This is a genomic window from Micromonospora sp. CNZ295, from assembly GCF_004217535.1.
Map to the genome: position 1 here is coordinate 5,481,249 of NZ_SHKZ01000001.1, position 57,105 is coordinate 5,538,353.

50 protein-coding genes, 1 tRNA gene and 2 pseudogenes (2 of these 53 running past the window's edge) are annotated in these 57,105 nt (G+C 73.3%); 27 read left to right on the plus strand and 26 right to left on the minus strand.

Going from position 1 to position 57,105, the window contains the following annotated elements; genetic code table 11:
- On the minus strand, positions 1-750 hold the start of the coding sequence (locus EV376_RS25560; RefSeq protein ID WP_486482801.1) for an AfsR/SARP family transcriptional regulator. 2,097 nt of this gene lie to the left of the window's left edge; only the first 750 of its 2,847 coding nucleotides appear in the window; it begins with the start codon at positions 748-750; the stop codon falls past the left edge of the window.
- A gap of 53 nt (positions 751-803) precedes the next feature.
- On the opposite strand from EV376_RS25560, the gene EV376_RS25565 reads away from it, so the two are divergent.
- From EV376_RS25565 to EV376_RS25575, 3 genes are all read left to right on the plus strand, one after another.
- Positions 804-2,720 carry an Hsp70 family protein gene (locus EV376_RS25565; protein WP_130327291.1) on the plus strand — a complete coding sequence of 639 codons (1,917 nt, stop codon included), beginning with the start codon at positions 804-806 and terminating at the stop codon, positions 2,718-2,720.
- Positions 2,721-3,133: 413 nt separating this feature from the next.
- Positions 3,134-3,355 carry a hypothetical protein gene (locus EV376_RS25570; RefSeq protein ID WP_130327293.1) on the plus strand — a complete coding sequence of 74 codons (222 nt, stop codon included), beginning with the start codon at positions 3,134-3,136 and terminating at the stop codon, positions 3,353-3,355.
- Entirely contained in the window at positions 3,352-5,094 is a 1,743-nt protein-coding gene (locus EV376_RS25575) for a recombinase family protein (RefSeq protein WP_130327296.1), read from the plus strand. Before EV376_RS25570 ends, EV376_RS25575 begins: the two co-directional genes overlap by 4 nt.
- Here EV376_RS25575 and EV376_RS25580 read toward each other — a convergent pair.
- Positions 5,076-5,159: transfer RNA gene (locus EV376_RS25580), tRNA-Leu, on the minus strand. The genes EV376_RS25575 and EV376_RS25580 overlap by 19 nt on opposite strands.
- A 189-nt stretch (positions 5,160-5,348) precedes the next feature.
- Between EV376_RS25580 and EV376_RS31095 the strand changes: the two genes are divergently transcribed.
- The 5 genes from EV376_RS31095 to EV376_RS25605 all read left to right on the plus strand — a co-directional run bounded on the left by EV376_RS31095 (position 5,349) and on the right by EV376_RS25605 (position 15,571).
- The gene (locus tag EV376_RS31095; protein ID WP_486482802.1) at positions 5,349-8,069 is read left to right on the plus strand and encodes a tetratricopeptide repeat protein; all 2,721 of its coding nucleotides are present in this window, start codon (positions 5,349-5,351) and stop codon (positions 8,067-8,069) included.
- Positions 8,070-8,220: 151 nt separating this feature from the next.
- The gene (locus EV376_RS25590; protein ID WP_130327298.1) at positions 8,221-10,821 is read left to right on the plus strand and encodes a fibronectin type III domain-containing protein; all 2,601 of its coding nucleotides are present in this window, start codon (positions 8,221-8,223) and stop codon (positions 10,819-10,821) included.
- 23 nt (positions 10,822-10,844) lie between these two features.
- On the plus strand, positions 10,845-11,840 hold the full coding sequence (locus EV376_RS25595) for an AAA family ATPase (RefSeq protein WP_130327300.1): 996 nt from the start codon (positions 10,845-10,847) through the stop codon (positions 11,838-11,840).
- A gap of 3 nt (positions 11,841-11,843) precedes the next feature.
- Positions 11,844-13,106 (plus strand): DUF58 domain-containing protein, encoded by a 1,263-nt coding sequence (locus EV376_RS25600; RefSeq protein ID WP_130327302.1) that lies wholly within the window; start codon positions 11,844-11,846, stop codon positions 13,104-13,106.
- Positions 13,082-15,571, plus strand: coding sequence for a transglutaminase TgpA family protein (locus tag EV376_RS25605; protein WP_486482803.1), 2,490 nt, complete (start codon positions 13,082-13,084; stop codon positions 15,569-15,571). Before EV376_RS25600 ends, EV376_RS25605 begins: the two co-directional genes overlap by 25 nt.
- A 69-nt stretch (positions 15,572-15,640) precedes the next feature.
- Here the strand turns inward: EV376_RS25605 and EV376_RS25610 are convergent.
- From EV376_RS25610 to EV376_RS25635, 6 genes and pseudogenes are all read right to left on the minus strand, one after another.
- Positions 15,641-15,895, minus strand: a pseudogene (locus EV376_RS25610) (AraC family transcriptional regulator); the annotation flags it as partial.
- Between the two features lie 40 nt (positions 15,896-15,935).
- The gene (locus tag EV376_RS25615; protein WP_130327304.1) at positions 15,936-16,346 is read right to left on the minus strand and encodes a VOC family protein; all 411 of its coding nucleotides are present in this window, start codon (positions 16,344-16,346) and stop codon (positions 15,936-15,938) included.
- A 104-nt stretch (positions 16,347-16,450) separates the two neighbouring features.
- Entirely contained in the window at positions 16,451-16,744 is a 294-nt protein-coding gene (locus tag EV376_RS25620; RefSeq protein WP_207228429.1) for a hypothetical protein, read from the minus strand.
- Positions 16,738-17,058 carry a hypothetical protein gene (locus tag EV376_RS25625; RefSeq protein WP_130327306.1) on the minus strand — a complete coding sequence of 107 codons (321 nt, stop codon included), beginning with the start codon at positions 17,056-17,058 and terminating at the stop codon, positions 16,738-16,740. Before EV376_RS25625 ends, EV376_RS25620 begins: the two co-directional genes overlap by 7 nt.
- Before the next feature lie 99 nt (positions 17,059-17,157).
- Positions 17,158-17,949 carry an SDR family oxidoreductase gene (locus tag EV376_RS25630; RefSeq protein ID WP_130327308.1) on the minus strand — a complete coding sequence of 264 codons (792 nt, stop codon included), beginning with the start codon at positions 17,947-17,949 and terminating at the stop codon, positions 17,158-17,160.
- Positions 17,946-18,920 carry an LLM class F420-dependent oxidoreductase gene (locus tag EV376_RS25635; RefSeq protein WP_130328865.1) on the minus strand — a complete coding sequence of 325 codons (975 nt, stop codon included), beginning with the start codon at positions 18,918-18,920 and terminating at the stop codon, positions 17,946-17,948. Before EV376_RS25635 ends, EV376_RS25630 begins: the two co-directional genes overlap by 4 nt.
- 147 nt (positions 18,921-19,067) lie before the next feature.
- Between EV376_RS25635 and EV376_RS25640 the strand changes: the two genes are divergently transcribed.
- Complete coding sequence (locus EV376_RS25640; protein ID WP_486482804.1) at positions 19,068-20,282, plus strand: low temperature requirement protein A; 1,215 nt, start codon at positions 19,068-19,070, stop codon at positions 20,280-20,282.
- Between the two features lie 39 nt (positions 20,283-20,321).
- A pseudogene (locus EV376_RS25645) lies at positions 20,322-21,182 on the plus strand (DUF1028 domain-containing protein); the annotation flags it as partial.
- Positions 21,183-21,295: 113 nt separating this feature from the next.
- On the opposite strand, the gene EV376_RS25650 reads toward EV376_RS25645, so the two are convergent.
- Together EV376_RS25650 and EV376_RS25655 are read right to left on the minus strand one after the other, a co-directional pair.
- Positions 21,296-21,985, minus strand: a complete 690-nt coding sequence (locus tag EV376_RS25650; RefSeq protein ID WP_130327312.1) for a maleylpyruvate isomerase N-terminal domain-containing protein — start codon at positions 21,983-21,985, stop codon at positions 21,296-21,298.
- Between the two features lie 3 nt (positions 21,986-21,988).
- A complete protein-coding gene (locus tag EV376_RS25655; protein WP_130327314.1) occupies positions 21,989-22,876 on the minus strand; it encodes a phosphatase PAP2 family protein in 888 nt (295 codons plus the stop codon).
- A 120-nt stretch (positions 22,877-22,996) separates the two neighbouring features.
- On the opposite strand from EV376_RS25655, the gene EV376_RS25660 reads away from it, so the two are divergent.
- The gene (locus tag EV376_RS25660; protein ID WP_130327316.1) at positions 22,997-23,692 is read left to right on the plus strand and encodes a DUF3159 domain-containing protein; all 696 of its coding nucleotides are present in this window, start codon (positions 22,997-22,999) and stop codon (positions 23,690-23,692) included.
- 305 nt (positions 23,693-23,997) lie between these two features.
- Here the strand turns inward: EV376_RS25660 and EV376_RS25665 are convergent, their stop codons facing one another.
- Positions 23,998-26,898, minus strand: a complete 2,901-nt coding sequence (locus EV376_RS25665) for a glycoside hydrolase family 48 protein (protein ID WP_130327318.1) — start codon at positions 26,896-26,898, stop codon at positions 23,998-24,000.
- Between the two features lie 765 nt (positions 26,899-27,663).
- Here EV376_RS25665 and EV376_RS25670 point away from each other — a divergent pair.
- Positions 27,664-29,157, plus strand: a complete 1,494-nt coding sequence (locus EV376_RS25670) for a GH1 family beta-glucosidase (protein WP_130327320.1) — start codon at positions 27,664-27,666, stop codon at positions 29,155-29,157.
- 44 nt (positions 29,158-29,201) lie between these two features.
- Here the strand turns inward: EV376_RS25670 and EV376_RS25675 are convergent, their stop codons facing one another.
- From EV376_RS25675 to EV376_RS25685, 3 genes are all read right to left on the minus strand, one after another.
- A complete protein-coding gene (locus tag EV376_RS25675; protein ID WP_130327322.1) occupies positions 29,202-29,624 on the minus strand; it encodes a roadblock/LC7 domain-containing protein in 423 nt (140 codons plus the stop codon).
- The gene (locus EV376_RS25680) at positions 29,621-32,104 is read right to left on the minus strand and encodes a nitrate- and nitrite sensing domain-containing protein (RefSeq protein ID WP_130327324.1); all 2,484 of its coding nucleotides are present in this window, start codon (positions 32,102-32,104) and stop codon (positions 29,621-29,623) included. Before EV376_RS25680 ends, EV376_RS25675 begins: the two co-directional genes overlap by 4 nt.
- Before the next feature lie 96 nt (positions 32,105-32,200).
- Entirely contained in the window at positions 32,201-33,580 is a 1,380-nt protein-coding gene (locus EV376_RS25685) for a gluconokinase (RefSeq protein WP_130327326.1), read from the minus strand.
- A gap of 239 nt (positions 33,581-33,819) precedes the next feature.
- Between EV376_RS25685 and EV376_RS25690 the strand changes: the two genes are divergently transcribed.
- Positions 33,820-35,721 (plus strand): chorismate-binding protein, encoded by a 1,902-nt coding sequence (locus EV376_RS25690; RefSeq protein ID WP_130327328.1) that lies wholly within the window; start codon positions 33,820-33,822, stop codon positions 35,719-35,721.
- Positions 35,722-35,808: 87 nt separating this feature from the next.
- Here the strand turns inward: EV376_RS25690 and wrbA are convergent, their stop codons facing one another.
- The gene (gene wrbA / locus EV376_RS25695; protein ID WP_130327329.1) at positions 35,809-36,426 is read right to left on the minus strand and encodes an NAD(P)H:quinone oxidoreductase; all 618 of its coding nucleotides are present in this window, start codon (positions 36,424-36,426) and stop codon (positions 35,809-35,811) included.
- A 90-nt stretch (positions 36,427-36,516) separates the two neighbouring features.
- On the opposite strand from wrbA, the gene EV376_RS25700 reads away from it, so the two are divergent.
- Both EV376_RS25700 and EV376_RS25705 read left to right on the plus strand, forming a co-directional pair.
- Positions 36,517-37,017, plus strand: a complete 501-nt coding sequence (locus EV376_RS25700) for a GNAT family N-acetyltransferase (RefSeq protein WP_130327331.1) — start codon at positions 36,517-36,519, stop codon at positions 37,015-37,017.
- Between the two features lie 249 nt (positions 37,018-37,266).
- A complete protein-coding gene (locus EV376_RS25705; protein ID WP_130327333.1) occupies positions 37,267-38,376 on the plus strand; it encodes a winged helix DNA-binding domain-containing protein in 1,110 nt (369 codons plus the stop codon).
- A 61-nt stretch (positions 38,377-38,437) separates the two neighbouring features.
- On the opposite strand, the gene EV376_RS25710 is transcribed toward EV376_RS25705, so the two are convergent.
- Entirely contained in the window at positions 38,438-39,232 is a 795-nt protein-coding gene (locus EV376_RS25710; protein WP_486482805.1) for a hypothetical protein, read from the minus strand.
- A gap of 176 nt (positions 39,233-39,408) precedes the next feature.
- Here EV376_RS25710 and EV376_RS25715 point away from each other — a divergent pair, with 176 nt between their 5' ends.
- The 4 genes from EV376_RS25715 to EV376_RS25730 all read left to right on the plus strand — a co-directional run bounded on the left by EV376_RS25715 (position 39,409) and on the right by EV376_RS25730 (position 41,730).
- Positions 39,409-39,912, plus strand: coding sequence for a YfbM family protein (locus EV376_RS25715; protein WP_486482934.1), 504 nt, complete (start codon positions 39,409-39,411; stop codon positions 39,910-39,912).
- A 187-nt stretch (positions 39,913-40,099) separates the two neighbouring features.
- Positions 40,100-40,741: an alpha/beta hydrolase-fold protein gene (locus tag EV376_RS25720; protein WP_207228609.1), complete on the plus strand. Its 642-nt coding sequence runs from the start codon at positions 40,100-40,102 to the stop codon at positions 40,739-40,741.
- An 80-nt stretch (positions 40,742-40,821) separates the two neighbouring features.
- Positions 40,822-41,319 (plus strand): DinB family protein, encoded by a 498-nt coding sequence (locus tag EV376_RS25725; protein WP_130327337.1) that lies wholly within the window; start codon positions 40,822-40,824, stop codon positions 41,317-41,319.
- A gap of 33 nt (positions 41,320-41,352) precedes the next feature.
- A complete protein-coding gene (locus EV376_RS25730) occupies positions 41,353-41,730 on the plus strand; it encodes a hypothetical protein (RefSeq protein WP_130327339.1) in 378 nt (125 codons plus the stop codon).
- Here the strand turns inward: EV376_RS25730 and EV376_RS25735 are convergent.
- Positions 41,727-42,449, minus strand: coding sequence for an SMI1/KNR4 family protein (locus tag EV376_RS25735; protein ID WP_165438119.1), 723 nt, complete (start codon positions 42,447-42,449; stop codon positions 41,727-41,729). The two genes, EV376_RS25730 and EV376_RS25735, sit on opposite strands and share 4 nt — an antisense overlap.
- A 208-nt stretch (positions 42,450-42,657) precedes the next feature.
- On the opposite strand from EV376_RS25735, the gene EV376_RS25740 reads away from it, so the two are divergent.
- On the plus strand, positions 42,658-43,530 hold the full coding sequence (locus EV376_RS25740; protein WP_130327343.1) for an alpha/beta fold hydrolase: 873 nt from the start codon (positions 42,658-42,660) through the stop codon (positions 43,528-43,530).
- Positions 43,531-43,532: 2 nt separating this feature from the next.
- On the opposite strand, the gene EV376_RS25745 is transcribed toward EV376_RS25740, so the two are convergent.
- Positions 43,533-44,030 (minus strand): MarR family transcriptional regulator, encoded by a 498-nt coding sequence (locus EV376_RS25745; protein ID WP_130327345.1) that lies wholly within the window; start codon positions 44,028-44,030, stop codon positions 43,533-43,535.
- A gap of 31 nt (positions 44,031-44,061) precedes the next feature.
- Between EV376_RS25745 and EV376_RS25750 the strand changes: the two genes are divergently transcribed.
- Positions 44,062-45,186, plus strand: a complete 1,125-nt coding sequence (locus EV376_RS25750; RefSeq protein ID WP_130327347.1) for a bifunctional NAD(P)H-dependent oxidoreductase/GNAT family N-acetyltransferase — start codon at positions 44,062-44,064, stop codon at positions 45,184-45,186.
- 143 nt (positions 45,187-45,329) lie between these two features.
- Here EV376_RS25750 and EV376_RS25755 read toward each other — a convergent pair whose 3' ends face one another.
- Positions 45,330-46,046 (minus strand): TetR/AcrR family transcriptional regulator C-terminal domain-containing protein, encoded by a 717-nt coding sequence (locus EV376_RS25755; protein ID WP_130327349.1) that lies wholly within the window; start codon positions 46,044-46,046, stop codon positions 45,330-45,332.
- A 119-nt stretch (positions 46,047-46,165) separates the two neighbouring features.
- Between EV376_RS25755 and EV376_RS25760 the strand changes: the two genes are divergently transcribed.
- Positions 46,166-47,149, plus strand: coding sequence for an NAD(P)-dependent alcohol dehydrogenase (locus EV376_RS25760; protein ID WP_130327351.1), 984 nt, complete (start codon positions 46,166-46,168; stop codon positions 47,147-47,149).
- Between the two features lie 118 nt (positions 47,150-47,267).
- On the opposite strand, the gene EV376_RS25765 is transcribed toward EV376_RS25760, so the two are convergent.
- Genes EV376_RS25765 through EV376_RS25780 form a run of 4 tightly spaced genes read right to left on the minus strand, consistent with a single transcriptional unit; the run spans position 47,268 to position 51,637 of the window.
- Complete coding sequence (locus EV376_RS25765) at positions 47,268-48,473, minus strand: sn-glycerol-3-phosphate ABC transporter ATP-binding protein UgpC (RefSeq protein ID WP_130327353.1); 1,206 nt, start codon at positions 48,471-48,473, stop codon at positions 47,268-47,270.
- 9 nt (positions 48,474-48,482) lie between these two features.
- A complete protein-coding gene (locus EV376_RS25770) occupies positions 48,483-49,316 on the minus strand; it encodes a carbohydrate ABC transporter permease (RefSeq protein WP_130327355.1) in 834 nt (277 codons plus the stop codon).
- A gap of 1 nt (position 49,317) precedes the next feature.
- Positions 49,318-50,313, minus strand: coding sequence for a carbohydrate ABC transporter permease (locus tag EV376_RS25775; RefSeq protein ID WP_130327357.1), 996 nt, complete (start codon positions 50,311-50,313; stop codon positions 49,318-49,320).
- 40 nt (positions 50,314-50,353) lie between these two features.
- Complete coding sequence (locus tag EV376_RS25780) at positions 50,354-51,637, minus strand: ABC transporter substrate-binding protein (RefSeq protein ID WP_130327359.1); 1,284 nt, start codon at positions 51,635-51,637, stop codon at positions 50,354-50,356.
- 241 nt (positions 51,638-51,878) lie between these two features.
- Here EV376_RS25780 and EV376_RS25785 point away from each other — a divergent pair, with 241 nt between their 5' ends.
- The 5 genes from EV376_RS25785 to EV376_RS25805 all read left to right on the plus strand — a co-directional run bounded on the left by EV376_RS25785 (position 51,879) and on the right by EV376_RS25805 (position 55,292).
- Positions 51,879-52,457 carry a mycothiol-dependent nitroreductase Rv2466c family protein gene (locus tag EV376_RS25785; protein WP_130327361.1) on the plus strand — a complete coding sequence of 193 codons (579 nt, stop codon included), beginning with the start codon at positions 51,879-51,881 and terminating at the stop codon, positions 52,455-52,457.
- Positions 52,458-52,677: 220 nt separating this feature from the next.
- Entirely contained in the window at positions 52,678-53,442 is a 765-nt protein-coding gene (locus EV376_RS25790; RefSeq protein WP_486482806.1) for a type IV toxin-antitoxin system AbiEi family antitoxin, read from the plus strand.
- A gap of 225 nt (positions 53,443-53,667) precedes the next feature.
- The gene (locus tag EV376_RS31100; protein ID WP_130327365.1) at positions 53,668-54,372 is read left to right on the plus strand and encodes a VOC family protein; all 705 of its coding nucleotides are present in this window, start codon (positions 53,668-53,670) and stop codon (positions 54,370-54,372) included.
- A gap of 171 nt (positions 54,373-54,543) precedes the next feature.
- The gene (locus EV376_RS25800) at positions 54,544-54,975 is read left to right on the plus strand and encodes a hypothetical protein (protein WP_130327367.1); all 432 of its coding nucleotides are present in this window, start codon (positions 54,544-54,546) and stop codon (positions 54,973-54,975) included.
- A gap of 47 nt (positions 54,976-55,022) precedes the next feature.
- Positions 55,023-55,292 (plus strand): hypothetical protein, encoded by a 270-nt coding sequence (locus EV376_RS25805; protein ID WP_130327369.1) that lies wholly within the window; start codon positions 55,023-55,025, stop codon positions 55,290-55,292.
- A gap of 354 nt (positions 55,293-55,646) precedes the next feature.
- On the opposite strand, the gene EV376_RS25810 is transcribed toward EV376_RS25805, so the two are convergent.
- From EV376_RS25810 to EV376_RS25820, 3 genes are all read right to left on the minus strand, one after another.
- Positions 55,647-56,387, minus strand: a complete 741-nt coding sequence (locus EV376_RS25810; RefSeq protein ID WP_130327371.1) for a hypothetical protein — start codon at positions 56,385-56,387, stop codon at positions 55,647-55,649.
- A gap of 187 nt (positions 56,388-56,574) precedes the next feature.
- Positions 56,575-56,973 carry a hypothetical protein gene (locus EV376_RS25815; protein WP_130327373.1) on the minus strand — a complete coding sequence of 133 codons (399 nt, stop codon included), beginning with the start codon at positions 56,971-56,973 and terminating at the stop codon, positions 56,575-56,577.
- Positions 56,974-57,094: 121 nt separating this feature from the next.
- Positions 57,095-57,105, minus strand: partial view of a L,D-transpeptidase family protein gene (locus tag EV376_RS25820; protein WP_165438120.1) — the final stretch only. 769 nt of this gene lie beyond the right edge of the window; 11 of the gene's 780 nt are visible here — the last part of the coding sequence; its start codon lies off the right edge, out of view; it ends in the stop codon at positions 57,095-57,097.

A 57,105-nucleotide genomic window follows, 5' to 3' on the forward strand; every position in this document is an offset into this window, starting at 1 on the left:
GAGCCACTGTTTGGCGATCTTGGAGATGGTATCGTGGCGCTCGACTGTGTAGAGGTAGCGGGTGTCGGCGACGCGGATCAATGCGGGGCCACGCGCGATGGCTTGCCGAGGGATCACGCCAGGGTTGTCAGCGGAGGCGACGAGGGCTGTGGGCCTGCCGGCGTCGTCTTCCGTGTTGAGTTGGCCGGCGGAGGTGACGGCGATCGCGGCGGTGCCGGCCAGGCCGAACACGAGCCGGTGCAGCGGTGCCGGAAGTCGCAGCGCTGGGATCCGCCAGCGGGTCACCACCGCGACCAGTTCGGTGACCAACAGCAGGGCCAACACGGCCCAGAGCAGCCACAGCGCCCAGACCGCTATGCCGGCGAGGACGGTCGGGGTGAAGCGTCCACTCGGCTGGTCGAACCAGACGGCGACCTGCGACCACGACGGTAACCGCCGCAGCGGATCGCCGCCGACGACCCACAGCAGCGCGGGCACCACAACGAGGAACACCGCGGCGCCGAGTGCCGCTCGGATCAGTCGGACCACCACTGCCGACCGCGCAGGCCGGGTGTGCGGTGCCTGCTCTCTGGGCTTGTAGAAGGTGGGACGCGTGCCGTACTCGGCCAGCCGGCGAACCTTGTCTGGGGACTCCTGCGGCACCGTGCCCTCCCCTTCACCCGACCCTGACCTTCTCCCGCATACACGAGGATGCATGCCGATGACCATCCCGCGAAGAAGGATTCTCACCATGCGCGCACGAAGGATCACTGCGCGGGACGGTGGTTGACGGTCCACCGCCGGGTCGGGTGAGACTGCCGCACATGCCAAGCGGGGGCGCACAACTGTCGATCGACCTCAACTCGTCGGCCATTGCCGCCGCCGTCGGTCACCACGGCGCCCGGATCCCCATCATCCTCGACGGTCACCTCGTCATGCCGCGCGGCATCGCCCTCGACCCAGCCGGCAACCTCTACCTCGGCGTGCCCGCAACGACCCCTCCGCCAGCCGGCCACCAGTTCGTACCCGACCCGCTGGACCTGCTCGGCACCCAAGCGGGCGGACCGGCCCTCGACGCCGTCGACCTGATCGCCGCACTACTGCGGCACGTCGCTGGTCAAGCCGTCAATCAAGTCGGTGAGCCGATTGGCACGCTCACCATGACCATCCCGTCGAGTTGGGGACCACGCCGACGTGACGAGCTCACCGAAGCGGCGTCCCGCGCCGGGCTGCCCGCGCCCGCCATAGTCACCGCACCAGCAGCGCTCGCCGCCCACGCCCAAGCCCTAGGCCTCACCGCCCCCGACGGCTCGTGCCTGCTGATCTGCCAGGCCGACCGCCACCCGGTCGCCCTGACCATCCTTCAAGTAGACGGCGACGGATACCGCGAACTGGCCACCCGAGCGATCGACTCACCGGGCGACCTGGACCAGGTCCTCGCCCAGCAACTCCTGGACGCGGCCACCACCAACGACGACCCGCTGCGCGCCGAGCTGACTCAGCCCACGCAGGACGGGCGAATCCTGCTGGAATCCGTGCGCCAGGCCAGACACCGTCTCGTCACACAGAACCGCGCACCAGTCCTGCTCCCCGCGCCGCGCACACCCGCCGTCATCACCCGCGATGACGTCGCGGCCGCCGCACAACCCCTCCTCGACGCAGTCCACGACGCGGTCTCCGACGTCCTCGACGCAGCCGACATCAACCTTCAGCACCTCGTCGGCGTCATCCTCCATCAGGTCGAGCCGGTGCCCGGACTGGCGGATCGGCTGGCCACCGCGACCAGCCTCGCCCCGGCCACTCTCACCGGCCAGCCCCACGCCCTCGCTGACGGCGCCCTCGCCCTCTCCGCACCGCACCACCACACAAGGACGGCCGCGCACGCCCACCTGCCGCGTGTGCGACTTCGCGTCCGGGACCTGACCAGCGCCACCGTACTCACCGCCTGCTCGCTCGCCCTGCTGCTGCAAGCAGTCCTCACCGCCGACATCACCACCATCGCCTACCGAATCATCGGCGTGCGCACCTCCCTGCCTCAACTCGGCGCCGCCGGCGCACTGGCCATGCTCACCGCCTTCGCCGTGGCGCACCTCGCCCCCACCACCTGGCTCTCCGGTGCACCCACCACCGCAACACCTGAATCCGCCACCGGCGACCTCATCCAACGCGGATACCTGACCGCCGCCGTCGGCGGCGCCGTCGCCGCCGCCCTCTACGGCCTGGCCACCGGCACCTCCGTCGGACACGACTACAGCCCCTATCTGAGATGGACCCTCGGCACCGCCCTGCCGCTCGCGGTGTGCGCCGCCGTCATCGCCGCCACCGCACCCCGCATCCCCGCCACCGATCTGCCCACCTGGCTCCACCACACCCGACCCGCCCTCCTGCACGCCGCCATCGCCACCGTCGGCATCTACCTCATGCGCGCAGCCCTCACCCTCACCCCACCCGTCGACTGGACCGGCATGCCCGGCCTCATCGGCAGCGCCGGAGCAGCCCTCCTCGGCATCGCCACCGCCCTGACGGCCATCCGAAGCCGCACCATCCGCATCATCACCGCACCAGGCCTCGCCATCGGCTACGCCATCGTCTTCACCAACGCCACCAGCGGCGCCCTCATCGTCGGCTACCTGATCGCGGTCACCTGGTGGGCAGTACGGCTGGTCGGGTCCACGCTGCAACTCGCGTTCCCCGCCGCGGGCGCGGCACTCCGCCGCCTCATAGACGCTCGTAAGACCTGACGGGCTCTTTTCGCTAAACGCCGTCGCCAATGGCCTCTGTCCGTCGTCAGGAGAATTTTATCAAGGCCAGCACCGGCCGAAATTGCACTGCGTGCTGCCCGATTCCTGTCGTCCGACGACTCGCTGCGAATGAAGCAGCCACCCACCGAGCAAGAAACACCAGCAAAAGGCAGTTTTCGTGCCCTCCACTGCCGTCTAAGGCTGCCTGGAACCCGCCAACGTGGACTCCACGCCGCAAAGCGCCGCTGCCGCGAAGTCCCTGCTCACACCAACCTGTGTTCAGACTGAGCACGGGACAGCACGGAGCCAACGCCAACCATCCATATCCGATGACCGCCAAGTGACCGAAGGAGATCCCGCGATGACTGCAAGCCATCAGGTGAGAAAAATGTCAAGCCAATGGGGGAACAATCATGCCATTCCAACCAGACATCCCGGATCAGCCCACGCTGAATTACAATTTCAGCGACCATCCAAAAGAAACCACAGACAGCAGATCCGACGAACTGCGCGTCATTGCGCCGCCCGAACCGCCCGCGTTCGGGCCGGTCGGCGCGCGCGCTCTCCTACGCCTTCTCGTCGCGGTACACGTTAAACGCTCGGGTGCCGATCACCACCCTGTGGAGGAAACATGACCATTGACCAGCAACGCTTGAGACAAGACCTCGCGAAGGAGAGCTTCGAAGCGCCGAAGCTCTCCTTCGCCTTCTACGGTCGCGTCTCCACCGAGGACAACCAGGACCCTGAGTCGTCCCGACACTGGCAACTGTCCCTCGCCCAGACGTTGATCACCCCGAGGGGCGGAATGATTGTCGAGGAATTCTTCGATGTCGGCCACAGCCGAGCGCTGCCGTGGCAGCGCCGCCCGGACGCCAGCCGGCTCCTGGCCGCGCTACGCAACCCGCGGCGAGGCTTCATCGCAGTGGTGATCGGTGAACCCCACCGTGCCTTCTACGGCAACCAGTTCGGCCTGACCCTGCCGTTGTTCACCCACTACGGCGTCCAACTGTGGGTCCCGGAGGTCGGTGGACCAATCGACCCCGACAACGAGGCCCACGACCTGGTGATGTCCGTCTTCGGCGGGATGAGCAAGGGCGAGCGGAACCGGGTCAAGGTCCGCGTCCGCACCGCCATGGCCTCCCAAACCCAACTCGAAGGACGCTACCTGGGCGGACGCCCACCGTACGGGTACATGCTCAAAGACCTCGGGCCGCACCCAAACCCGGCGAAGGCCGCCGACGGCAAACGCCTCCGCGGACTGACTCCAGACCCGCAGACCGCCCCCGTCGTCCAGCGCATCTTCGCCATGTACCTCGCCGGATACGGCATGTTCGCCATCGCCGAAGCACTCACCCGCGACGACATCCTCTGCCCCTCGGCGTACGACCGCGCCCGCAACCCCCACCGAGACGGGCTCGCCTGGTCCAAGACCGCCGTGCGGACGATCCTGATCAACCCCCGCTACACCGGGCGGCAGGTCTGGAACAAGCAGCGCACCGACGAGGTGCTGCTCGACGTCGACGACGTCGCGCTCGGGCACACCCCGGTCATGCGGTGGAACCAGCGCGACCGGTGGGTCACCTCCAACGACATCGTCCACGAACCTTTGATCGAACAGGCGACCTTCGACCGCGTCCAGGAGATACTCGGCGTGCGGGCGCGCACCGCGACCGCGCCGAAACGGGCGCACCGATCCCGGCACCCCTACATCTTCAAGAGCCTGGTCCACTGCGGCATCTGCGGCAGGAAGATGCAGGGCCAGCACTCTCACGGCGTCGCCTACTACCGCTGCCGCTTCCCCCAGGAATACGCCCTGACCAACAAGGTCGACCACCCCCGGAACGTGATCATGCGAGAAGACGTGCTGATCCGACCATTGGACACCTGGCTCGTGCAAGGCTTCGGGCCGCTGCAGCGGCGGCACACCATCGCTGGGCTCCTCGAACAGGCCAACCTCGACACGCCGACCGTGACCCCGGTCGCACCGCAAGGACCCACCATCGCCGAGTGCGACGCGAAACTGGCCCGCTACCGGGCGGCACTCGACGCCGGCGCCGACCCGGCGGTGGTCGCCGGCTGGATAGCCGAGACCCAAGCCGAACGCCAACGTGCCGAACAACACCAGCACACACCGGTTGAGGACAGACCCGGCAACATCCCTCCTCGCCTCACCGAGGAACAGATCATCGCCATCGTCGAGGAACTCGGCGACCTCGTGAACGCACTGCGGGACGCCGAGCCGGAACACAAGCTAGAGGTCTACCGCAGCCTCGGGCTACACCTGTCGTACGACCCGAAAACACAAACGGTGCGGGCAAGTGTTGACCTTGCCGCGCACCGTTGGGATTCGGTTCGTGTCCGAGGGGGGACTTGAACCCCCACGCCCTATACGGGCACTAGCACCTCAAGCTAGCGCGTCTGCCATTCCGCCACCCGGACCTGCTCGTCCAGCCTACTGCGCCGGCCAAGGTGATCTTCCCACCCGTTGGCCGGCCCGCAGGCCGCACGGGTGGTTACTGTACACCGCCCAGATGGATCATGCACATCGACTCCCGGCCGGTGGACGATACCGGACGAGGGGATGGTTGTGGGTAGCGTCGGGGCGCATCGTGGCGGCAGCATGACCACGTGTCGCATCCCTCCTCCCTGGCCGCGATCCAGCACCGAGCTCTCGCCCTACGTAATGCCGGCGACCTGGCCGGCGCACGTCACCTGCTCACCGACGCCGTCGAGTCCGCCCAACCGCCCTACGGCCCGGACCACCCCGACGCGCTGAGCACCGCGCACCTGCTGGCGCGGCTGCACCGGGAGGCCGACGACCCGGCCGCCGCCCGCCGGGTCCTGGAGCAGGCGTTCGCGGCCGGGGAGCGCCGCTGGCCGCACGGCGACCCGCTGATGCTGGCGCTCTGCTTCGAGCTGGCCACCGTCGCGGACGAACTCGGCAACCGGCACGAGGCCCGCCGCAACTACCGCCGCGTCGCCACCGCCGGGCCCGCCGTGCTCGGTGCCGACCACCCGGCGGTACGCGAGGCCCGCGCCTACCTCGGGGAGGCCGCTCCCCCGCCGGTTGACGCCGCACCCGCTGCGACAGACGCCCCGGGTCACCCGCCAGCGGGCACGCGGCCGGGCACCCCGACGGCCACCGCGCCGCCGGTGCCGCGCCGACCTGCCGATCCCGCGCTCGGTCGCCCACCCACCGGTGCCGCGCCGGCCGCTCCTCTGCCCGCGGACCCGGCGGCGGTGAGCAGTCTCGCCGCCCTCAACGGACCGACGGTGTCCCTGGCCGTCCTCTCCACCGCCTGGCGCCCACACGACCGAGCGACCACCGTCGACCGCGCGGCTGGCCCGCAGCACGAGCAGGTGGCCGAACACGTAGCCGCGCCGGGATCATCCGGGGCCGGACAACCCGTTCCTGGCACCGCACCGCCCACGGGCGTCGACCCGCGCGCCACGCCACCCCGAACGGTGGAACCGGTCGCCGCGCCTCCCGCTGCGCACGTGGCGCCGCCACCCACGGTGCCGCCGACGGCCGCGCCGGCCGGTGCGTATGCCCGACCGACCCGCCCGGCCGACCCGCCGGCCAACGCACCGGCTCCCCCGACTGCCGTACCGACGCACGAGCCCGCCCCGCCGGCCCACCCGGCTGGCGTACCGACGCACGCGGCCGCCCCGCCGGCCCACCCGGCTGGCGTACCGACGCACGCGGCCGCCCCGCCGGCCCACCCGGCTGGCGCGCCGACGCACCACGCCGAGCCGCCGGCCGGCGTGCCGACGCACGGCGTCCACGCGCCGGCCCGCCGGGCTGACGTGCCGGCTCACGTACCGGGACGGCGGGTCGACGAGCCGGATCGGCGGGGCGGCGCCGGCGAATCCCGGCCCGGGCCGGACCAGCCCGTCGGTGGAGTCGCCCCGTCTCCGGGCACGCCACCCGCCGCCCACCCGCCGGTCCGTGAGGCGCCTTCCGGTGACCGATCCTCCGCCGCGCCTCAGCCCGGGCCACCGACGGCCGGCCTGCCCGCAGCCACTCCCGGCCCGACGGCACGTCCAGGCTCCGCGGGCTGGGACTCGCCGACCGTCCAGGTCCAGCAGATCGAGCCGCTGCTCGCCGGCGGGCCGCCGACCTCCGCCACCACCAGTGCGCGGGGATCCCAGGCCGGCCCGTCCGAGGTGACCACTCCGCCCGCCGGTGACCCGACCCACACCCACCCCGCCGGCCCTGCTCCCGGTGGTCCGGTGAGCCCTCCGCCCCCGGCGACCTTCCCGGTGAGCGGGCGGCCGTTCCCCGTAAACGCACCGCCGGTCAGCGGGCCGCCGTTCCCGGTCAGCGCACCCCCGGTCAGCGCACCGTCGGTCAGCGGGCCGCCGTTCCCCGTGAGCGCACCGCCGGTCAGCGGGCCGCCGTTCCCCGTGAGCGCACCCCCGGTCAGCGGACCGCCGTTCCCGGTCAGCGCACCGCCCGTGAGCGGAACGCCCGGCTCGCCGGTCAGCGCACCACCCGGCTCGCCGGTCAGCTCGGCGCCGGTTCCGCCGTGGATCATGGACGGTCCGTGGGAGGCCGGCACGCCCACCTCGCCCAGTGGGCCGCCGCAGGCGCCGGCGGCGAGCCCCGGCGCGGCGGTACCCGGCGTCGCCCATCCGGCTCCACACCACACCGGCGCCGCGTACCCCGGCGCGCACCCGCAGCACATCGGGCACCACCCGGCTCCACATCAGACCGATCCGGCGCCGCCGGCGCACCCGGGCGAGCACGCACCGCCGCCCCTGCCGGGAACCCCACCCGCCGGCCCGGCGGCGACCGCGCACCCCGCCATCGCAGGGCACGTCCCAGCGGCGCGACCGCAGGCCGGGGACCCGGCCGGAGGCGGGACGCTGCCCGCGTACTTCCCGGCGGAGCCGGAGGGGCACGGCCGGAACCGGACGGCGGGGATCGCGGTGCTCGGGGCCGTGGGGTTGGCCGTGACGGCGGTCGCCGCAGGCGTGGTGGTGCTCGGCCGGGGCGAGCCGACGCCGCCGCCGGCCGCTCCCCTGGTCTCGGCGGCGCCGGAGGCGGCGGTGCCGACCGAGACCGCGCCGACCGGGCCGCCACCGGCGGACCTGCGGCTGCGGGACGACGCCGCGACGATCACCCTGACCTGGACCGACCCGTCCGGAGGCGTGGTGCCGTTCATGATCGCGGCCGGTCGGGCGGGGCAGGGGCTGGGCGTGCTGGCCAGAGTGGACCCGGGGCAGACGAGCTACACGGTCAACGGGCTGAGTTCCCGGGTGGACTACTGCTTCACCGTGCTCGCGGTCTACGCGACGGACACGTTCGCCACCTCCGGGCAGGTGTGCACCGACCGCGAAAGATGAGTCGGACGTCGCACACGCAGTGTGTCCACAGCGGGACCCTACGGGTTCCCCTGGCCATGGCCGGACCCATATGATGGCACCCGACTTCCGGGGAGGGTCGCCCGTCTTCAGGCCCGTCACCTGCTCAAACGACACGGGAAGGCAGCTGGTTGTGGCCACCGTCGACGATGCCGTGAACGGTCCGCGCCGCCGGTTCCGGGGCGGGCTGGTCACCGTCGCGACGGTGGCGGCGCTGCTGGCCGCGATGGGGCTGACCGTGCTCGGGGTCGGCGCCGCCGACAACGCGGTGGCCAGCTTCGACGCGAGTTCCTGGCTGTGGAGCACCGCGCGCGGGGAACTGGCCCGGGTCAACGGGGTGACCGCCCGGGTGGACACCCGGATGGAGGTGCCGGGCGCCCGGCGACACCCGATGCAGGTCACCCAGACCGACCGGCTGCTGGTCCTGCGGGACCTGACCACCGGCCAGGTCAGCTCCCTGGACCTGGCCACCCTGCAGATCACCGCCAGCTCGCGCACCACACCGGGCCTCGGGGTAAACGTGGCGCTGCACGAGGACGCGGCGTTCGTGGTGGACGCGGTGCAGGGCATCGTCCGGCAGCTGGACCCGCGGTCGCTGGCGCCGGTCGGGGAGCCGGTCCGCTACCCGCCGGGCATCACCGGCGGGTCGTTCGACGGCGAGGGTCGGCTGTGGATCGCCGTGCCGAGCGAGGGCACGGTGTCGGCGGTCACGGCCGCGCCGCTGCCGTCGGCGCCGGCCGCCGCCGGCGCCGGGGTCGGTCCGCAGCGGGTCGAGACGTACGACGTGGCCGAGCCGCACCACGAGCTGGTGGTCTCCACGCTGGACGACGGCGTGGCGGTGCTCGACCGGACGGCGGGAGTGCTGGTGCTGGTGCGCCGGGGCGACGTGACCCGCACCCCGCTGGCGATGTCCGCGCCGGCCGTGCTGCCCGCCCGCACCAGCGGGCCGGCGGTGCCGGTGACGGTGCCCGCCGAGCGCCGGGTGCACGTGGTCACCGACGGCGTGGTGCGCAGCTTCACCGTGCCCGGGGCCGGGGGCGACCTCAGCCCGGCCGTGTCCTGGGCCGGGCGGTTCTACTGTGCGGACGAGGCCACCGGCACGGTGTACGCGTTCGACGGATCCGGCCGGCTGGTCGACACCGTGCGCGGCCGGCCGACCGGCCCGCTGGAGCTGGAGGTCCGGGAGAACCACCTGTTCATCAACGCTCCCGACTCGGCGACCGCCCGGGTGGTCGACGACCGGCATCAGGTGCGCGAGGTCGACAAGTACGCCAACGACGTGCTGGGCGGCGACCCGCCGCCCGCTCCCCCGCCGCCGCCCCCGCCGAGGAAGCCGAAGGTGGGCAAGCCCGGCCCGCCGCGCTCCGTGACGGCCGCGGCCGGCAACGCCCGGGCCCGGGTGAGCTGGCGGGCGGCCGCCGCGAACGGCGTGGAGATCATCAAGTACGTGGTGACCGGTGGCGGGCAGCGCGTCGAGGTGGGCGCCAACCAGCGGGCGGTGGAGATCGAGGGCCTGACCAACGGCAAGACCTACCGGTTCTCGGTGTTCGCGGTCAACTCCAAGGGGCAGGGCCCGGCCCGCACCAGCAACCCGGTGACGCCGACGGCGGCCGTGCCGGATCCGCCGGCCAGCGTGACCGCCGAGGCGCGCCCGGACGGCACGGTGGTGGTGCGGTGGCCGGCGGCCAACGGGCAGGGCAACCGGATCGCCCGGTACGTGGTGACGGCCGCCTCGGCCGGCACCAACGCCCCGGCGGGCGAGGCCACCAGGACCGAGCTGGTGGTGCCCGCCGGTGAGCTGGCGTACGGCACGCAGTACGCGTTCTCGGTCGTCGCGGTCAACGACAAGGGCGCCGGCTCGGCGGCCTCCCCGGTGAGCAACACGGTGGTCCCGTACGCGCCGCCGGGGCGCCCGGTGAACCTGCGCGCGACGACGGTGGCTGACCAGCCGGGCACGGTCGCGGTGCAGTGGGCGCCGGCCGAGGCGAACGGGCGGCCGGTGACGGCGTACCAGGTCGACGTCGGCGGACGGCGCAGCGAGGTGACCGACACCCGCGCCACCGTCAGCGGCCTGGGCGACGGGCAGGACGTGCGGGTGTCCGTGAAGGCGGTCAACGAGGCGGGGCCGGGCCCGGAGGCCACCGCCACGGCGCGGACGGTGGCTCAGCCGCGGGTGACGGTGACCGGCTCGTCGGCGACCGCGACGTCGGCGACGGTGACGTTCACCGTGGACGCCGGCGGCGGACAGCCGACCTGCGCGCTGAGCGCCGCCGGCGAGCCGGCGAAGTCCGGCCCGTGCTCCCGGATCACGATGTCCGGGCTGACGCCCGGCACGGCGTACACGTTCACCGTGACGGCGACCAACGCGGCCGGGCGGGGCACCGCCACCCGGGCGCAGAGCACCGCCGCGCTGTACGGGACGGCGACCTGCCGCAACGGCGACTCCGGCGAGGAGGCCCGCTACTGCGACGCCGACGTCGACGGCCGCAACGGCAACGAGATCTTCTCGGTGCCGCGGCAGGACAACGACCGGCAGGTCGGGTGGGCGCGGCCCGGCTCGCGACTCAAGGCGTTCTGCAAGAAGCCGGGCGAAGAGGTGTACGCGTACATCTACAACGACCACAAGCGCAGCACCTGGTGGGTGCAGGTCGACTACAAGGGACGCAACTACATCCCGTGGGCCTGGCTGAACCTCGACGGCGGCGACGACATCGGCGTCCTGCCCACCTGCTGACCGCACCCCAAGGAGCACCACCGGTGAATCCCCCCGAGCCGCTCACCCAGGCGGAGGTGCAGGGCTTCGCCGCCCTCGCCGCCCGGCTGGCGGAGAACGTCAACGCGGTCGTGCTGGGCAAGCCCCAGGTGGTGCGGCTGGCCCTGACCGCCCTGTTCGCGCAGGGGCACGTGCTGCTGGAGGACGTGCCGGGGGTCGGCAAGACCACCCTGGCCCGGGCCATCGCCGCCACCGTGAAGGGCGAGTGGCGGCGGATCCAGTTCACGCCAGACCTGCTGCCGTCGGACGTGTCCGGGGTGACCATCTTCAACCAGGCCACCCGCGGGTTCGAGTTCCACCCGGGGCCGGTGTTCGCCAACATCGTCATCGCCGACGAGATCAACCGGGCGTCGCCGAAGACCCAGTCGGCGCTGCTGGAGGTGATGGAGGAGCACACCGTCACCGTCGACGGCGTCCGCCATCCGGTGCCGCAGCCGTTCCTGGTGGTCGCCACGCAGAACCCGGTGGAGATGGACGGCACCTACCGGCTGCCCGAGGCCCAACTGGACCGGTTCCTGGTGAAGCTGTCCGTCGGGTACCCGGACGAGGCGGTCGAGGTGGAGGTGCTGCGGGGCGCGACGGTCCGCTCCCCCGAGGCGCTGACCCCGGTGACCGACACCGCCACCGTCGGGGAGATGGTGCGCATGGCCCGCCGGGTGCACATCGCCGAACCGCTGTACGCGTACGCGGTGCGGATCGCCGCCGCGACGCGTACCCATCCGCAGGTGCGGGTGGGGGTGAGCCCGCGCGGGGTGATCGCGTTGACCCGGGCGGCGTGCGCGTACGCGCTGATCGACGGGCGGGGCTGGATCATGCCGGAGGACCTGAAGACCCTCGCCGAGCCGGTGTTCGCGCACCGGCTGCTGCTCACCCCGGACGCGCAGGTACGCGGGGTGACCGCGGCGGAGGTGCTGCGCCAGGCCGTCGCCTCCGTTCCGGTGCCGCTGCCGACCGGCCAGGCCGCCCCGGTGCACGGCTGAGTCGTGGGGATCACCGCCCGGGGTGTCGGGCTGCTCGTGGCCGCCGTCGTCCTGCTGGTGGCCGGCTTCCGGTTCGCCTACCCGGAGCTGGTGCTGCTGGGCGTGGCGGCCGCGACCGCGGTCGGCTACGCGCTGGCCGGGGCGGCCTGGCGGCCCCGGCTGGCGGTGACCCGCCGCGCCGATCCGGACCGGGTGGCGCGCGGTCAGCCGACCGCGATGACGGTGACCGTGTGCAACACCGGGCGGCTGCCGGCGGCGAGCCTGGTCGCCGAGGACCGCTGCGGCGGTGTGACCGTGCCGGTGCCGCTGCTGCGCCTGCGTCCCGGCCGCGACACCACGGTCCGGTACCCGGTGCCGACGTCGCGCCGGGGCGTGGTGCCGGTGGGGCCGTTGCGGGTGACCCGGCGCGACCCGCTGGGCCTGGTATCCCTGTCCCGCCCGTACGGCGCGACCGTTCCGGTGTGGGTCCATCCGCGGGTGCACCCGCTGGCGGCGGTCCCGACCGGGGCGGGGCGCAGCCTCGACGGCCGGGTGGACGCCGTTCCGCAGGGGTCGATCACCTTCGACTCGCTGCGGGAGTACGTGGTCGGCGACGAGCTGCGCCGGGTGCACTGGCGGACCAGCGCGCGGGTGGGTGAGCTGATGGTCCGGGAAAACGTGGACACCAGCCTGCCCCGCCTGGTGGTGCTGCTGGACAACCGGGCGGTGGCCCACCCGGAGCGCTCCGGTGGGGTCGCGGAGTCGTTCGAGTCGGCCTGCGAGGCGGCGGCGTCGGTGCTGACCGCCGCGTACCGGGCCGACCTGCCGGCGGTGCTGGTGCTGGTGGCCCCCGCCGCGGCGGCGGTCACCGCGGCACCGAGCCACGCCCCGGCGCCACGCTCGTGGAGCAGGAGGTTCTCGGCAGGCCGTCCCGCCGCGGCCGGCGGGAACCTGGTGAGCAGCGCGGGCGGGGCCGGTGGGCGGGCCGACGGGCCGGGCGACGCCCCGCTGGACCGGCTCGCGGCCGCGCAGCTCGGCGACGACACGCTCGACGCGGCGCTGACCCGGCTGCGTGGCGACCGCCTCGGCGACACCCTGGTCGTCCTCACCGGCCCGGGCAGACGGGCTTCGCTCGGGCGGGTCGCCGCGCTGCGTGGCGCGTACCCGTCGGTGGTGGTCGGGGTCTTCGGGGCGACGGAGCCGGCCCCCGCGACCGGCCTCGTGGTGATCGACGCCGCGGACGGCGCGGCGTTCGCCGCCGAGTGGGACCGGGTGCGGCGGTGGTGACCGCGACCGGCCGGGCCGCGCCGCCGCAGGCCATGGGCGCGGCGCCCGAGGTGTCAAGCGGCGACCCCGCCGCTACCGCAGGCGTTGCGAAGCGGCCCTTCCGCACCGACCTGCCGGTGGCGGTGGCCCTGGTCGTGATGGTGGCGCTGGCCGGGGTGGTGCTCGGGCGGGTGTACGCCGGGGGGCTGCTCACCGGGCTGGTCGCGGGCGCGGCCGCCGGGTCGGTGCTGCTCGGGGTGGCCTGCCGGCGGCTGCCGTCCTGGCTGGTGGCGCCCGTGTCGGTGGTCGGCCTGATGGCGTGGACGCTGTGCTCGCTGCGCGTGGCCGCGAACCGCGCCGAGCTGCCCGGCCCGCTCACCGAGGTGGCCGCCGACGCCGCCCGCAACGGCATCCCCCGGCTGCTGACCGCGTTGATCCCGGTCGAGCCCGCACCGGACACAGTGCTCGTGCCGGTTGTCGCCGCCTGGCTGGCCGGGCTCGCCGCCGCCGAGGTGGCGCTGCGGGCGGGCCGGGTGCTGCTCGGCTACCTGCCACCGGTGCTGCTGTACGCCGGCGCCCTCTACGTGGTCGGCCCGAACGCCGACCCGGCGGTACGGCCGACGCTGGTGTTCGTGGCCGTGGCGGCGCTGGGGCTCGCCGTGCGGGGGCGCACCGCGGCGGCGGGCGCCGACCCGGCCGCGGGGCTGCCGGCCGGAGTCCGCTCGGCGGTGCGCCTCCGCCTCGCCGGGGCGTCCGTGGCCGGGACGGCGACGGTGGTCGCGCTGGCCGCCCTGCTCGGTCCGGCGCTCGCCGGGCAGGTCGGTGGCCGGCCGGTGGACCCCCGCCGGTACGTGGAGCCGCCCCGCGTGGACTCCCTCGACGAGAACCCGCTGATCCGCATCTCCGGCTGGGCCCTGCACCCGGACCAGAAGCTGCTCGACGTGACGACCGGGCGGGGCAGCCCGGACGACGGCGGGGACCCGGACGGCGGCGAGGGGCCGGCCGGCGGCACCGGTCCCGCCGGCGGGGACCCCGACGGCAGCGGGGACGTGCCGGGCGGCGACGGGCTGCGGATCCGGCTGGCCGTGCTCAGCGACTACGACGGTGTCACCTGGCGGGTCGGCGCGACCTACCGCAACGCCGGTCGCGTCCTGCCCGCGACGGCCCCCGCCCCGGCCAGCACCGTCGAGGCGGTACGGCAGGAGATCACCGTCGCCGACCTGACCGGACGGCTGCTGCCCGCCGTGCCCGCCCCGCGTGAGGTCACCGGGGCGCGGGTGGCCTACGACCCGGCGACCGGGACCCTCATCAGACCCGAAGGACTGACGCCGGGCCTGCGCTACGCGGTGACCTCCGCCCGGGAGCGGCCGGACCTCAACCTGCTCGCCACCGCCGACGTCCCGGCCGGCCCGCAGGCGGCCCGGGTGCTGCGGGTGCCCGACGGCGTGCCGGAGCCCCTGCGCCGGCTGGCCGCCCAGCTCGCCGAGTCGGCCGGCGCGCCCTACCCGCGGGCCGCCGCCGTGGAGCAGTTCCTCGCCGAGCACTACCGCCTGGTCGCGGACGCGCCGAGCGGGCACGCGTACCCGAACCTGGCCTTCTTCCTGTTCGGCCCTCGCGAGGGGGGTGGGCAGCGCGGCACCTCCGAGCAGTTCGCGGCGGCGTTCGCCGTGCTGGGCCGGCTGGTGGGCCTGCCGACCCGGGTGGTGGTCGGCTTCCGCTCCCCGGGCACCGGCCCGGTGCGGGCGGGTGACGCGTACGCCTGGCCGGAGGTGCTCTTCGACGGGCTCGGCTGGGTGCCGTTCGATCCGCTGCCCCGGCCGGACACCGAGCCCCGCCCGATCGAGGAGGACTTCCGCCCGCCGCCGGAGGACCCGCCGCCGTCGCCGGCCCCGGAGCCGAGCGCCGCGCCGACCGACTCGCCGCAACCGCTGGCCGCGCCGGGCCGGCCGACCGACGCCGGTGGCCTGTCGATACCGGTGCTGGTGGGCGCCGGCGCCGGCGGCACGCTGCTGCTGGTCGCGGCCCTGCTGCTGACCCTGCTGGGGATGCGCCGGTCGCTCAGCCACGCGCGACTCAACCGGGGCGACCCCGGCGAGCGGGTGGCCGGTGCCTGGCGGGAGGTGACCGACGCGCTGCGGCTGGCCGGGCATCCGGTCTCCGGTGACCTGGCGGCCACCGAGGTCGCCGCCGTCGCGCACGAGGTCCGGCCCCGGCCACCGGCCGGTGCGGCGGTGGGTGTCGCGGAGCTGGCGGGCCTGCTCAACCGGGCGGCCTTCGCGCCCGGCACGCTCACCGAGGAGCAGGCCGGGCGGGCCGTCACGGCCGCCCAGGCGTACGTGGTGGCGCTGCGGGCGGCCCGCCCCCGGTGGCGCCGCCTCCTCTGGGCCGTCCACCCCGGCCCGCTCCGCGCGGCGACCGCGCCGCACGGCGGGCGGCCCGGTCGCGGGCGGCGCTCGACCGGGCCGGCGGGGGATGCTTCCGGTTAGCCCGTTCGGCTCCCGCCGCCGCGGTGCGGATCAGGAGAGGCTCGTCGCCCCCGCGGCGGCGCCGGCGCGCTCGCCGCGCGACAGCAGCGCCGTCGCGCGTTCGGCGCGACGCGCCATCAGGTACGCGTCGGGCGACCTGCCGTAGGCCAGCCGGAACTGGCGGCTCAACTGCGCGGCCGGCAGGTTCACGCCGCGGGCGAGCGCCTCGACGTCCAGCGGCTGCGCGTACTCCCGGTCGATCCGGTCGCGGACCCGGCGCAGCACCGCCAGGTCGCGCAGGCGCTGCGCCGCGACCCGCGCCCGCCCCCAGGAGGGGTCGCACATCGGAGAACTCCTTCCGGCGGGTCCGGCTCGACCGGACGGATCAGCGCAGCTCCTGGATGCGGACCAGGTTGCCGGCGGGGTCGCGGAACGCGCAGTCGCGCACGCCGTACGGTTGCTCGGTCGGCTCCTGGACGACCTCGACGTCACCGGCCTGCACCTTCTCGAAGGTGCCGTCGAGATCCCGGGTGGCGAGCAGGATCCAGCCGTAGGTGCCCTTGGCCATCATCTCGAGGATCGTGCGGCGCTCGTCGTCGGTGATGCCGGGGTCGACGGCCGGCGGTGCCAGCAGGATCGACGTCTCGGGCTGGCCGGCGGGACCGACGGTGATCCAGCGCATCTTGCCCTGGCCGACGTCGCTGCGGACCTCGAAGTCGAGGACGTCGCGGTAGAAGGCCACGGACGCGTCCGGGTCGACGTGCGGAAGAACGGTCGTGTGAATGGTGAGGTCCATGGCGATCAGGTTAGGGCGATCCCGGTACCGGGACTTCTCGATTCCTGATCGAATGCGCCCCCTCGATCCGCCCCGGCCCCCGCGCCGGGCAGCGCGGCGACCCCTCAGCAGAACCAGCCGTCCTGGACCCAGCCGCGCCGGTTGATGTGGCCGTAGGCGAACCCGTAGACGTATCCGCCGCTGCGCGGGCCCTCGACCAGGAAGGTCTGACCGCGGTACAGCGTGCCCATCCACGCGCCGTTGGGTTGGGTACGCACGAACAGGTCCTGCGCGCACACCGTCTCGCGCTGGCCGATGGTCCCGTTGGCGGCTTCGGCCGTGCCCGGCGCGAGCACCGCGGCCGTCACGGCCACCGCGAGCAGGGCGCCGCTGTGGCGCGCCCACGTCCGCCTCACCACGTGTCGTACCCTCCGATGCACTCGATACGCAGGTAGCCCCAGTCGTTGGGCCCGAAGTCGAAGGACGCCGCCCACCCGTTGTAGACCGGGTGCGCCCCGGGCGTGTGGCCGATCTTGTTGCCGTAGGTCAGCACCCGCTTGAGGCCACGCGGGCCACTGGCCGAGTCGTAGTTGGCGTAGAAGCTGGCGGTCTGGCAGACGACCACGGCGTGCCGGGGCACGACCGGGTCCGCGGTCGCCGCCGTCGCTCCCAGCGGTGCCAGCAGCATCCCGACGCCCAGTGCGGCGAGGAGTCGGCGGGTTCGTCCGACCATCGTGAACCTCCTTCGAGGGCACCGCGCCCGGCACCGGCGACGATAACCGATACATCGAAGGTTGTCTACGTGATCAGTCGCTGCGGCCGAAGGGTTCCTTCACCCGGCCAGGCGGCGCACCAGCTTGCGCAGGCCCGCCTGCCAGCCGTCGGGGTCCTCGGCGCGGCGGCGGGCGTACCCGGCGACCTCCGGGTGCGGCAGGATCAGGAAACGCTCCTCGGCGAGGCCGGCGATCACCGATTCGGCCACCTGGTCCGGGGTGAGCACCGCGCCGGAGGCGGCGATCACCTTCGCGCCCAGGTGGCCCGCCGCCAGCCCCTCGGACAGCATCGGCGTGTCCACCCCCTGCGGGCAGAGCGCGCTGACCCGCACGCCCCGGTCCCGGTAGGTGATCGCGAGCCACTCGGCGAACGCGACCGCGGCGTGCTTCGTCGCCGTGTACGGGGCGTCCCCGACCGCGGTCAGCACCCCCGCCGCCGAACAGGTCATGAGCAGGTAGCCGTCGCCCCGGGCGAGCATCGCGGGCAGCACCGCGCGGGCAGTGTGGACGTGGGAGAGCACGTTGACCCGCCACGCCCGGTCCCAGTCGGCGTCCGGGGCGTCCACGCCCCCGCCGGTGGCCACGCCGGCGTTGGCGCAGAACAGGTCGATCCGCCCGAACCTCTGCTCGGTGTCGGCGACCAGCGCGCGGACCTGCGCCTCGTCGGCCACGTCCACGCCCACCGGGTGCGCGACCGGCCCCACCGCCTCGGCGACCGCGCCGGCCGCGTCGGCGTTCAGGTCGGCCACCACGACCGCCGCCACGCCCTCGGCGGCGAACCGCCGGGCCAGCGCCGACCCGATGCCACCGGCCCCACCGGTGACCACCACGACCCGGTCGGTGAGGTTCACCGCGACGCACCCCCGCCCAGCCGGTTGATCACGTCGAAGAGGGCCTTGGCTCCCCCGGCGGCCAGCTCGGGCGTGGGCAGCAGCGCCAGCACGGGGACGTCCACGCCGGCCTCGGCGTAGCGGCGCACCTGCGCCCGGCACGTCTCCGGGGCCCCGTGCAGCACGAGCGCGTCGACCACCTCGTCCGGCACGGCCGCAGCCGCGCCCCGCCGGTCACCGGCCGCCCAGGCCTGCCACATCGGCGCGAACACCTCGCCCCGGCCCAGCCAGCGGTGGAACTCCGCGTACGCCGGGACGGTCAGGTAGCTGGTGATGAGCCGGCGGCCGAGCGCGCGGGCGTGCGCGGTGTCCTCGGTCGGGCAGACGAAGATCCGCGCGACCACGTCGAAGCCGGGACGGCGCTCGCCGAGCTCGGCCAACGCCTGCGCGACGTCACCGGCGGCGAGCCAGTTGAGGATCACGCCGTCGGCCTCGGCCGCGGCCAGCCGCAGCATCCCGGGCCGCAGGGCGGCCAGCAGCAGGCGCGGCGGCACGGCCGGTGGCCGTTCCAGCCTGAACCGGCGCACCGCGAACGTGTCGTACGCCCCGTCGACGGTCTCGCCGGCCAGCGCGGAGCGCAGGAAGCGCAGCACGTCCCGGGTACGCCGGAACGGCTCACTGAACTCGCCCGCGTTCCAGTCCCCCACGATCACCGGCGAGGACGCCCCGATGCCGAGCGCGAACCGGCCGGGTGCGGTCTCGGCGAGCGCGGCGGCGCTCATCGCGAGCAGGCCGGGCCCGCGGGTGAAGACCGGGGCGATCGCGGTGCCCAGCCGCAGCCGCGGCGCCCACGCGGCGGCGAGCGCCAGCGGGGTGAACGCGTCGGCCCCGGCGACCTCCGAGGACCAGGCGTCGGTGAAGCCGGCCTCGTCGAGCGCGCGGTAGACCGCGGCGTGGTCGGCGAGCGGGATCCCGCCCAGCGGAACCGTCATGCCCCATCGCGTCGTCATCGGTCGATGATGTCGGCCCGCGACCGCACCGGGCAAGATCGGTGTGAGGTTTCCCGGTTCCCGGTCGCCCGCCCCCGGCGGATGCTACGAACCTTGCGTGGGCACATCCGACCGCCAGGTGCGCTGACCGTGGGGACGGCCGGCGCCCGACGGCTCGTGCCCGCCACCACCGCCGCCGGGCGGGCGACCTTCCTCGAACTCTTCTTCGACATGGTCTTCGTGTTCGCGCTGACCCGCGTCTCGGCCCGCGCGTTCGAGGACCTCGCGGTGGAGCCGGGCGGCGCCCGGGGTTGGGCGGCGCTGACCGGCGGCGGCAAGACACTGCTGGTGATCTTCGCGCTCTGGGCGGTGTGGCAGGGCACCGCCTGGACCACCAGCCGCTACGACCCGCACCACCTCTGGCTGCAACTGATCGTGCTGACCGCGCTGGTGTGCAGCATGGTGATGGGGGTCGCGCTCATCCGGGCGTTCACCCAGACCGGACTCGCGTTCGCGGTCGCCTACGTGGTGGTCCAGGTCTCCCGGTCGCTGATCCTGCTGCTCGCGCTCGGCGCGCATCCGTACCGCCGGCTGAAGCTGCGGATGCTGCTCTGGTTCACCTCGACCGGGGTGCTGTGGATCGCCGGGGCGCTCGTGGCGACCAATCCCCGGGTGCTTCTCTGGTCGGCGGCACTGGCCCTGGAGTACCTGGCCATCCGGTCCGGCTGGCCGGTACCGGGGATGGGCCGCTCGACGACCTCGAAATGGGACATCGCCGGCGAGCACCTGGCCGAACGATACCAGCAGTTCTTCCTCATCGCACTCGGCGAGACGATCCTGGTGGCCGGCTTCGCCTTCAGCAACGGCCCGTTCCATCCGGCGCAGACGGCGGCGTTCGCGATGGCGCTGGCGACCACGATCCTGCTGTGGCGCATCTACGTGCAGCGCGCCGGGCAGATCCTCAGCGAGGCGGTGCTGAAGTCCCGCCACCCGGCGCGGACCGGCCGGTCGGCGGCGGACACCCACCTGGTCATGATCGTCGGGCTGGTCGCCGTGGCGGTCGGGTACGAGCTGGTCATCGTCCACCCGCTGGATCGGCCGGAGACGTCGTGGGTGGTGATGGTGCTGGGCGGGCCGGTGCTCTTCCTCGTCGGGCGGGCCCGGTTCGAGTACGAGGTGTTCAGCCGGGTCTCCCCGTCCCGCTGGATCGCGGCCCTGGTGTTGCTGGCCGCCGTACCGGCCCTGGTGTACCGCCCGGTGCTGGTCGCCGCCGTGCTGGCCACCGTCGTGCTGGCCGCCGTCGCGGTCGCCGACGCGCGCCGGGCGCACGGCCGTCCGCCGGAGGCGGCGGCACCGCCGTTCTGATGATCCGGACCGCCGGCACGCCGCGCTACGCTGCGTCACGTGACCTTCTCCCTCGTCGCCCGCTCCGACGACGGCCGGCTGCACGGCGTCGTCGTGGCCAGCCGTTTCCTCGCCGCCGGCGCGCTGGTCCCGGCCGCCGAGGCCGAGATCGGCGCACTGGCGACCCAGGCCCACCTGAACCTGGCGTACCGCCCGCAGGGGCTGGCCCTGCTACGCACCGGCGTCGCCGCGGCGGACGTGGTCGCCGGGCTGGTCGCCGCCGACGGCGCACGGGCCCACCGGCAACTCGGTGTGGTCGGCGCCACCGGTGCGGGCGCCACCTGGACCGGCCCGGCCTGCCATCCGTGGGCCGGCGGCCAGGCCGGCGACGGCTGGGCGGCGCAGGGCAACATCCTCGCCGGCCCCCAGGTGATCGACGCCCTGCGCGACGCCTGGCTGGGCGGGTCCGCGCTGCCGTTCCCGGACCGGCTCGTGGCCGCGCTGCGCGCCGGCGACCAGGCCGGCGGGGACCGGCGGGGCCGGCAGAGCGCCGGGCTGCTGGTGGTCGAGCGCGGCGGCGGGTACGGCGGCACCGGCGACATCCTGGTGGATCTGCGCGTCGACGACCACCCCGACCCGGTGGCCGAGCTGAGCCGGCTGCTCGCCGTGCACACCCTGCTGTTCACCCGCCCGGACCCGGCGACCCTGCTCGAGTTCAGCGGCGCGGTCGCCGCCGAGGTGACCGCGCTGCTCATCGCCCTGGGACAGCCGGTCGACCCGGCCGATCCGGAGGCGGCGCTGTTCGACTGGGCGGGCATGGAGAACCTGGAGGAGCGGCTGGTGCCCGGCCGGATCGACCCGGTCGTGCTCGACCACCTCCGCAAGGCCGCCCCGCACGTCCCCGCGCCCCGCCCCGCCGGCGACGCCCTGTCGGCGCCTGACGCCGACCGGCCGCGCGGGGATCAGCGCCCGCGCGAGCAACCCACCGCTGGCCGGCGGTCGGCTCCGTCGCCGGCGGGCCGCCCGGCGGCCGGTCAGGGCGCGAAGCTCAGCCAGCGGAAACCGGCGGCGTCGGCGGTCGCGCGTTCCGCGGGCGTCAGCGGCGCCCGCCCGGTGGCCTTGCGTACCAGCGCGAGCCGGTCCCAGCCGAGGCCGGGCGGCACCGGGCGGCCGCCGGTGAGCAGGTCGGCGACGACCGCGGCGGCGGCCGGCGTCAGCCACGGCGGCCGGTCCAGCGCCGCCGCCAGGTCCAGGCCGTGCACGCCGACCTCGACCACCCGGGTACGCAGGAACTCGACCACCGTCATCGCGTCCCCGTGCCGGGTCCGGACCACCCGGTGGGCCGGCTGGGCGTCCACCGCGTGCAGCGTCGCCCGCCAGACCCGGTCGACGTCGTCGGCGAGTTCCGCGGCGCTCAGCCGCCGACCCTCGCGACGGCCGCTGTCGATCCGCTCGGCGTCCACGTCCGGGCTGAACTTCGCCGCGCCGAAGTAACCCGCGGCGTCCACCTCGGCGCGCGGGGGCGCGGGATCGGCGAGCATGCCGGCCAGCCGCCCGACGCCGGCCCGCACGTGCCCGAGCAGGCCCCGGACGTCCCACGGCCGGCAGTCGGTGGGCCGGTCCAGGTCGGCCTCGGTGAGGTCGCGGAGCACCTCGACGAGTCGCTCGCACTCGTCCCGGAACGCGGTCCGGACCTGCTCATGGTCGACCACCTGGTCGCCCATCGCTCAGCCCGCCCGTCGGGGGACGAGACGGTGCACGCTGATCAGCACCAGGGCCATGACGACGCCCACGGTGCCGGCGATCCCGGCGGCGCTGCCGGCGTACCCGACGAAGAGCGGACGGCGGCTCAGGTCGTCCGGGGCGGTGCCGCGAAGGTCGGTCAGCCAGGCCAGGGCGAGGATGCTGGCCAGCACCGCGAGCAGGCCGGCCGCGCCGAGCACCCCGGCGGCGAGGCGGTGCGCGTCGGCGGAGTCGACCTCCGCCCGCGGGCGCTGCGTGACCAGCAGCAGCAGACCGGCCAGCGCCGCCCACACCCCGACCACCAGGTACGCGGCGACCGCGTCGCTGGGCCGGTGCCAGCCGGCGGAGAGGGTGGCCACGCCGGCGGCCGCGGCGTAGCCGGTGCCGAGGAACGCACCGGCGGAGCGCACCGTCCGGGGCAGCACGAGCACCAGCGCCACCGCGACCGAGGCGGCGACGGTGGTGTGGCCGCTGGGGAGGCTGTTGCCGGCGAAGATCCGCTCCGGGTCGATGCCGAGGTCCGGTCTCGCGAGGCCGTACTTCAGCGCCTGGGTGCTGACGTTGGCGCCGACGATGAGCAGGGTGGCGGTGATCGCGAGCGCGACCCGCCCGCGCATCAGGGCGATGAACCCGATCACCGCGGTCGCCGCCAGCAGCGACACCACCGACATGGCGTTGAGGATCCGGTCGACCGGTTCGTCGATGCGGTCCTGGCCGATCCGGTTCCCGGTCAGCGCGACCGTGTCGAACCACTGGCCCAGCTCGGTGTGCACGGCCGCCCGCCACAGGGCGAGGAAGGCGGCCGCCTGGGCCAGCGCCAGCACGACCAACCAGACCGCCGTCCACCCTCTCGCCGTCTCGCGCACCCGCACAACTTAAGCGACACGTCACACCTCCGCCCGGGTGGCCCGCCGCCCGATCGCGACTAGGTTTGAGGCTGGTCCGCCGGGGTCGCCACGCCCGCGCCGCGGCGGGAGGTCAGGGAGGTGGGTGTGGGCAGCGCAGCGGAGCACACGACACCTCCGCCCGGGCGGCCGGAGCCGCTCGCCGACCTGCTCGGCGGGCGTCGCGGGGCGGTCGACGCCACCCTGCCGCCGGTGGCGTTCGCCGCCGGCTGGCTGCTCGGCGGGGAGTCGCTGCCGATCGGGGTCGGCGCCGCCCTGGTGACCGGGGTGGCGGTGGCGGGGTGGCGGTGGCGCCGCGGGCGCCGGCCGCGTTCGGTGCTGCTGGGTCTGCTCGCCGTCTGTGTCGCCGCGCTGATCGCGCTGCGCACCGGCCGGGCCGAGGACTTCTTCCTGGTGCAACTGGTGGCCAACGCGGCCAGCGCGCTCGCCTGGGCGGTGAGCATCGTGATCCGCTGGCCGCTGCTCGGTGTCGTCGTCGGCGTCGCGCTGCGACAGCGGACCCGGTGGCGCCGCGATCCCGCGCTGCTGCGCGCGTACGGGCGGGCCAGTTGGCTCTGGGCGGCCAGCTACCTGTTGCGGGTGGCGGTGTTCCTGCCGCTGTGGCTCGGCGGGCAGGTGGTGGCGCTGAGCGTGGCCCGGGTGGCGCTGAGCTGGCCGCTGGTGGCCGCCATGCTCGCGGCGAGCTGGGTGGTCGTGCGCCGGTCGTTGCCGGCCGGGCATCCGGGCCTGCGCCATCCGGTGCTCCAGGAGCCGGCGTCGGCGCCCTCGCCGGCCGGCCGCTGACGGGACCGGCTCGACGGAGAAAAAGTGGAGAGGCCGCCACGGGGGGAGCGGCCTCTCCGGTGACGTACGTTACCCCGTCATGGTCTTCTCCGTGATCCCGGGAGGGCCTGTTTTTCGGGCTTTTTCGCGCCCTGTGCACAACCGGGTGGTGGGGTGGGCCGGTCGATCCGCTGCGTCGGCCGGATGACCGGCCCACCCCGGCCTGACCGTGGGCGTCAGGCCGTCCGCCGGGCCGGGTGCCGCGTCCCCCGCGCCCCGGCCGGCTCTCCGGGCGGACGCTGCGGCGCCCGCCCGGAGAAGTGTGGTCAGCCGTTCGGGAACAGCTTCCCGTAGTCGGCGTACGCCATCGCGACGTCCGCCTGCGCCCAGAACCGGTGGTAGCGGAACTCCGGCTCCGCTCCGCCGTTCAGGTACGCCTGCACCTTGGGCCACGCCGGGTCGTTCTTGTAGAACGAGCGGATGTCGACGAAGCTCTTGCCCGGGGCGATCTGGTCGCCGTTGGGCATCCGCCCGGTCCAGCCCTGCGGGATGTAGAGGCCCTGGCCGGTGGCGGCGTCGTAGACGTCGTCGAAGCGGCGGTAGTCGCCCCGCTTCTCCACCGTGGAGACACCCTGGGTGTCGCTGGCCGCGTGCAGCGCGTCCAGCAGGCCCTTGGCCGTGTTCTTGGCGGCCGTGTTGCCCGACTTCGCCGCGTACGCGATGAGGGTGCGGGCGTAGGCGGCGGCGACGCCGACGTCCTGGCCCTTCACCGTGACCTCGACGTGCAGGTTGGTGTTGGGCTGCGGGTTGGTCGGGTTCCAGGTGGCCGGCTGGCCGGTCCAGCTCATGTCCGACGGGATCGACCAGTTGGTGCCGAGCGTGGTGTTGGCGATCGCCCACGGCACCCACTTGTCGAGCAGCGCCTTGGCCTTGGCGTTGCCGGTGACCAGGTACAGCTCGGCGATGCGCTGCATCGACCAGGCCTGCATGCCGAACCACTGGTTCGACGGCGGGTCGTTGTAGACCGGGTCGACGTCGTAGAACATTCCGTAGAAGGTGGACGTGCCGGCCGGCGGCTGGCCGTAGTGGCCACCCCAGCTGTTGGTCGCGCCACCGGCGATGCCGCCCTCGGCGGACTGCAGCCAGGTGTAGAACTCCAACTGCCGCTCGAAGCTCTTCTCCCAGTCGGCGACGGCGGTCGGCGACCTCGGCTTCAGCTCGTTGACGTTGGTCATCGCCCACGCCGCGAACGGGTTCTGGTAGCCGAAGTGGTTGTGGCTGGAGCCGATCCGCCACGACCAGTTCTGGCTCGTCTCGTACGCGCCGCCCCAGGCGTAGTACCAGGACAGCAGGTAGTGCGCCGAGTCCCGGCCGGTGCCCGCCGGGCAGGCGGTCGCGCCCACGCAGTTGCCGATCTTCTTGAAGTACTTGTCGAACAGGGCGTAGCGCAGGTAGTCACCCATCTTCGCGGCCTTGGCCACGGTGGCCGACACGTCGGCCGCCTTGTTCTGCTCCTTGGCCCAGGTCAGGGCCCAGTACGCGGCCTGCACGGCCCGGGCGTCGGCGTCCGGGGCGTTGGTGAACTTCCACTGCTTGGCCGGTGCGTTGGCCTCCTTGATGAACAGGTCCAGGTAGCCGTTCGGGCCGCCGTGGCGGAAGGTGTCGCAGGACGGCTGCGGGACGGTCTCCCAGACCGACTCCTGGGTGCCGCGCTGGAAGGTGTTGATGTACGCCGGCCGGGTGGTGCCGTCGCCGCAGCGGCCGTAGCCGTAGACGTTGTCCACGTCGAGCAGCCAGTGCATGCCGTAGATCTGGCCGTTGCCGTAGGTGGACTGCAGCTCGCTGCGCAGCGGGTCCTGGCCCACCGGCACGTTCGGCTCCAGCTGGGACGGGTACTGGCTGGGCAGGTCGTGCTCGGCGGCGTACTGCGGGGTGCCGGCCGCGCCCGCGGTGGGCTGGTCGGACTGCGACGGGATGATGTACTTCTCCATCACCGTCCAGGCGTTGTTGAACGGCGCCCAGTTCTGGGTCACCCGGCCGTAGTAGGCCTCCAGCCACAGCCAGAAGCTGAACGCCTCGGAGGTGGTCTCGTGTCCGTGGTCGGGCGCCTCGACGATCAGCGTCTCGATCGAGTGGTACGGCACGCCCTCGGGGCTGAAGTACCCCGAGTTCTTGATCTTGCCGTACTGGGCGAGGAAGCGCTCGACGTACTCGCTGTCGCCGCCGGGCACGTCGTTGTCGATCTCGGTGGCGGTGATCGCCAGCGGCGCGTACCCGCTGGCGGACGCGGTGATGGTCGCCGTGCCGCCGACGGTGTCGCTGTCCTCGGCGGCCGAGACGGTGACGTTGACGCCGGTGCTCCAGTTGCTGGGCGTGAGCGTCACCGACGTCGGCGCGACGGTGATGTCGGCGTCGCCGGTGCGGGCCAGGGAGACCGCGACGTTGGCCGAGGGCGCCCGGCTCAGCTTGAGGTTGACCGTCGAGCTGCCGCCCTCGTTGACGCTCACCGCGGACGGCGTGGCGACCAGTTGCGGTCCGGAGGCGGGGGTGACGGTGAACGCCTGCTCGGCGACCGCGCTCAGGTTCGCGTTGTCGTACGCCCTGGCCTGCACGGTGTAGTCACCGGCCGGCAGGTCCTCGAGCGTGTACGCGTACGGGGCGGTGGTGTCGGTGTTGACCAGCAGGCCGTTGCGGTAGAACTCGACCTTGCTGATCGTCCCGTCCGGGTCGCTGGCGGTGGCGGTCAGCGGCACGTCGGCGGGGGCCTCGAACGGCCCGTCCGGCACGCTCAGCGTGACCGTGGGCGGCTGCTGCGCCGTGCCGCCGCAGGTGACCCCGTTGACCGAGAAGGAGGTCGGCTTGGCGTTGGTGCCGCTGTAGGAGGCGTTGAAGCCGATGTTCGTCGAGCCGCCGGTGCCGATGGCGCCGTTCCACGACTCGTTGGTGGCGGTGACCTGGTTTCCGGTCTGGCTCCATCTCGCCGACCAGCCCTGGGTGATCTGCTGGTCGCCGGGGAAGGCGAACCGCAGCGTCCAGCCGTTGATCGGGTCGCCGAGGTTGTTGATCGTGACGTTCGCGGTGAAGCCGGTGTTCCAGTCGTTGGTCGCGTAGACCACGTCGCAGGCCGGTGCGGCCTGCGCGACGCCGGCGGGCAGGGTCACCCCGCCGATCGCCAACGCGGTTACGGCGACGATCGCCAACCGGCGACGTCTGGCCAGATGTCTCATGTGCGCGGTGTCTCCTCGGACCGGGCCGGGACGGGTCGATGCCCCGGCGGGGCGCCTGGCCGGTGTCGTACCGGTGGGCGAGGCGCCCGGGATGAGGGTCTCCCCGGCGGGGCCGGGGCGGTGGCGCGGCGGTGGGGACGCCGGCTCACCTCGGGTGCCGTGCCGGCGGAACCGGCTGCCCTCGGCGACCCACGCGTGACGGTGGCTCGGCGGTCAGTGTGCCATCAATGGAAGCGCTCCCACAAGAACCGCAGGCACGTTGCAGCAGGTCGATGTTTCGATCTCGTTTTGGGGCTTTCACAAAGCGGTGACGGGCGTTACAGTCGCACCATCGCCGATGGGAGCGCTTCCATCGACGGAGTTCCACCAGGAAGATCGCCCGGTACCGGCCCCGGCCGGTACCGGGAAGACCCGGAGGGGCTGACGGCGGGCCAGCCCGGACGCCGCCGCCAGCCATCATCCCACCACAGCGGAGGGAGGTGGATCCTCAAGCCACTCGCGTGGCCCGGCTCCCGCGCGACACGCACGACTGGACGCCAATTCCGAACGTGCGTGTACAGCACCGGTGGGGACGGGGGTTGCCCTCCCCCGTCCCCACACTAAACCCCCGTTCACGGTGGGAGAAGAGGCGAACGCACGCCGTCCCCCACCGTTTCCTAGAATTCCCTCGCCCCCGGACTCCCACCGGGAGAGCCGGAGGCGAACCCTACCCAATCGTGGGAGCGCTCCCGGTGGCGGTTCAGGCCCAGCTAGAGGAGACCCTCGATGTCGATACTCACCCGGCGGCGACTGCTGCGGCGCGCCGCGCTCTCGGCCACCGCCACGGCCGCCACCAGCGCCGGGCTCGCCGCCACGGCCGTCGCCGGCACCTCGCTGGCCGGCTGCGACGACTCCCGCGACGACGAGCCGCGCGACCCGGAGAGCCAGCCGGCACCCGATGGCGCCGTGCGCTTCCCGCCCGGCTTCGGCTGGGGCGCCGCCACCTCCGCCTACCAGATCGAGGGCGCCGCCAAGGAGGACGGCCGGGGTGAGTCCGTCTGGGACACGTTCAGCCGCACCCCGGGCCGCGTCCGCAACGGCGACACCGGCGACGTCGCCGCCGACCACTACCACCGGTACGTCGAGGACCTGGACCTCATGCGGGACCTGGGCCTGCGCAGCTACCGGTTCTCCATCTCCTGGCCCCGCATCCAGGCCGACGGCACCGGCGCGCCCAACCAGCGCGGACTGGACTTCTACCGGCGACTCATCGACGGGCTCCACGAACGGGGCATCGCGCCGATGGCGACCCTGTTCCACTGGGATCTGCCCCAGGCCCTGCAGGACCGCGGCGGCTGGGAGTCCCGGGAGATCGCCTACCGCTTCGCCGACTACGCCGACCACGTCTTCCAGGCCCTCGGCGACCGGGTGCCGGTCTGGCTCACCATCAACGAGCCGAAGACCGTCGTGCAGAACGGCTACCTGCAGGGCCACCACGCACCCGGGCACCGCGACCCGCAGGCCGCGTACCTGGTCGCCCACCACCTGCAGCTCGCCCACGGCCTCGCCGTACGCGCGCTGCGGGCGGCCGGCGGCGCCGGCCGGATCGGCCCGGCGTTCAACCTGCACCCCTGCTACCCGGCCGACTCCTCCCCGGGCGCGGCCGAGGCCACCCGCCTGTACGACGGCTACGAGAACCGGCTCTACCTCGACTCCGCGCTCACCGGCCGCTACCCCGAGGACGTGCTGGCCGACCTCGGCCCGGACAGCCGCATGGTCCGCGGGATCCGCGACGGCGACCTCGCCGTCATCGCCGCACCGGTCGACCTGGTGGCCGTCCAGTACTACACACCGATCTACGTGACCGCCGAGGGCGGCACCGTCCGCCGCTGGCCCACCTCCGAGGCGGAGTGGCAGCAGATCCACCCCGACGGCATGTACGACATCCTCACCCGGGTCACCCGCGACTACGGCCCGATCCCGCTGACCGTCACCGAGAACGGCCTGCCCACCCCCGACACGCTGGCCGCCGACGGCACCGTCGACGACGCCGGGCGGATCCAGTTCCTGCGCGACCACCTGGCCGCCGCGCACCGCGCCATGGCCGACGGCGTACCGCTGGAGAGCTTCCACGTCTGGTCACTGCTGGACAACTTCGAGTGGGCCGAGGGCTACGAGCAGCGCTGGGGACTGGTCTACGTCGACTACCCCACCCAGCGGCGGATCCTGAAGCGCAGCGCGCACTGGTACCGGGAGGTCATCGCCGCCGGCGGCCTGTGACCGGCGGCACCCGCCCGGCGCGCCGGACGCCGGGCGGGACACGGTCAGCGGGGCAGCGCCTGCTGCAGCTCCGCGCGCAGCGCCGGGGTCAGCATCTCCCCCGCCTGCTTCGCCAGCCGCGCCATCTCGTAGCCGACCACGCCGATGTCGGCGTCCGCGGCCGCCAGCGTGGCCAGGATGGAGCCGTCGCGCACCTGCATCACCAGGAAGTAGCCGCGCCCCATCTCGACCACGGTCTGCTTGACCACGTCCCCGTCGAACATCTGGGCGGCGCCGGCGGTGATGCTCATCAGGCCGGACGTGACGGCCGCGAGCTTGTCGGCGTGGTCGCGGGGCAGGTGGTCGGAGATCGCCACCAGCAGCCCGTCGGAGGAGACCACGACGGCGTGCGCCACCCCCGGTACCCGCTGCGCGAAACCGCTGACCAGCCAGCTCAGGTCGCGAGCCTCCTGGCTCAAGGTCGTCACTGCTGTCCCCCTTCGGTGATCCCGCGCGCCGGCGGCACGGGCAACTCGGTCGTGTCCTCGGCCTCGGCCTGGCGGACACCGCTGTACAGCCGCGACAGCATGCCGCCGACCGCCTCCGGGTCCGGATCGTGCCGCTTCACGGGTGCCTCCGGCCGGGCCGGCTGGGTGACGGCGGCCAGCTGCGCCATCGGCACCCGCACGGGCAGGCCGCGCTCGTTCGTACCGCCGGTCACCGGGACCGCCGGCGGGGCCGTGTCGTCAACGGCTCCGCCCGGACCCTGCCGGCTCCACCAACCGCCACCGGCCGAGGTGGGCGCGCCGGCCGCCGGAGTGAGCACGTCCTCGGCCCGCACCGGCACCCCGCGCGCCTGCCGCGGCACCGCGGCCTCCGGACGCCGACCCGCCACCGGCAGCTCCACCGGCCCCCGCAGCCCGACGTACCGGCCGTTCACCGGCCCGGCCGGCGCCACGTCCGCCGGAGGCGCGGACGCCAGCAGCTCGCGGGGCAGGCGGACGCGGGCCACCAGACCGGTCGCCGCCGCCTGCAGCCGCACCTGGACGCCGAGCCGCGCGGCGAGATGGCTGACCACGAACAGGCCCATGCGCTCCACGGTCGCGACGTCCGCGGCCGGCGGCGTGGCGAGCACCGCGTTGGCCTCGGCCAGCGCCGTCGGACTCATGCCCAGACCCCGGTCGGTGATCTCGATGAGCGCCCCGCGGGCCTCCTGGACGCCGGTGACCTCGACGAACGTGTCCGGACGCGAGAACGCGGTGGCGTTCTCCAGCAGCTCCGCGAGCAGGTGCACCAGCTCACCGACCGCGTGGCCGACGACATGCAGGTCGACCATGTCGCCGTGGCGCACCCGCTGGTACTGCTCGATCTCGGCGCTCGCGGCGAGCAGCACCGCGCCCAGCCCCACCGGCCGGTTCCACCGCCGGGTCGACTCCGTGCCGGCCAGCACCAGCAGGCTCTCGTCGTTGCGTCGCATGCGCGCGGCGAGGTGGTCCAGCTTGAACAGGTTCTCCAGCTGCTCCGGGTCGTCCTCCTCGCGTTCCAGGTCGTCGAGCAGCTCCAGCTGCCGTTCCACCAGGACCTGGCTGCGGCGGGCGAGGTTGACGAACATGGCGTTGACGTTGCGCCGCATCGTGGCCTGCTCGACGGCGACGCTGACGGCACTGCGGTGCACGGCGACGAACGCCTCGGCCAGCTCACCCATCTCGTCGAGCGAACGGACCACCGGCGCGGCCACGTCGATGGCCGGGACGCCGCCGGTGACCGCGCGCAGCCGGTCCAGGGCGTCCGGCAACTCGATCTGGGCGATCCGCAGGGCCTGGCTGCGCAGCAGGCGCATCGACCGGGCGATGCTCCGCCCCACCAGCAGCGACATGAGTACGGCCGCGAGCAGCACCACCGCGACGACGCTGACGACCAGCAGCGTGGTACGCAACTGGGCGTCGCGCACCGTGTCGGCCTGCCGGACCGCGTCCGCCAGCACCGACGCCTCGATCTGCCGCAGCAGGTCCTGGCGCTGCTCGCTGGCCGACCACCACTGCGCCGCCGGCAGCACCAGCGGAGTGGAGCCGTCCCTCGGCACGCTCTGCTCCTCCAGCCGGGCGGCGGCCAGGAACGCCGGATCCACGGAGATCTCGTCGTACCGGCGGATCTGTTCCGTGGTGGCCGCGACCCGGAACGCGCCCAGCGCGGTGAGCTGCTGCGCCCGCAGGTCGGTCAGCAGGACCCGGTCCTCCACGCCGTACCCGCCGGCGCGCGCGGCCTCGTACACCTGGGCCCGGACCCGCGAGGACAGCTCCTTGACGCGGGCGATCTGCACGTAACGCGCCACCGCCTCGCTGAGCGCCGGCCGCTCCTCGCCGGGGCTGGGCATGCCGAGCAGGTTGAGCAGCGCCTCGACCACCCGGTTGTACGCCCCGACGATGGTATCGCTGCCCAGCACGCCCTGCGGCACCGCCGCCCGCACGGAGCTGACCTGCCCGTACGCCTCCTGCACCTCCGAGTACGCCAGCCGCCACGTCGCGTCGGCCTCGGCGAGCGGCTCGGCGGCCCGGGCGAGCTCGGCCATCGCCCGGTCGGTGCTCTCGTGCGACACCCGCAGCGCGAGGATCGCCGTGTTCGGATCGGCGGCCGGACCCGCCCGCCGCAGGGCACCCAGCTCACCGGCCGAGCGGTCGCGCTCCTGCTGCAGCTCGTGCATCGCGGCGGTGATCTGCCGCCCGACGCCCACCTGGTCGGCGAAGTCACCCAGCTCGGTGGTCCGCCCGACCAGACTCTGCGTCTGCACCGCCGCCAGCACCACGAACGCCAGCGAAGGGATCACCAGAACCGTGGTGAGCTTCGTACGCATGCGCCAGTCGCGCAGCCGAAGCGCCGACGGCCGCCGGTGGGGAACGACCCGGACGTCGAACCGGCGGCGGCGGTGGTTGGGCACCGCGCTCTGCGCCGGCTCCGGATCTGCCCCCACACGTGCCTCCCGCTGTTCCCGCGTCCTCCGACGCGAGGAGCGGAGTCCATCCAACCAGGCCAGACAGCCGTGTCAACGGGCCGAGCGAGCTGCGACTCAGGAAGGTGAGGCCATGTCGTCCGTCCGGCCGATGTCGGCCAGCCGTGGCGCGTCGGCGATCCGCCCGAGCGCGACCAGCGCCGCACCGGTCGCACCGATCTCCGGGTTGCGCTGGTACCACACGGACCGCGGCGCCAGCGTGGCGGCGAAGGCCTGCCGCCACCACCGGGACGCCGCCACCGCCCCTCCACCCAGGACCACCTCCAGCCGCCGGTCCACCTCGGACTCGAGTAGGCCCACGTCGTCGACGACCAGGTCGCACAGACCCCGCATCAGGCCGGCGAGGATCTCCACCGCGGTCGTGCCGAAGCTGAGCCCGCGCAGCTCACCGGTGCCCGCCGGCGCCACGCCGGGCGGCCGGTCCCCGCCGAAGCGCACGTTCGCCGCCGGCCCGCCGTCGACCGGCACCGCGGCCAGCGCCGCCTCCAACACCGGTTCCTCGGGCAGGCGCAGCTCCCGGTTGGCCCAGGCGAACAGGTTCCCCCCGGAGGAGTACGCGGTGCCGGTCACCACGCGCTCGTGGTCGACCCGGTACCGCCACAGCTGCGGCGCCAGCCGGGGCAGCGGCGCGCCCACCGGAACGGTCTGCACCACGCGTACCGCCGCCGAGGTGCCCACCGTCACCGCCGCCCGTCCCGGATCGACACAACCGGAGCCGATGTTCGACGCCGCCCCGTCGCCCACGGGCGCGGCCCACCACGCGCCGGCCAGCTGCGGCCAGCGGCGCGCGTACTCCGGACGCAGCCGCCCGCGCCAGCCCGCCGGCGCCAGCTCGGGCAGCTCGGCGGGGACGACGCCGGCCAGCTCGCACGCCTCCGGGTCCCAGTCCATCGTCCACAGGTCGAGCAGACCGGTGCCGGAGGCCTGGGACACCGACATGGGCGCGGCGTCGAGCAGCGCGCGGAGAACGTACTCGGCCAACCCGGCGAAGCGCGCGATCGGGCGGTCGATCCGGTCCCGCAGCCAGGGCAGCCGCATCGTCCAGTAGCAGCGGTGCCACCAGGTGCCGGTGCGCTGGTGGAAGGCCTGCCCGTCGGCCGGCCCGGGCCGGCCGACGGCCGGCCCGGGCCGGGTGTCCAGCCAGGTGAGCACGGGCCCGAACGGCCGGCCACCGGCGTCGAGGGCCACCACCGAGTGCCACTGCGCCGAGGTCGCCACCATCTCCACGCCGTCCAGGTGCCCACCGGCCGCCAGCTCGTCCAGGCACTCGACCAGGCACGCCAGATAGCGTTCGGCGTTCAGGGTGCCGGTGCCGTCCTCGCCGACCGCGAGGCTCACCCGACGCCGGGCCAGCGCCCCGGGCAGCGCCCGGGCGTCGTCGTCCAGCACCAGGCCGCGTGTCGAGGACGTGCCCAGATCCAGCGCGAGAATGGTCATCGCCGGTCACGTTATCCGGCCAGCCGCCCGCCCGCCGGTCGACGCACCCGCTTCCGCCCTCGACGCCGGCCACGTAGGCTGGCCCCATGCTCGCGCACCTGTCCTGCTGGTGGCCCGCCGATCCGGCGGCCATCCCCCGCGCGTAGCTTCCCCACGCGGCCGCCCGTCGAGGCGGCCGCCGGTCTCACACCGGGCACCGGAGCGCCCCGCCGGGCGGCAACCGGCACCGAGGAGACCCGATGACCCACCTTCCCGCGCTGCTCGCCGACGTCGCCGCCGGCGGCGACCCCGGCCCGTTCGCGCTCGTCCGCCGCGAGGGCGCCGACCACCTGGACCTGTTCACCGGCCCGGTCGACGCGGTGCGACGGCTCGCCGACATCCCGCTGCCCGACGGAGCGTCCGGGCCCCGCACCCTCGCGCTGGTGCCGTACCGGCAGATCGCCGAGCGCGGCTTCGCCTGCCGCGACGACGGCACCCCACTGGAGTGCCTGACCATCGACCGGCACGAACGCGTCGACCTCGCCGCGGCCCTGGCCGCGCTGCCCGACGTCCCGGTGCGCACCCGCGACGCCCGCTTCGACGTCACCGACGAGGAGTACGCCGCCACGGTCGCCCGGGTGCTCGCCGACGAGATCGGCCGCGGCGAGGGCGCCAACTTCGTCGTCCACCGCACCCTGCACGCCACCGTGCAGGGCCCGCCGCTGCGGGCGGCGCTGGCGGCGCTGCGCTCGCTGCTGCGGGCCGAACGCGGCGCGTACTGGACCTTCGTCGTGCACACCGGCACCCGCACGCTGGTCGGGGCCAGCCCGGAACGGCACGTCAGCGTCGACGACGGGCTGGTCATGATGAACCCGATCAGCGGCACCTTCCGGCACACCGGGGCCGCCGCCGACCGGGCCGCCCTGCTGCGCTTCCTCGCCGACCCGAAGGAGGTCGAGGAGCTGTACATGGTGCTCGACGAGGAGCTGAAGATGATGGCCACCGTCGCCGACCGGGGCGGCCAGGTGATCGGCCCGTACCTGAAGGAGATGTCGCACCTCGCGCACACCGAGTACCTGCTGGCCGGCCGTGGCTCGATGGACGTCCGCGACGTGCTGCGGGAGACGATGTTCGCGCCGACGGTGACCGGCAGCCCGATGGAGAACGCGTGCCGCGTCATCGCCCGCCACGAGCACACCGGCCGGCGCTACTACGCCGGCGTGCTGGCGCTGCTCGGCTGCGACGAGGCCGGCCGGCAGACGCTGGACGCGCCGATCCTGATCCGCACCGCCGAGATCTCCCCCACCGGTGAGCTGCGGGTGCCGGTCGGCGCCACCCTGGTCCGCCACTCGACCCCGGCGGGCGAGGTGGCCGAGACCCACGCCAAGGCCGCCGGCGTCCTGGCCGCGCTGGGCCTCGGCCCGCAGGCACCGGTGCCGGCCGCCGGGTCGGTCAGCCGGCTCACCGACGACCCGGAGGTACGCGCCGCGCTCGCGGCCCGCAACGCGCCGCTGGCCCGGTTCTGGCTCGACCAGCGCCCGGCGGACTCGCCCGGCCGCCCCGGGCTCGCCGGCCGCCGGGCGGTGATCGTCGACGGGGAGGACACCTTCACCGGCATGCTCGCCCACCAGTTGCGCGCGCTCGGCCTCGCCGTCGACCTGCGCCCGTGGGACGCACCCGGCCCGGTGCACCGGTACGACCTCGTCGTGGTCGGCCCTGGCCCGGGCGACCCGACGGACCTCGCCGCGCCGAAGATGGCGGCGCTGCGTGACCTGCTGGCCGGGCTGCTCGCCGCCGGCCGGCCGACCCTCGCGGTCTGCCTCGGCCACCAGTTGCTCTGCGGCCTGCTGGGGCTGCCCCTGCACCGCCGGGACGCCCCGTACCAGGGGTTACAGCGGGAGGTGACGCTCTTCGGCGCCCGACGGCGGGTCGGGTTCTACTCGACGTACACCGCCCGGGCGGACGCGGACCGCCTGCACACCCCGTACGGCCCGGTGGAGGTGGCCCGCGACGGCGCGGACGGGGCGGTGCACGCGCTCCGCGGCGCGGGCCTGGCCGGGGTGCAGTTCCACCCGGAGTCGGTGCTCAGCCCGGACGGCGTCGACGTCCTCGCCGAACTGCTGGGCGGGCTGCTGCCCACCGCGAGCGTCGCCCGGGCATGACCCGGGCGGTGCGGGGTACAGGTGGCGGCGACCGGCGGTCGAGGACGGGCCGAGAGCCCCCGTCCGCGACCGCCGGTCCCGCGGCCGTCATGCGGCCAGGCCCTTCTTCAACGCCGTGCCGATCTCCACCGCCCGCCGGGCGGTGAGCGCCGCCGCGCCCAGCGCGATGCTGTCCGGGGCGATCTCGCCGTTGTTGCTGGTGTGCGACGCGCCGTACGGGTTGCCGGCGACGAACTGGCTCGGATCGGTGTAACCGGGGGTGACCACGACCCCGCCCCAGTGGTAGAAGACCGAGAAGAGCGAGGTCAGCGTCGTCTCCTGGCCGCCGTGGGAGGTGGCCGTCGAGGTGACGGCCGAGTAGACCTTGTTGGCCAGCGCGCCCTGCGCCCACAGCGGACCGGTGGTGTCGATGAACTGCTTGAGCTGCGCGGCCACCATTCCGTACCGGGTCGGCGACCCGAAGATCACCACGTCGGCCCAGGACAGGTCGTCGGGCTGGGCCTCGGGCACGTCCTGGGTCTCCAGGTGGTGTGCCTGCCAGCCCGAGTTCGACCGGATCGCCTCGTCCGGCGCCAGCTCACGCACCTTCCGCAGCCGCACCTCGGCGCCGGCCTCGCCGGCGGCCTCGCACACCGCCTGGGCCAGCTGGTACGTGATGCCGGTCGCGCTGTAGTAGATCACCGCGACCTTGGTCTGGGCAGCCATCGGATGTCTTCCTCCCTCAACAATCGGATCAGCCCCGGCGACTACCCGTTACTTGCGACGTCAAACGCCGCCGCCCCGAAAGCGGATGGCATGCTCCATGCCGTGGAGATCCGCGCCGCCCGGCCCGACGACTGGTCCGCGATCTGGCCGTTCCTCCGCGAGATCGTCGCCGCCGGTGAGACGTACACCTGGCCGCGGGACCTCGACGAGGCGCAGGCCCGCCGCCGGTGGCTGGTGCCGCCGCCCGGCCGGGTCCTCGTCGCGACCGACGGCGACGGTACCGTGCTCGGCACGGCGAAGCTGGTCCCCAACCAGGCCGGGCCGGGCGACCACGTGGCCAACGCCAGCTTCATGGTCGCCCCCGCCGCCGCCGGCCGCGGAGCCGGCCGGGCGCTCGGCGCGGCCGTGCTCGACCTGGCCCGCGCCGAGGGCTACCGCGCGATGCAGTTCAACGCGGTGGTCGCGACGAACACCCGGGCGGTGGCGCTGTGGCGGTCGCTGGGGTTCGAGGTGGTCGGCCGGGTGCCGGAGGCCTTCCGGCACCCCACCGAGGGGTACGTCGACCTCCTGATCATGCACCGCCGGCTCTGAACCGGTCCTCAAGATTTCCGCAAGTTCCATCGATGTTCATGCCGTTACTACCCGGTAGCGGGAATCCTGGTCGCACCGCCGCGGCGGGACACGCGACGGTCGACCCGGCATGGGGGGATCGCGCTTCGCCGGCAACGGCGCCGGCGTAGCGCGGTCAGGGGGCGCCCGGGCGCCCCGCCGCTCGCGTCCCGGCGCCTCGGCTCTGTCGGTGGTCGCTCCTAGGCTGACCGCGACCGACCGAGGAGGCCGATGGGCGTGCAGATGACCGGCCGGGCGGCGCTCACGCTGCGGATGGCCAGCCTGCTGCTGCGCCCGCACCCCACCGCCGCGACTGGCACCGTGGCGGACGTGGTGACGTGGTTCGGCGCGATGCAGGCGCAGGACCTGGCCAGCGGCCTGTGGTCGCTCGGGCTGCGGCTACCGGCAGTGAGCCAGGCCGACGTGTCGGCCGCGCTGGAGCGCCGGGAGGCGCTGCGCACCTGGCCGATGCGGGGCACCCTGCACCTCGTCCCGTCCCGGGACGCCCGCTGGATGCTGGAGCTGACCGGTCTCCGCAGGCAGCGGGCCGACGCCACCCGCCGCGCCCAGCTCGGCCTCACCGAGCTCGACGCCGAGCGGGCGGTGGACGTGCTCGGCGACGCCCTCGCCGGCGGCGGCCGGCTGACCCGCGCGCAGTGCCTGGCCACGCTGGAGGCGGCCGGCATCGGCACCACCGGGCAGCGCGGCTACCACCTGCTGGCGCACGCGAGCCTCAAGGGAGTCACCTGCCTGGCCCCCAACGTCGGCAACGAGCAGACCTTCGTGCTGCTCGACGAGTGGGCCCCGGGCCAGCACCGGCCGGACCGGGAGGAGGCGCTGACCACCCTCGCCCACCGGTACGTGCGCTCCCACGGGCCGGTCACCGCCCGCGAGTTCGCCGGCTGGTCGGGGCTGACCCTCACCGACGCCCGCCGGGCCTTCGCCGCCGCCGGTGACACGCTCGCGCCGGTCCAGGTCGACGGCGAGGCCGCCCTGGTCGACCCGGCCCTGCTCGACACCGCGCCCCGCCGCACCGACGACGTCCTGGTGCTGCCCGGTTTCGACGAATACCTGCTGGGCTACCGGGACCGCTCGCTGATGCTCGACCCCGCGCACGCCGACGCCATCGTGCCCGGCGGCAACGGCGTCTTCCAGGCGACGGTCGTGCGTGCCGGCCGGGTCGTGGGCACCTGGAAACGGACGCTCGACCCCACCCGCGTGACCGTGACGGTGCGGCCGCTCGTGCCCCTGGACGAGCGGGTCCGGGCTCGGGTGGAGCGCGCCCTGGGCCGCTACGCCGACTTCCTCGGCCGGGTACCGCGCCTCGCCTGGTCCGGCTGATCCTCGACCGTCAGCCCCCGGCGACGCGGCCGACGAACGGTCAGCCGACAGCTCCGGCCGGTCAGCGCGGCGGCGAGACGTACAGTCCGGTCCGGCACCCCAGCTCCCCCGGCTCCAACCAGACGCGGTCGTACCCGGGCGACTCGATCGCCCCGTCGGGCATCCGGACCAGGAGGAGGCAGTCACGCTCGGCGGGCACCCCCACCGCGGCGACCAGGGCGCCCTCGTGCGTGGCCGTGTCGACGGTGACCTGCTCCTCGGGGAACGCCGCCCGCACCGCCTCCGCGAGCGTGCCGGGCGTGGCGGTGCGCAGCGCCGCGGCGAGCCGGTCGCGGCTGTCCTCGGGCAGCCTCGGGACCGGCGCGGCCGTGGGCACCGGAGGTGTGGCCACCGCAGGGCAGTCGATCTCGTGGTACGAGGTGTACCGGTACAGCTGGAGCACGTAGCGGTAGCACCGCGTCGCCTGACCGGCGGAGTGGCCCCGGGCGCCGAAGCTCACCGGCTCCTCCTCGGCCACCCGCACGACGAACCGTACGTCGATGGTGGCCTGCTCGCTCCCGGCGGTGCGACCCGTCCAGGCCACCGGCTCGCGCCGGACGGTCGAGCCGGTGCCCTCCTGGGGGATCTCGGTCGCGGCGACGTACTCGGCATCCCGTACCCGGTTGCGGTGACCGAGGTCGTCACCGAGGCGCTCCGCCTCGGCCGCCGCCATGTCCCGGGCCACCAGGTCGCCGTCACGGTCGCCCGCACACCCGCCCAACGTCAGCACGGCCAGCGACAGGGCGACGACGGGCCGGCGTACCAGGGCGACTCCCGCCCGTCGCCGCGCTCCGGCCGGCGACTCAGGCAGCGACATCCGCGTCCCCGTCCACGGCGACACCGTACCGCCGGCATCGCGAGCCCGGGATCCCGCCCGTCGGCTCGCCGGGACGCCGTCCCGCGTACCCGAACCGGCCGTGCGGTACGGTGCCGCCGGAAATCGTCAGCCGGCGCGGACGACGCTTACCCATCGAAGGAGCCGCTGTCGTGGGCATGGTGTTGATCGGGCGCCGGTTGCCGGCCGAGGAGCTTGCCGCGGTGCGCGCCGACCCGACCGTGGTCGACACGCTGCTGTACGGCGACCTCGACGACGACGACGCCGAGATGCCCGAGCCGGAGCTGGATCTGGACAAGTCCTGGCACGGCCTCCACTACCTGCTCACCGGCAGCGCCTGGGAGACCGGCGCGGGCGCGGGCGCCGGCGCGGCGCTCCTCGGCGGTGAGGAGATCGGCCAGGATGGTGGCTACGGCCCGGCCCGGCTGCTCGACCCGGCCACCGTCCGCGTCGTCGCCGGGGCACTCGACGCGCTGGACGTGGAGACGCTGCGCACCCGCTTCGATCCGCAAGCAATGGCGGACGCCGACATCTACCCCGCCATCTGGGCCGAAGGTACGGCGGCGTTCGACGGCTACCTGGCGCCGCACTTCGCCGAGCTGCGCCGGTTCTACGCTTCCGCGGCCCGGGATGGCCACGCTGTCCTGCTGGTCATCACCTGAGGCAGCCGCCGGCTCACCCCGCTGCCCGCGCAGCAGTGGCTGCGCGAGTGGATCCTTCAAGCGGGAGGCGACCGTGCTGCGCTGGTTCGAGCTGACCCATCTGCCCCGCGCGCGGATCACACCGACGAGCCGAGGCAGAACCTGGTTGCCGGTCGCGGATGACCACGCATAGCGTCGGCCCGCGTCGCTGATCGTGTTCCTGGATGGACAGTGGTATCTCGATCCCGAGGGAGAGGTCCGGGGCGCGATAGTCCTGGACAATCTCATCCACCGTGGCGACATTCCGGTCACGATTGGCCTGTTCGTCGACCCGGGCATCCGTGTCGGCACCGAGCATCCCAAGAACCGCAACGTCGAATACGATGCGTTCGATGATCGCCTGGTCACCTTTCTGCTGACCGAGATCATCTCGCAGGTCGCGCAGCACTACGCAATCACCGACGACCCAGACCAGTGGGGCATTTGTGGCGGTAGCAGTGGCGGCAACGGCGCATTCACCGCTGCGTGGCTCCGCCCGGACAGGTTCCGTCGCGTGATCTGCTGCCTGTCCAGCTTCGTACAGATGCCCGGGGGAAACCCCTACCCTGACCTGATCCCCAACGTGCCACACAAGCCGATCCGGATCTTCATGCAGGCCGGCCACCGGGACCTGCACTGGAACGAGTCCCGCGGGAACTGGCTCGCCAACAACCTGCGCGTCGCAGCCGCTCTGGCCGAAGCCGGCTATGACTTCCGACTCGTGCTCGGCGATGGCGGCCACAGCCCCAACCACGGCGGCGTCCTCCTGCCCGACGCGCTGCGCTGGCTCTCCCGGCCCACCGCTGCCTGAGCAGGAAGCGCCCACGCCCAGTGCTCCCGTGGGTACCGATGTCGTTGCCCTCGCCGCTGCGGCCTGCGATGCTCCGCGACATGTCGTTCCCGCCGGCCACGCGCACCGAAGACGTCACCCGCCAGCCGCTCCGCGCCCAGTTCGAGGCGTTCCTCGACGAGCACCGCCGGGCGCTGCACGACTGCCTGGACGGGATCACCGAGGAACAGGCCCGACGGTCCCTGGTGCCCTCCCGGACCACCCTGCTCGGCCTGGTCAAGCACGCCACGTTCGTGGAGAGGGTCTGGTTCGACGAGGCCGTCACCTGCCGGTCCCGCGCCGAGATCGGGATCCCCGCCACCCCGGACGAGTCGTTCATCCTGGCCGACGACGACACCATCGCCAGCGTCCAGCAGGCGTACCGTGAGGCGTGCGCGGCCTCCCGCCGCGCGACGTCGCCGCTCGGGCTGGACGACCTGCTGCACGGGAACCGGCGCGGGCCGCTGCCGCTGCGCTGGGTGCACCTCCACGTGCTGCGGGAGCTCGCCCAGCACTGCGGGCACGCGGACATCCTGCGCGAGCAGATGTTGGCCCGGTAAGGCGACGAGGGGGCGGATGCGGCTGGAGGACGCATGGCACTGGGGCGGGTACTGGTGGTGGGTCTGGATCCGGCCCGGATCCCGGGATGGGATCCGGCGCCTGTCCAGGCGGCGATAAGGCGCGGCCAGGCCCGCTTCGCCGATCACGGCATCGAGGCGGACCTGTGCCTGGTGGCGCTCGACGACAACGCCGAGGCAGCGATCGTGGCGGCGTTGACCAGAACGGACTACGCCTGTGTGGTGATCGGGGGCGGCATCCGCAAGCACGAGCCGTTGCTCGAGTTCTTCGAGAAGGTGGTCAACCTGGTTCGGCAACACGCTCCCAGCGCGGCCATCGCCTTCAACCGCAGCCCCGACGACACCGCCGACGCTGCACTCCGGTGGCTGCGTCGGGCCCCGAACCCGTCCTAGGCGTAGGGATCCCGGGGCTGAATGTCCCGGAGCCAGGCGGGACGCGTCCCCCACGAGTTGGTCTCCGTGCTCCCCCATTCGCAGGCCGGCCCCAGGTCCTGATGGATCACCAGGGTCGAACGATCAGGAGCGCTCGCCAACAGTTCGAGGTCCTCGGCGTAGCGAACGAGCAGCTGCGTCCAGGACGGGGCCAGCACGTCCCACGAGGAGCACTCGACATCGACGCGAACCACCTGTCCGGGAGTCCCGCCCGGTGCCGGGTCGAAGTCGAGCAGCCAGTGCACGTCGCCGTTCATGTCGCCCACCATCACCGCACCCGACGAACCCACGATCGGCCGTACCGGCCCGTTCAGGAAGATCTGCCCCTCGTCGGCCAGGTACGCCCAGACCCGGGGATCGTCGAAGACCGGATCGGGAGCGTAGTTGTCGCGCCACATCCGGGTCGCCTCGACGACCTGCCCGGTGTCGTAGAGGTGCTCCAGCGGTACCGGACTGGGCTGACCCGAGCCGGGGGACGTCCAGCTCGTTCCGTTGTGGATGCGGAGACTGGCGCGGAAGTCCGGCGACAGCGTCACGGCCAGGGCAGCCTCCACCGCGTCGATCGCCGGCGCTTCGGCCGGTGCCGCGAGTTGCCCGAGGGATGCCGGCAGGACATGGCTCAGGACGGCCTCGACCCGTGCCCAGGCGTCGGCAACGCGCTCGTCGATGGTGTCTGCCACGGCGCGCAGTCTAGATTCTTCTGCGCGGGCGCGCGGAGATGGCCGTTCGGTCCATGACGCGGCCTACCCGATGGACTGCACCTCGCGCGGTAGCGTTTCTCACCAGTCACCTGGACCGTCTGTTCAGGTCGTAGGTCACCGCGGCCGGTCATACGTTGGTATCGGAAAGGCCCGATTAGTTCTCACCACGGGAGCGGTCAACACTGCCATGACGACCACACACACGCTTGCGACGCCCGAGGTCGACCTCGTCTACGACGTCCGCGGTCCGCTGCCGACCGCCGACGGACGCCCGCCGCTGTTCATGATCGGCCAGCCCATGGACGCCAGCGGCTTCGCCGCCCTGGCATCGCACTTTCCGGACCGCACGGTGGTGACCTACGACCCGCGTGGGCTCGGCCGCAGCCGGCGCAAGGACGGCCGGATCGACAATGATCCCGCCGTCCAGGCCGGCGACGTGCACGCCGTGATCGAGGCGCTCGGTGCCGGCCCGGTCGAGATGTTCGCCAGCAGCGGCGGCGCGGTGACCGCGCTCGCGCTCGTCGCCGCCCACCCGCACGACGTGACCACCCTGGTGGCGCACGAGCCGCCGCTCATCCGGTTGCTCCCGGACGCCGAGGCAGCCCAGCGTGCCAGCGACGGCATCCGGGACGCGTACGAGGCGAAGGGATTCAACGCCGGCATGGCCGCCTTCATCGCCATGACCTCGTGGCGAGGCGAGTTCACCGACGACTACTTCGCTCAGGGCGCGCCCGATCCCGCCGCGTTCGGGATGCCGAGCGAGGACGACGGCCGCCGTGACGATCCCCTGCTCTCCGACCGGTCCTGGGCGGTCAGTGGTTACCGCCCCGACCTCGACGCGCTCGCCGCGGCGCCGACCCGCATCGTGATCGCCGTCGGCGAGGAGACGCTGGACACCCTCACGGCACGGACCGCGGTGGCCACCGCCGAACTGCTCAGCCAGCAGCCGGTCGTGTTCCCGAGCCACCACGGCGGCTTCCTCGACGGCGAGTTCGGCTATGCCGGCCAGCCGGAGGCCTTTGCTCGCAGGCTGCGCGAGGTCCTCGACAACCGCATCTGAGCTCAGCCTTCCCGCTCGGCCGACCGGCCGTCGCCGGCTTGGGTCACGCCCAGCCTCCGGGCGACCTGTTCGATGGCGACCAGGTCCTCCGGGGCGAGCCGATCGATGAAGTGGCGTCGCACCGACTCGACGTGGGCCGGTGCGGCGTCTTCGAGCGCGTCCAGGCCCTGCGCGGTGAGCACGAGGAAGCAGCCTCTGCCGTCGGCCGGGTCGGGTTCGCGGCGCAGGAGGCCGCGCGCCTCCATCCGGGTGGCGTGGCGGGACAGTCGGCTGCGGGACCAGCCCATCTTGTCGGCCTGCTCGCCCAGCGTGCTGGTGTGGCCGGGCCGCTCCGACAGGGTGCTGAGCACCTCGTAGTCGGGCTCGGAGAGACCGATCGCGGCCAGGTCGCGGGCCGTGCCGGTCTGGACGGCGACCATCACGCGCAGGAACGCCCGCCACGCCCGCTCCTCGTCCGGGTTCAACCAGCGTACGGCCCCGGCCGGCGGCTTCGTTGACATGGAATCAATCTAGCACCTAGACTTCGTTTCCATGTTAACGAAATCAGCCCGTGTCCTCGTCCTGGTCTGCAGCTCCCGCCCAGGTGCCCTGGGCCCCTCGGTCGGACAGTGGCTGATCGACGCGATCACCCCACGTGCCGCCGAACTCGGCGTCGAGCTCGTACCGGTGTCCCTCGGCGATCTGAACCTGCCGTTCCTCGACGAGGAGGAACATCCGTCGTCGGGCGTCTACCAGCACGAGCACACCCGTCGGTGGAGCGCGATCGTCGACGCGGCGGACGGGTTCATCGCGGTCACTCCGGAGTACAACTACGGGATGCCCGCGACGCTGAAGAACGCGCTGGACTACCTCAGCCGCGAGTGGGCGTGGAAGCCGATCGGCTTCGTCAGCTACGGCAACACCTCGGCGGGCACCCGGTCGGTCCAGCACGCCAAGCAGGTGGTGACCACCCTGCGCCTGGTCCCGTTGGGCGCCACGGTCGCGATCCGCATCGGCGACGCCACACAGAACGGGCGGCTGCGGCCCGACGCCGCCCGCGACCGGGCCGGTGTCGGCCTGCTGGACGAACTGGTCCGGGTCGCCCACGCCCTACGGCCCCTGCGCGAACGCGCGCACGCCGGCGCCCGCCCCGGCCCGCTGCCCGGGTCGTACGCGAGGCGGCTGACCCCCGACGACGCGCCCCAGGTCACCGTGCTGCAGCGGTGCTGCTGGGTGGACGAGGCCGTCGCCAACGACACGATGGCCATACCGGCCCTGCACGAGTCGCCGGACGAGGTGCGCGAGTGGCTGGCGGCCTGGCACAGCACCGGCGTCTGGCTGGACGGCCGGCTACTGGGCATGGTGCGGGCCCGTCGGGTCGACTCCGACTGGCACGTGGGTCGGCTCGCCGCCGTGCCCGACCTGCGCGGCCGGGGGCTGGGCCGGTGGCTGCTGCGTACCGCCGAAGCCGCGGCCGAACCCGGTTGCCGCCGGGTCGTGCTGTTCACCGGCGCGAAGAGCCTGCGGAACATCGACCTCTACCACCGCGAGGGATACCGGTCGGCGCCGGTGGCCAGCGCGGACGGAACCACCTGCCTCACCAAGGACATCGGTTCGCCCGAGGTGCCATCGCGGCCCGACGAGTACTCAGCACGGGAGCGGCCAGCACAACGGTGAAGACCGCGTTCCCGGTAGCAGGGCCGGATCCCCTTGCGTACGCGCTCTCAGCCGCCGACGTAGCACGACGGTGACGCGGCGGGTGCCCACCCGCTGATCTCGCGGTTCGCGGTGCCGCTGTCACGCCGGCCGGGCTGGCCGTCTCACCGGGGTCCGCGGGACGACGTCCAGCCCTGCCGGTGCAGCCGTTCGATGCCGTCGAGCAGCAGGTCCAGCGCGAACTCGAACTCGAACTGGTCGTCGCAGCCCGACCCGACGACCGAGTCGTCGTCGTGCGACGCCGCCCCGGCGATCTCCGCGAGGTGCGGGAACCGGGCGGCGACCTCCGGCGGCAGGGCCGCCGGCGGCTCCGGGTCGGCCGTGCCGGACCGGCCGGCCTGCCGGGCCGCGTCGAACAGCTCCTGGCTGAAGCCCAGGATGCGGCTGCCCATCGCGTGCATGACGTGGTGGGCGAGGTCGGCGGAGAACCCGCCGGCCCGCAACCTCCCGACCATCGAGTCGAGGTAGGCGAGGATGGCCGGCGTCGCCATGTTCCGCGACTCGATCGCGAGCGGTGCCCAGGGGTGCCGGCGCAGCACCTGCCGCGCCGAGAGGATGCGCCCACGGACCGCGTCCTTCCAGTCGGCGTCGGGCACCAGCGGGTCGATCTCGCCGACGACCATGTCGATCATGCCGTCGAGCAGCTCGTCCTTGTTCGCCACGTGCTTGTAGAGGGCCATCGGCACGACGCCCAGGTCCTGGGCGAGGTTGCGCATGCTGAGCGACTCGATCCCGGCCTGGTCGGCGAGCGCCACGGCGGCGAGCAGGATCCGGTCCCTGCTCAGCGGCGCCCGGCGCAGCGTTTTTACCTGCTCAGCCATGTCGGTCCTCGTCTTTCGGCGGCGTTGAAACCATAGCCGCCTTGACAGGCGTACGGCGTACACTTACCGTTCATGACTATCAGGTGTACGCCGTACACCTTCAGGGGAAGGAACGCGCGATGAAGGCGATCGTCCAGGACCGGTACGGCCCGCCGGAAACCCTCAAGCTCGCGGACGTCGACCCGCCGGTGCCCGCCGCCGACGAGGTGCTCGTCCGGGTCGAGGCCGCCGCGCTCAACGCGTACGACTGGCATGCCATGCGTGGCGACCCGCGGATGGCACGACTGGCCTTCGGCCGGTCACGCCCCCGGGCCCGCATCCGTGGCCGCGACTTCGCCGGCCGGGTCGAGGCCGTCGGCACCCAGGTCCGCCACCTGCGCCCCGGCGACGCCGTCTTCGGCGACCTCGGCGACGCCAACGGCGCGTTCGCCGAGTACGTGTGCGTACCCGAGAGCCTGGTCGCGCCGAAGCCGGCGAACCTCACCCCCCAGCAGGCCGCCGCCCTGCCGCTGGCCGGCGTCACCGCGCTCGTGGGGCTGCGCGACGCCGGGCGGGTCGAACCCGGCCAGCGCGTCCTCGTCAACGGCGCCTCCGGCGGCGTCGGGACCCTGGCCCTCCAGTTGGCCAAGGTCCTCGGCGCGACCGTGACCGGGGTGTGCAGCACCCGCAACGTCGAGCTGGTCCGATCCCTCGGCGCCGACCACGTCGTCGACTACACCCGCGCCGACTTCACCCGCGCCGACCGCCGCCACGACGTGGTGTTCGACCTGGTCGGCAACCGCTCACTCACCGCGCTCCGGCGGGCGCTCACCCCGACCGGGACGTTGGTGCTCTCCGGCGGCGGTGTGTACCGCGGCGGCAGTCTCGTCGGACCGGTCTGGCTCCTCGCGCGCGGGCGGCTGCTGGCCCCCTTCGTCCGGCACCGCATCGTCGCCCCCAGCACGGTGCCCGGCCGGCAACACCTCGACACGCTCCGCGCCCACGCCGAGGCCGGCCGCCTCACCCCGGTCATCGACCGGACCTACCCGCTCCACGAGGTGCCGCAGGCCATCCGGTACCTCGAAGGCGAACACGCCCGGGCCAAAGTGGTCATCACGATCTGACCGTTCCCCGGTGACGGTTCCCGCTCGCAGTTTCGGGGAAAGTGCGGCCTGCGCTGGCAGGAGAGCGCACCTTCCCCGAAACTGCTGGCTACCGACGCCGTCGGGGGACCGCTCCCGGTCAGTCGGCCAGCGCTCCGGCGGCCCGGCCCTCGTGCAGCGTCAGGTTGCGGCCGTTGGACGGGTCGAACAGGTGGATCTTCTCCAGGTTGAACCAGACCCGCCGGCTCTCCCCCTCCCGGACGCCGGACTCGGCCGACAGGCGGGTGACCAGGCTGGCGCCGCCACCGGTGAAGTCCGCGCCCGCGTCGGCGGCCAGCTCCTCCAACTCGGCGGCGCTGGCCCGCTCCCCCTCGACGGAGAAGTAGACGTACTTGTCCGAACCCATCGACTCGACGATCTCGACCGGCGCGTCGAACTCCATGCCGCGCCGGCGGGTCTCGTCGTCGACCAGCTCGGCGTCCTCGAAGTGCTCAGGGCGGATGCCGAGGATCAGCTCGCGCGGCGCGTCGGCGCCCTCGAGCTGCCGGCGGACCCGGTCGCCGATCGACACGTCACCCAGCGCCGTCCGCAGCGAACCGTCCTCGACCGCGGCGTGCAGGAAGTTCATCGCCGGCGAGCCGATGAACCCGGCGACGAACAGGTTACGCGGGTGGTCGTACAGCTCCTGCGGCGGCCCGACCTGCTGCACCGCGCCGCCCCGCATGATCACCACGCGGTCGCCGAGGGTCATCGCCTCGGTCTGGTCGTGGGTGACGTAGACGGTGGTGGTGCCGAGCTGCTTCTGCAGGCGCGACACCACGGTGCGCATCTGCACCCGCAGCTTGGCGTCCAGGTTGGACAGCGGCTCGTCCATGAGGAACGCCTTGGGCTGGCGGACGATCGCCCGTCCCATCGCCACCCGCTGCCGCTGGCCGCCGGAGAGGTTGGCCGGCTTGCGGTCCAGCAGCGGGGTCAGCTCCAGCACCTTCGCCGCCTCATCGACCTTCTGCGTGATCGTCTCCTTGTCCAGCTTCGCCAACCGCAGCGGGAACGCCATGTTCTCCCGGACGGTCATGTTCGGGTAGAGGGCGTACGACTGGAACACCATCGCGATGTCCCGGTCCCGGGGGGCCTTGTCGTTGACGCGTTCCCCGCCGATGCGCAGCTCACCGGAGCTGATGTCCTCCAGGCCCGCGATCATGTTCAGGGTGGTGGACTTCCCGCAGCCGGACGGTCCGACCAGGATGACGAACTCGCCGTCGGCGATCTCCAGGTCGACGTCGCGCACCGCGACGGTGCCGTCCGGGAACTTCTTGCTCACCTTGTCGAGCACGATGTCAGCCACGACTACCACCTATCCCTTGACTGCGCCGGAGGTCAGGCCGGAGACGATGCGGCGCTGGAAGAAGAGCACGAACAGGATGATCGGAACGGTGATCACCACGGCGGCGGCGCAGATCGCCCCGGTGGGGTCCTCGAACTGCGACTCGCCGGTGAAGAACGACAGGGCGACCGGCACCGTACGGGCGCGTTCGGTGGAGGTCAGCGTGATGGCGAACAGGAAGTCGTTCCAGCAGAAGATGAAGACCAGGATCGCCGTGGTGAACAGCCCGGGCGCGGCCAGCGGTGCGATGACCCGCCGGAACGCCTGCCCCTGGGTGGCGCCGTCCATCTTCGCCGCCTTCTCCAGATCCCACGGGATCTGCTTGAAGAACGCCGACAACGTGTAGATCGCCAGCGGCAGCGCGAACGTGATGTACGGCAGGATCAGGCCGGGCCAGGTGTCGAACAGGCCGAGCTGCCGCTCGATCTCGAACAACGGCGACACCAGCGACACCTGCGGGAACATCGCGATCAGCAGCGAGACACCGACGAGCAGCCGCTTGCCGGGGAAGTCCAGCCGGGAGATCGCGTACGCGGCCATCGCGCCGAGCACCACCGCGATGAGCGTGGCGATCAACGCGATGCCGATCGAGTTGACCAGGGCCCGCACGAACTGGTCGGTGGCGAAGATGCTCCGGTAGTTGTCCAACGTCCACTCGCGCGGGATGAACTTGCCGTCGGTCAACGTCGCCGGCGTCTTGAACGACAACGACGCGATCCACAGCACCGGGATCAGCGCGAAGACGACCACGATGACGTCGAGCAGTCCCCAGCGCAGCTTTGCCTTGGTGGTGGTGTCCGCCATCTCAGCGCCTCTCCCCGTCGTCGCTGCCGGGGGCAGCGGTACCGAACAGCTTCACGAAGATGAACGCGATGATCGCCACGGTGATGAAGATCAGCACCGACATCGTCGACCCGATGCCGAGGTTCAGGCCGCGGATCAGGTTGTTGTAGGTGATCATCGACACCGACGAGGTGTCGTTCGCCCCGGCCGTCAACACGTAGATGTTGTCGAAGACCCGGAACGCGTCCAGCGTGCGGAACAGCAGGGCGACCAGGATCGCCGGCTTCATCACCGGCAGCATCACCTTGGTGAACCGCTGCCAGGCCGTCGCCCCGTCGGTGGAGGCCGCCTTGAGCAGGTCGTCCGGCACCAGAGCCAGGCCGGCCATCAGCAGCAGCGCCATGAACGGGGTGGTCTTCCAGATCTCGGCGAGCATGATGATCGCCAGCGAGCTGGCCCGCTCGGTCAGTGGCGCGCTGCCCTCGAAGAGGTTCGCCAGGTAGCCGGTCCCGGGCGTCCACGCGTACCGCCAGGAGAAGGCGGCGACGACCGTGACGATGCCGTACGGGATCAGCGCCGCGGTCCGCACGATGCCCCGGCCCACCAGCGTCCGGTGCATGATCAGCGCCAGTCCCATGCCGAGCACCAGCTCGATCGCCACGGTGACGACCGTGATCAGCATGGTCACGCCGAACGCCGTCCACCAGAACTCGTTGGTCAGCACGGTGACGTAGTTCTCCAGCCCGATGAACTGGCGCTCGTCGGGGAAACGCAGGTCGAAGCGCTGCAGTGACAGCCAGACCGAGTAGAGGATCGGGTACGCCGTCACCAGCACCATGACCAGCGCGGCGGGCGCGCAGAGCAGCCAGCCGAGCTTGCGCTCGGCGCGCTTGTTCTCGCTCAGCGGCGCCTTGCGGCGACCGGCCCGCTGGGCCGGCACGGCCGCGTGCCGCCCGGTGCGGGTGGCGGTCTCGTCGGCGGAGACGTCCGCGCCGGCGGGCGTCGCGTTGATACTCATGCCGTCACCTCCCGACGGTCCGTGCCCTGGTGTCCCTTGCTCACGGCAGGACCCCCTTCGACTCGAGCGCGTCCGAGATGGCGTCGCGCAGCTCGTTCGCCGTCTGCTCGGGACGGATCGCCGACGGCGGCGAGAGGATCGCCGACATGACCGTGGAGATGCTCTGGTACGCCGGGGTCAGCGGCCGCACCGCCGGCTCCTTCAGCTCCTCGAGGATCGTCTCCTTCATCGGGTACGCCTCGGTCATCTCCGGGTCGTCGTAGATGCTCTCGATCGTCGGCGGGACGCCGTCGTTGATCGCGGAGAACTTCTGGTTCTGCTCGTTGCGGATGCACCTGGCGGCGTCGAACGACTCCTCCGGGTGCTCCGAGTAGGCGCTGACGGCCATGTTCACGCCGCCGATCGTGACCTTGCTCGGAGTGCCCTCCTCGACGCCGGGCACCCGCGCCCAGCCGACCTGCTTGGCCAGGTCCGGGTTCGCCTCCTGCATCGCCGGGTAGACGAACGGCCAGTTCACCTGGAACGCGCCCGCACCCGACTGGAACTCCAGCCGTACCGGGTCCTCGGTGGCGTTGCTGAACGACGGCGACGCCACGCCCGACGTGGCGAACCGCTGGAGCTGGTCGAGGGCTCGCACCGTCCCCTCGTCCATCACCGCCTCGGTGCCGTCGTCGTTGAGGATCTGTCCGCCGGCGCTCTCGGCGAGCGTGTTGTAGAGGACGACCAGGCCCTCGTACTGCGCGCCCATGGTCAGCACCTGGTAGGGCTTGCCCTGCTGCTTCAGCTCCTGGGCCGTCGAGATCATCTGGTCCCACGTCGTCGGCGGCTCGGGCACCAGGTCCTTGCGGTACCAGAGCAGCTGCACGTTGGTGTTCTTCGGCGCCGCGTACAGCCGGCCCTCGTAACGGGCCGTGTCCAGCGGGCCCGCCAGGGTGCCCTGCTCGACCTCGGCCCGGTCCTCGCCGGTCCACTCCAGGATCCAGTCGGCGCTGGCGAACTCCTGCGTCCAGGTGACGTCGAGGCCGAGCACGTCCATGCCGGTGTCCTCGGCGGCCAGCCGGCGGACCATCTGCACCCGCTGCTCGTCGGCCTGCCGGGGCAGCACCCGGTAGACGATCCGGTAGCGCCCATCCGCCGCCGCGTTGCAGTCGTCCACGACCTTCTGCAGGTTCTGTTCCGGCGGGTAGTACAGGTTGATCGTGGGCGTGCCCTCGTCTCCCCCGGTCCCGCACGCGGCCAGCGGCGCCACCAACGCCAGCGCGGCGGCCGCCGCCACCGCGCGGGCCCGCGGTCGCCGTCGTCGGGCCTGGTCAGAGTCGCTCATCAGGCACTCCTCCCCTCCTTCTCGGCCAAAGCCGGGGGAAGGCTCCCGTGCCCCGGCGCACGGCGAGACGGACGGGGCGCCAGCCTGGCAGTCCGGCCGCGCCCCGGGCGTTTCGTGGCCCCAACACTGCCCGACCTGCGAAGTTCCGAAACCTGCCGCGACCGCGACCGGACCGACCGTGGCCACGTGTGACCCAGCTCACCGCCCTGCGCACCCCCGCGCGGGCCCGTACGCTCGGCCGATGGACGTCACCTTCTTCTTCGACCCGGCCTGCCCCTGGACCTGGCGCACGTCACGCTGGCTGGTGGCCGTCGCCGACGTCCGCACCCTGCGCATCGAGTGGCGGGCGTTCAGCCTGGCCATCCTCAACGAGGGCCGGGTCCCGCCGCAGTACGCCGAGGCGATGGAGGCCTCCAGTCGGGCCCTGCGCCTGGTCGAGGCGCTGCGCGCGGAGGGCCGGCACGACGACGCCGGCCACTTCTACACCGAACTCGGCGCCCGCACACACGACGCCGGCAGCCCGCCGGGCCCGAAGCTCGTGGACGCGGCCGTCGACGCGGCCGGACTGGGCGAGGCGGCGCCGGCCCTCGACGACGAGCGCTGGGACCAGGCGGTACGCGAGTCGCACGCCCTCGCGTACGCCTCGGCCGGCCGGGACATCGGCTCGCCGGTGCTGATGGTCCCCGGCGCCGACCGGGGCCTGCACGGCCCGATCCTCACCGAGGTGCCCGCCACCGACGACGCCCTGACCATCTGGGACTGCACCGTCCCCCTGATGCGCCTGCCGACCTTCCACGAACTGAAGCGCGCCCGCCACTGACCCACCCCGCCTGCGCCCAGGATCCAGGCAACTTCGGGGAAGATGTCCCCTCAACGCGCGACGAGGCGGCAGCTTCCCCGAAGTTGCTGCCCGGGCGGTCGGGGCGGGGGCTCGGGAGGGGGTTGTCCACAGGGGCAGACGGGGGCGGTCGGTGTCGTCCAGGGTGGATGGACGCCGGTTTCTCCGCGACGGCCCGCGCGCCTGCAGGGGCGCATCTTTCGTGGCTCCCAGGTGGTGTCCCAGGGGCTGCTCACCCGCGCCGAGCCGCAGCAGCGCCTGGCGGCCGCTCTTCAAGGACGTCTACGCCGACGCCCGCCTCGTCGTCTCGCATCGGGCACGCTGTGCGGCGGCGGCCCGATGGCTGATCCCACCCGGCGCGGCGATCGCCGGGCGAAGTGCCGCGGCACTGTTCGGAGCCGGACGCGTCGAGCCACACGAGTCACTCGACGTCCTGGTGCCCACGGCGCGACGCTTCGGTCCGGTGGCCGGCCTGGCCGTGCACTCCGCCGGTTTCCCCGACTCCGACGTGGCCCTGCGCGCCGGCATTCCGGTCACCACACCGGAACGCACCTGCTGGGATCTCGCGCAGTGGCTCCGGGTCGAGGACGCCTTCGCGATGGTCGACGTCCTCGTCCGCCGTCGGCTCGTCGACCCCGGGCGGCTGAGCGAGCGGGCGCGCCGACACACCGGGGAGCGCGGCTGGAAGCGGATGCTCCGGGTCGCCGACCTGACCGACGGCGGTGCGGAGTCACCACCGGAGTCCCGCCTGCGGGTCCGGCTCGTCCTGGCCGGACTGCCCGCCCCGGTCACCCAGTTCGTGGTCGAACGTAACGGCGCCTTCGTGGCCCGACTCGACCTCGCCTGGCCGCGGTGGAAGATCGCGATCGAGTACGACGGCATTGGCACCACGATCCGGAACAGCTCCACCGGGACCGGCGCCGGCTCAACCGGCTGGTCGGTGACGACTGGATCGTCCTCCACCTGACCTCGAAGCGCTTCGCGACCGACTTCGACGGCTTCCTGGCCGAGGTCCGCCACGCCATCCGCACCCGCGAGCGCTGACCCAGCGGCCTCGCCGAGCGTGCGGAGGCGCGGGGCGGGCGGGGGCCCGGCGGCGGCGGGGCGGGTGCGGGCGGGCCGGGGGTGCGGGCGGGCCGGAGGGGTGTGCTCGGGGCGGTGGGATGGGCGGGGGCGGGGCATGATGGGGGCCATGATCGCTCGGTTCAAGGATCTCTGTCTGGATGCCGCTGACGCCCAGGCCCTGGGCGGGTTCTGGGGGCGGGTGCTCGACGGGGAGGTGGTGGACGTCGGGGGCGGTGACACCCGGGTCGACCCCCGGAAGGCCGGCTCCGGCGCCGAGTCGATCTGGGTCAACCGGGTGCCCGAGCCGCGTACCGGCAAGACCCGCGTACACCTGGATCTGCGGCTGGCCGGCGGGGACCCGGCGCCGCTGCTGGCGACCGGCGCGCGACTGGTCCGCGAGCCGGACGCGGAGATCGAGTGGTGGGTGCTCGCCGACCCGGACGGCAACGAGTTCTGCGTCTTCGCCGCCCGACCGGACACCCGGCCTGGGCCGATCGAACTGGTGGTGGACTGTGCCCAACCGGAGCGACTGGCCGGTTGGTGGGCCGGGGTGCTCGGCGGCGAGGTGGAGATGACCGGCTGGGACGCTGCCTCGCTGATCGGCGCGACCGGCTTCCCGTGGGACGAATGGATCTTCACCCCGGTGCCGGAGCGCAAGACCGTCAAGAACCGGATGCACTGGGACGTCGACCTGGTCGACCCGGAGCCGACCGCGCTGATCCGGGCCGGCGCGACGCTGCTGCACGAGCCGACCGAGCAGACCCGGTGGTGGGTGCTGGCCGACCCGGAGGGCAACGAGTTCTGCGCCTTCCCGCCGCGTCCCACCGAGTGAGCGGACGGTTACCCGGCGCCCACCAGGTGGACTAGCGTTTACCTGCGCGTTCGCCACCGACGTCGACACGCCTCGGCCGACCCCGGCCCGCCCGATCGGTTGGTTCTCGCGGGAACTCCCACCGCTGCCGCTCCGGTTGGGCAGGATCGTCCCCAACGAGGAGGTGCCGTCGTGCAGGACACCCGCGCTCTCGCCCTGACGTTCGAGGTGAGCGGCCTGCCACCGGTCAAGACCGAGGCGCTGTCCATCTTCGCCGCCGGGCACCGGCAGGCGACGAGGGTCCGCGCCCTCCTTCAGGCGGCCTGCGCGGCGGCCCAGCAGACCGGCTGGACCCCGCTGTCCGGGCCGGTCGAGGTGGACCTCGTGCTGCGCTGCCCGCCGGGGCACCGCACCTCCGACGCGAGCACACTGCTCGGCGGGGTCTGCGCGGTGCTCCAGGACAAGAAGCGGGTGAGCAGCATCGGCCTGGCCCACCTCGGCGTCCTGGTGGACGTCGCCCTGTACGACGACGACCGGCAGATCCGGAAGTTGTCCTACCGGGAGGAACCGGCGGAGGACTTCTCGTACCAGGTACGGGTGGCCGCCGTACCGGCCGCGGTTTGACCGACGGCCGCGGTGGGGTACCGCGGTCGCCGAGGAAGGGAGCGCCGATGTCGGAGCCACACGTCACGCTGGACCCCCGTGATCCCGTGCAGGAGAAGCTGCGCGGCCCGCTGGAGGAGCAGCTGACATCGGCGCTCAAGGCCGCCACCGAACGGGTTCGGGCCAGCTACGCCGGCGAGCCGGTCGAGCAGGTCTGCCAGCGCCTGCTGGACGAGACCCGCTCCGGCCTGCACCCCGACATCGCAGCGGGCTTCAACCCGGACATGGAGGAGTTCTGCCGGGTGGCCGTGGCCATCGTGCGCGGCGCGAACACCTGACGCCGCCGGCAGCCCGAGCAGCGCCGCGGATCAAGGGGTACGCCAGCCACGGCGAGTCCTGGTCGCCTCGCCGGTCCCCGTCGTTGTCGAGCCTGTCAACACACGTGGGGCAGCGTCACGCCGCGACCCGTCGAACGGGCCGGCCGACGGTTGTCGCGGCGAGTTCGGCCGCGTCGTCACTGACCAGCGCCGGCAGCCCGCCGGCTCGTCCCGGTACACCACCTGAGTTGGCTCACGGTGCCGCGCTCGTGCGGCCTGCGCCGCTTCACCTGCGGTGATGCCTGCAGGTGGGGCTGTTTTCACGCACGAACCGAATGAGTCAACCGGGTCTGACCGGCCAGCCGTCCGGCGGCCTCAGAGCCGCAGCAGCCCCGCGGCGAGCGACTCACGCAATCCGGCGGGCGGCTCCTGGTAGCCCTCGTCCCACAGCGCACCGGGAAAGCCGCCGGCCGCGAACGCAGTGTTGAGATCGTCGACGAACCAGATCGCGGGCCCCACCTTCCCGTCGATTCCGGGGCCGGGCAGGTCGATGCCGTAGGGCGCGTCGCCGCTGATGTTCGCCTTGTGGAGCTCGTCGGGCGCGTAGTCGAGCTGGAACGGGATGCCGGCGTCCCGGCGCGCGGTGTCCCTGAGGTACGCGGCGTGCTCGGCCTCGTAGTAGGAGCGCGAGCCGCCCCGCTCGGCCCACTCGAGCTGCACCACCAACGGGTCCGCGAGCACGCTGGCCGGCCAACCCGGCAATTCCCCGACGAGCCACACATCGCCCACCTGCCGGATCCACGCGCTGATCGTCATCGGGAACGGCGCGAACATCACCTCCAGCCAGTCGGCCAGCGCGGGCGCGCCCGGCGACGGGGGAACGTGGGCGCGACGCGGCGTCCCCTCGTCGTCGTTCTCCTCCGCACGGAAGCCCCGCGCCTGCAGCCGCTCAACGAGCGTCTCGACGTTCCTGCGGGCACGGTCGGCGAACTCGCGCGCCACCGCCTCGGCGTCCTCGCGGTATGGGGCGTCGAAGACCCGTAGGCCAAGACCACGCAGGTCGCGCCACACGTCGTCGGGATCACCGGACACGTACCGCGCGTGGAAGCTCGCCATGGCCACCATCCTTGCAGGGAGCGGTGGCGAGGTCTCGGTTGCCGACTCAGCTGGCGATCCGCAACGTCATCAAGCAGCCGCGGCCCGCTGCGCTCGGCGACCATCGCGATCAATGGCACGACACAGACCGTCGCCCCGCCATCCCCGCCGAGAAGCAGGCCATCCTCGATGATCCACGCCCGCACCGTCATCGCCGCGCAAAGAATGCGCGATGCGCCCAACGTCGCCGCAGAACGTCCAGGTCCCGACGCAGCACAACCACCGAGACAGCGATCCCGACCGGGAGGCCGACCAGGGCGCCGACGGCCAGTCGCGAGTACGGACCCGCCCTGTTCCGCACCACCCTGTTCGGGTTGCTGGCCGAATACTCGATCTCCAATCGGTCGCCCTCCCTCGGACAGGAGGTGCCACAGGAGACCCACGCTTCGTAGCGCTTGGCATCGACGACGTAGTCGACCTTCGCCTCGCCTGGCCGGCCCCGCACGACGTCCAGCGCGCGGACAGTGACGACCTGGCCGTCGCGGTACATGCCGTCGCGGAACTGGAAGGTGCTCACCACCGACGAGACGGCCAGCAGGAAGAGCATCGCCAACACAGGTATGACGGCAAGAAGTGCCGGCACCCGGAGTTCCCGGACGTCATGGCCATTTCGGCTCCGCGGCCACCGCTTCACGTGAACTCCGATGTCCTTCCAGGGGAGCACTCCTTCAGTACCGGG

What these genes read in the sequence shown, in the direction of transcription:
- EV376_RS25750 (WP_130327347.1), top strand. Translation starts at nt 44,062, where the DNA reads ATGTTAACGAAATCAGCCCGTGTCCTCGTCCTGGTCTGCAGCTCCCGC.
- EV376_RS25700 (WP_130327331.1), top strand. Translation starts at nt 36,517, where the DNA reads ATGCTCCATGCCGTGGAGATCCGCGCCGCCCGGCCCGACGACTGGTCC.
- wrbA (WP_130327329.1), bottom strand. Translation starts at nt 36,426, where the DNA reads ATGGCTGCCCAGACCAAGGTCGCGGTGATCTACTACAGCGCGACCGGC.
- EV376_RS25705 (WP_130327333.1), top strand. Translation starts at nt 37,267, where the DNA reads ATGGGCGTGCAGATGACCGGCCGGGCGGCGCTCACGCTGCGGATGGCC.
- EV376_RS25635 (WP_130328865.1), bottom strand. Translation starts at nt 18,920, where the DNA reads ATGACGGTTCCGCTGGGCGGGATCCCGCTCGCCGACCACGCCGCGGTC.
- EV376_RS25670 (WP_130327320.1), top strand. Translation starts at nt 27,664, where the DNA reads ATGTCGATACTCACCCGGCGGCGACTGCTGCGGCGCGCCGCGCTCTCG.
- EV376_RS25810 (WP_130327371.1), bottom strand. Translation starts at nt 56,387, where the DNA reads ATGGCGAGCTTCCACGCGCGGTACGTGTCCGGTGATCCCGACGACGTG.
- EV376_RS25805 (WP_130327369.1), top strand. Translation starts at nt 55,023, where the DNA reads ATGTCGGAGCCACACGTCACGCTGGACCCCCGTGATCCCGTGCAGGAG.
- EV376_RS25625 (WP_130327306.1), bottom strand. Translation starts at nt 17,058, where the DNA reads ATGGTCGGACGAACCCGCCGACTCCTCGCCGCACTGGGCGTCGGGATG.
- EV376_RS31100 (WP_130327365.1), top strand. Translation starts at nt 53,668, where the DNA reads ATGATCGCTCGGTTCAAGGATCTCTGTCTGGATGCCGCTGACGCCCAG.
- EV376_RS25690 (WP_130327328.1), top strand. Translation starts at nt 33,820, where the DNA reads ATGACCCACCTTCCCGCGCTGCTCGCCGACGTCGCCGCCGGCGGCGAC.
- EV376_RS25570 (WP_130327293.1), top strand. Translation starts at nt 3,134, where the DNA reads ATGCCATTCCAACCAGACATCCCGGATCAGCCCACGCTGAATTACAAT.
- EV376_RS25760 (WP_130327351.1), top strand. Translation starts at nt 46,166, where the DNA reads ATGAAGGCGATCGTCCAGGACCGGTACGGCCCGCCGGAAACCCTCAAG.
- EV376_RS25785 (WP_130327361.1), top strand. Translation starts at nt 51,879, where the DNA reads ATGGACGTCACCTTCTTCTTCGACCCGGCCTGCCCCTGGACCTGGCGC.
- EV376_RS25780 (WP_130327359.1), bottom strand. Translation starts at nt 51,637, where the DNA reads ATGAGCGACTCTGACCAGGCCCGACGACGGCGACCGCGGGCCCGCGCG.
- EV376_RS25575 (WP_130327296.1), top strand. Translation starts at nt 3,352, where the DNA reads ATGACCATTGACCAGCAACGCTTGAGACAAGACCTCGCGAAGGAGAGC.
- EV376_RS25565 (WP_130327291.1), top strand. Translation starts at nt 804, where the DNA reads ATGCCAAGCGGGGGCGCACAACTGTCGATCGACCTCAACTCGTCGGCC.
- EV376_RS25685 (WP_130327326.1), bottom strand. Translation starts at nt 33,580, where the DNA reads ATGACCATTCTCGCGCTGGATCTGGGCACGTCCTCGACACGCGGCCTG.
- EV376_RS25775 (WP_130327357.1), bottom strand. Translation starts at nt 50,313, where the DNA reads ATGAGTATCAACGCGACGCCCGCCGGCGCGGACGTCTCCGCCGACGAG.
- EV376_RS25770 (WP_130327355.1), bottom strand. Translation starts at nt 49,316, where the DNA reads ATGGCGGACACCACCACCAAGGCAAAGCTGCGCTGGGGACTGCTCGAC.
- EV376_RS25715 (WP_486482934.1), top strand. Translation starts at nt 39,409, where the DNA reads ATGGTGTTGATCGGGCGCCGGTTGCCGGCCGAGGAGCTTGCCGCGGTG.
- EV376_RS25740 (WP_130327343.1), top strand. Translation starts at nt 42,658, where the DNA reads ATGACGACCACACACACGCTTGCGACGCCCGAGGTCGACCTCGTCTAC.
- EV376_RS25615 (WP_130327304.1), bottom strand. Translation starts at nt 16,346, where the DNA reads ATGGACCTCACCATTCACACGACCGTTCTTCCGCACGTCGACCCGGAC.
- EV376_RS25710 (WP_486482805.1), bottom strand. Translation starts at nt 39,232, where the DNA reads ATGTCGCTGCCTGAGTCGCCGGCCGGAGCGCGGCGACGGGCGGGAGTC.
- EV376_RS25725 (WP_130327337.1), top strand. Translation starts at nt 40,822, where the DNA reads ATGTCGTTCCCGCCGGCCACGCGCACCGAAGACGTCACCCGCCAGCCG.
- EV376_RS25730 (WP_130327339.1), top strand. Translation starts at nt 41,353, where the DNA reads ATGGCACTGGGGCGGGTACTGGTGGTGGGTCTGGATCCGGCCCGGATC.
- EV376_RS25755 (WP_130327349.1), bottom strand. Translation starts at nt 46,046, where the DNA reads ATGGCTGAGCAGGTAAAAACGCTGCGCCGGGCGCCGCTGAGCAGGGAC.
- EV376_RS25650 (WP_130327312.1), bottom strand. Translation starts at nt 21,985, where the DNA reads ATGGGCGACCAGGTGGTCGACCATGAGCAGGTCCGGACCGCGTTCCGG.
- EV376_RS25745 (WP_130327345.1), bottom strand. Translation starts at nt 44,030, where the DNA reads ATGTCAACGAAGCCGCCGGCCGGGGCCGTACGCTGGTTGAACCCGGAC.
- EV376_RS25815 (WP_130327373.1), bottom strand. Translation starts at nt 56,973, where the DNA reads ATGCTCTTCCTGCTGGCCGTCTCGTCGGTGGTGAGCACCTTCCAGTTC.
- EV376_RS25665 (WP_130327318.1), bottom strand. Translation starts at nt 26,898, where the DNA reads ATGAGACATCTGGCCAGACGTCGCCGGTTGGCGATCGTCGCCGTAACC.